The organism is Synergistes jonesii, assembly GCF_000712295.1.
Classification (GTDB): Bacteria; Synergistota; Synergistia; order Synergistales; family Synergistaceae; genus Synergistes; species Synergistes jonesii.
Window position 1 is genome coordinate 112,854 of sequence record NZ_JMKI01000006.1, and the last position, 56,817, is coordinate 169,670.

Sequence of the window (56,817 nt, forward strand, 5' to 3'; positions counted from 1 at the left end):
CACCAGGAGGCTGTAAAATGAAGATATTCAAGAACGCTACCGTCGTTACCGGGGACGGCAAGACAGTGCTGGAAAAGGCGAACGTCATCGAGGCCGACGGGCTCGTAGCCGACGTGAACCTCTACTACGACGAGAACATCGAAAGCTATGCCGAAGAAGTAGTCGACTGCACCGGCAAATGCGTGATGCCGGGCATGATCAACCACCACCAGCACGGAGTGACCTTCGGAACGATGTTCGCGAGCGGCTGCGTCAACTACGGACGCGAGTTCATACTCGACCACCTCGACAGAAGCCTGCTGCAGGGGCACACGACGGTCCTTAATGTCGACGGCTTCGCGACGATGGATGAAGTGGAAGAGACGCAGAAATGCCATCCAATCCGCATCAAGACGGCGACGACGCACGCCCCGATCAACTACCACGCCGGAGAGCTCTGCGACGGCAAAGGCTTCCAGCCGAAGCACAAGGCGATGACTATCGAAAAAATGCTCGCCGACGGCGCGGTCTGCATCGGAGAGGTCGGCGGCGGGCATACGCTCGGCGGCGGCGGGCAGGATTATCTCTACATCCCGCGCGCGGTAAAAGAGGCCAAAGGCAAGGATATCGATTACCTCCAGGCCCGCGCTATGAAGCTTTCCGTCCTCGGGCGCTACATCGAAGAATCATACTACGACCGCGACCGCGTCGCGGCGGCACTTAAAGAGGCGAAGCTCGACAGCTTCCTCACCCCCGAAGAGACGAGAGACATCGTCTACAAGACGACGCTCGCTTCCGTGAAGGTCGCGCTTGACGGATACCGCGAAGCGGCCGGACTTGCGAAGAGATACAACGTTCCCCTGATGATTCACAACGCCCCCACATCGAAATACATCGTGCACGAAATCGCGAAGATGGGGCTCTCGACTCTCATCTGCTGCCATTCCAACTACCTATTCACGACGGAAGAGTGCGTGGAGAACGGCCGCTACCTCAAGCAGTTCCCCGGCGTGGTGCTTGACGCGGCGGTCCACGATCCGTGGGGTGCGAAGCATCTCGTCTCAGGGCCGGAGAATCTCTACGCCTTCTATGAAAACGACCTCGTCGACATCATCTCTACGGACTTTGCGGCCGGACACAGCGATTCGATGCTCGAAGCGATACAGCACGCGGCTCTCGAAAAGAAGCTCGTCGACCTCGCGAAGGCGGTGCGCCAGGGCACTTCGCGCGTGACGGAAGTGTTGCCGCTCCTTGCGCCGAATCTCGGCCTGCTGAAGAAGGGGTATTCGGCGGACATCGTCGTCACGGAATATCCGCAGCTCAAGAACGTCGAAAGAGTTTACATCGACGGCAAGCTCGTAGCCAAGGACGGAAAAGTTTTCCGCTAATAGCTAATAATAAATTTCTCAAAAAATTCTGAAAGGAACGAACTTAAAATGAAAGTCAAAAAGGTACTTTGCTCGAAAGCGCTCACAGGCTTCTACATGGACGACAAGGAGGCCATCAAGGCCGGCGCGAAATCGGACGGCTTCGTCTATAAAGGCAAACCGGTAACGCCGGGCTTCAAATCGATCAGACAGCCGGGCGTCGCCGTCTCCGTAATGTTCATACTCGAAGACGGACACATGGTCTACGGGGATTGCGCGGTAGCGCAGTACGCGGCCAACGGCGGAAGAGAGATCCCCAACACGGCCGAAGCGCTTATGAAGCTCGTCGATAAATACGTAGCACCCTACTTTGAAGGCATGGACATCAAAGAGTTCAAATCGACGGCTGAAAAATTCGACCGCTACGAGTTTGACGGCAAGCGCCTCCCCGCTTCCGTCCGCTACGGTGTAACGCAGGCGATACTCGAAGCCGTCGCCTATGACCAGAAGCTCACGATGTGCGAAGTAGTCCTCAACGAGTACCATCTGCCGCTCGACCTCACGCCGGTCCGCATCAACGCGCAGTCGGGCGACGAGCGCTACACGAACGTAGACAAGATGATCCTCAAGAAGGTCGGCATGATGCCGCACGGGCTCATCAACAACGTCGAAGAAAAGCTTGGGACGGACGGGCAGATATTCCTTGACTGGGTCAAATGGGTCACAAAGCGTATATCCGAGATAGGCGAACCCGACTACAAGCCCGTTATGCGCTACGACGTGTACGGCTGCATCGGCAAGGCCTTCAACAACGACCTTGACAAGGTTGGAGAGTACCTTATCAAGGTCGCCGATGCTTGCAAGCCCTACGAGGTGTTCGTGGAAATGCCCGTCGATATGAAGTCGAACGAGAAGCAGCTCGAAGCGATGAAGTATCTGCGCAAATACCTCGACGACGCGGGATGCCGGCTCAAGCTCATCATCGACGAATACGCGAACACCTACGAGGAGATCGTGCAGTGGGTCGACGCCAAGGGTGCCGATATGGTCCAGGTCAAGACGATAGACTTGGGCGGCATCAACAACATAATCGAGGCCGACCTCTACTGCAAGGCCCACGGGGTCCTCGCTTACCAGGGCGGCACCTGCAACCAGACGGACAAAGCGGCCATCGTCTGCGCGAACCTCGCGGTCGCGACAAAGCCCTTCGCGATGGCCGGCACTCCCGGGATGGGTGTCGACGAGGGCGTGATGATCGTCAGCAACGAACAGGACAGACTGCTCGCCTACCTTAAGGCGAAACAGGAAGGGCTCCTTCGTTAAAAAACAAAAACTTTTTTATTTAAGTGGGATAGTGTGAATACTGTCAACTTACACTATCCTGCTCCCGGTGAGGGTGTAAATGTTTTAGGTCGATAAAAATTTTACCCTAAGCTAAGTTTAAATATTCAGGAGGTTGATATTTATTATGAAGAAGCTTTTTACGGTTTGCATAATTGTGCTGTCTGTGCTGTTTTTGCAAAACCAGCTTTATGCGGCTGAATGGCCCTCTGGAAAAATTACTTTGCTTGTCCCGTATAAAGCGGGCGGATCCGCAGATGCTATGGGACGTGGGTTAGCTAAATATTGGGAAAAATATTTAGGAGTACCTGTTATTGTTGACAACAGAGACGGCGCTTCAAGCCAAGTGGGAACGACCATTTATTCAAGAATGCCAGTCGATGGCAATAGTGTATATTTGGGGTGCCAGGTATATTTTAGTTCCAATATTATTACGCACAATGCAAAATATCAATTTGACCAATTTGAACTTCTTAACATTCAACAGGAGGACCCTATTGAAATCAGCGTGCTGAATGATTCAAAGTATAAAAGTGCTAAAGCGCTTTTTGAAGCTATAAAAAACAACCCTGGCAAACTGAAATGCGGATATATAGCTGGAGGCCCACAGAATATTGCGGCTTCAATATTGAAAAAGGAATATGGTCTAGATTTTAAATCGGTCACATATGACAATGGAAACAGTACAAGAACAGCGCTGCTGGGAAAACGTGTAGATTTCATGATTGGAAATTCTGGCGGCGATATATCGCTTGCCGGCAAAGCAAGGATATTGGTTATTCTAGGGCAGAAAAGAGGCGGTATGTTCCCTGATATACCGACCTTTGCCGAAGTATTTGATGGAAAACAGTTTGCGCCGCTTTCCGTTACAACATTTATAGCTGTACATTCCGATTTGAAAAAGAAGTACCCTGAAAGGTACGAAAAGCTATTGAAGTCGTATCAACAGACAATGGATGATCCTGGTTATAAAAAATTCCTTGAAGAATCAAAACAGAATGCAATTACTCAGAATATCGGGCCGGAAAAGAGCGCGGAACAGAACCGTGCTATACACGAGCTTGTCAAGAAGTATAAGGACGATTTAGTCGTGAAAAAGTGATTTTTTGAAGTATAAGGGCTAATTTGCAGTTGTCCCTCTTTAGCCCTTTGATCTTTACTGTTTAGTTTAGAGAGAGGTGCAAAACTTTTAATGTCAAGATTTATTATTTCGCTTTTTATGCCGACGGTTATCCTCATTTTATCCGGCGCATATTATCTCGAAAGCATAAATGTTGATCCAATAGATAAGATATTAATAAAACCAACGTGTTTGTTGATTTTGTTAATCTATATGTATTTTGTTGTTGTTGAATTTATAAATTATAAAAAATCAAAACACGTTCACGTTAAAGTTAACGAAAGCACTGAAATTGAGATGAACGCGGTTAATAACAATGCTGCCAGGAAAACGCATATCCCTTATAAAGAGCTGGCAATAATTTTTATGACGGCTCTTTATGTGCTGGCAATACAATATCTTGGTTTTGTCTTTACAAGCATTGTTTTTATGGCTTCAATGTTTTACATATTAAATGTCCGTAAAGTATGGATAATTGCGGTTTTCTCGATTTTCAGTACAATTTTGCTCTATTTTGCTTTTAAAGTGGTTCTTATGCTCCCGCTTCCCGAAGGGATATTTGCTTTTTAGTTATCTGAGGTGATAACGGTGGACTTTACTCCATTTATTGAAGGTTTTGGAATCATCCTTGTTCCTAAGTTTATAATGTATATGTTCTCCGGCGTGTTTTTCGGGCTGATATTAGGCGCTTTGCCCGGCTTAACAGGCACATTGGGAATTGCCTTGATGCTTCCCTTTACCTATAACATGGATCCTTTAACCGCTATGGTGTTTTTGCTCTCTATATATTCCGGTGGATTGTTCGGCGGGGCTATTACTGCTATTATGATAAATACCCCGGGATCTCCGGCTAATATTGCGACTATGCTTGATGGTTACCCTATGATGAAAAAGGGGCAGGCAAGCGAAGCATTGGGACTTGCGTTAACCAGTTCTGTCATAGGCGGCATCGTAGGGTGTGTATTTTTGCTGTTAATTACAGAACCTCTTGCAACGCTTTCTTTAAAATTCGGACCAGCTGAAATGTTTATGGTTGCAATTTTCGGGCTTACGGTCGTCGGTAGCTTAGGCGCTGACCCACTCAAGGGGGTCTTCAGCGGGCTTTTCGGAATCCTTTTAGGAACAATAGGTATGAATGCAAACGGCATTGAACGCGGCACATTTGGCATTCTTTATTTGTTAGACGGTATCCCGTTAATCCCCTGCCTTATAGGCTTTCTGTCGCTGCCGGAAATTATGTCGCTTATCGATCAGCCGTATGTAGTAAGTGGCAAAGTCTCTAACCCGAGCTTAATAAAGATGCTATCTGTCTGGAAGGATATAATCAAGTGCTGGGTGCAAGTTTTAGCAACTGCTGTTCTTGGAGTCATTGTCGGGATAATGCCCGCGGCAGGGGCCACTGTCGCAAGCCTTCTCTCATATAACCAGTGTAAACAGTTCTCTAAAAAAAGAAAATTGTTTGGGACTGGTATCCCTGAAGGTATTATCGCAAGCGAGACGGCAAATAACGCCTCTGAAGGCGGGGCGATGTCAACAATGCTCGTTTTAGGAATTCCCGGCAGCGCCTCAACCGCTATGCTTCTTGGCGCCTTGATGCTCCAAGGATGGGTTCCTGGCCCGAGCCTGTTTATTGACCACAGGGACATAGTTTACGCGGCGATTTCTTCGCTTTTTATTCAGCAGATTGTAATGTATATCGTTGGTTTGCTGATTTCTTTGTGCGCAGCGTATGTTCTCAAGATACCTGTCCGTTACCTTATTCCCTGCGTTTTGATGTTCATGGTGCTGGGCGCCTTCGCAAATAGGAACGCCTTCTTTGATGCGGGGCTTATGCTGATCTTTGGTCTTATGGGGTATGTAATGAAAAAACACGATTTTCCTGTTATGCCGACTGTTCTTGGGATAATTTTAGGGCCAATTGCTGATAGGGAGCTATTGCGTACCGTTCAGACCTATTCAGGGAATTACCTGACGATTTTTGAGCAGCCCATTGTTGTAATTCTTCTGTTGGTAAGCATTGCAAGTGTGGCTACACCTATTATATTGAAGCGACGGGATGCAAAGAGAGATGTTGTAGTTTAGCAAAAAGTCTTTTGTTTGTTCTAAATTGTTGTCTATTGAGCTAAGTCAACTTTAAATTAAAGAAGGAGTCAAGATTATGATATCGGTAAATCTGCAAAAATGCGTCGGCTGCGGCATATGCGAGCTGGTCTGCCCCTCTTCGGCGATAAAAGTCGTCGATAAGAAAGCGGCGGTGAACGATAACTGCGTACATTGCCTGACCTGCGTGAAGTACTGCAAGCCCGGCGCGCTTGCGGAAGATGCGGTCGCAGAGGACGCCCTTCTCTGCCGCAACTGCGGCGTCGGCTGCCGGATCCCGCGGGGAAAGCTGGGCGCCTGCAAGCGCTTCCGCAACGAGAACGGAAAGCTTGAACTCGTCAGGCCTCTTCAGATTCCAACAAATACCGAAGTGCCCGCCGAAAAGATAGCGACTATGAAGCCTGTCGTTTCGGCCGTCGGCGCCGGAGCCGCCTACCCGGACTATAAGCCGGCTCCGTATATCGTAACGGAAAAACGTGGGGGTTTCGACGTCGTCACAGTCGTAACCGAAGCGCCGGTCTCTTACAGTTCGATGATGGTCAAAATCGACACTAACGCGCACATCGGCGATGAAGGCGCGCTCGTCCGCAGAAGCGGCAGGGTTGTAGGCATCGTGACTACCGAACAGTACGGCTCTCATATCCTCATTTTAGGCGGAGTGAATAAAGTAAAGGGCCCCGACGGGATGTTCGTCGTAAAGACTATGGCGGAGCTCGGCAACAAGCAGAAGGTGACTCTCACGGTCGACGGCGGATGTACGCTTGAGCTGCAGGTGGGAGAGCATCCTGTGATCAACGGCGCAGTCGACGACAAGATGCGCGTAGGTTGCGGCGGCGCCTGCTGTGGGCTTTTCGCGCGCTCGCTCGCTCCGCTCGTAGACGAAGCGATAATTCTCGATCACCATATCACCGGGCTCTTCACGAAGCATCCCGCCGGTGCGGAGCAGAAGCCCTACAGCGGAGTTACCCCCGTGGGACGCCTCGCGACGAACGGACGCTACTTCTTCGAACACGGCGACGGCTGGGGCGGAACGAATATCAAGGACCCGATCGACGCGATAAAGGATATCGATATGAGCGTCGCCAAGCCGGGAATGAAGATTCTCGTCGCCGAAACGACGTGGCGTAAAATAGCGCTCTTCGAAGTGTCGAAAGAGGGCAGGCCCGTTCCCGTCGAGATTCCCGCGGAACTTGAGGAATTCCGCAAAATGGCGGCCGGCTGCTGCGAAGATAGCCGCGTATCAGCGATGTATTACGCCGGCGTCGGCGGAAGCGCGAGAGCCGGCGTGACGGTGGACCCCATACAGATCACAAAGGCCGTGCACAGAGGGGACGCGACGCTCACTATAGCGGGGGCGCCTGCGTACGTCATGCCCGGCGGCGGCATCACCTTCCTCGCGGACGTTGAAAAGATGATAGAGCACCCCTTCAACTACACCGCCTCGCCGGCGGTCCTCGCTCCTATCGAATATACGATGACCGTTGAGAATTATAAGAAGATCAAGGGGCACGTGCACGCGATGCGCACGAAGGAGGACGTTCTCAAAGAAGGCAGATTCGGGTACACGAAGCTGAAGGATTAGCGCCTGATTGACTGCCCGTTGTTATGCGGCGGGCATTTAATAAAAATATATGCTTTGAGAGGAGAACATTGTAATGAAAAAGGGACTTTTCGTATTGGCACTGGCGGCTATGGTTTTTTCCGCGGTTGGCTTATCAGCGCCGGCGCAGGCGGCTCAAAAGCTCGACCTCGCGATATGCGGCGGCTCGATCGGCGGTGCGTGGGCTGCTATAGGAGAGGGTGTTGGCGAGGTAGTCAGGCGCAGCTATCCGGGTTCGAACACCGCTTATGAAGTAGGACAGGAAGCGGCGAACTTAGCCCTTGTCTCCCGCGGGAAGATACAGCTCGGTATCGCTCACGCCCAGCTTATAAAGATGGCGGCGGAAGGCAAAAAGCCTTTCAACAAAAAGCTCGACAACCTTCGCGCGCTCTGCGTCCTTTATAAAGGCGCCGTCGAGCATTTCATCATCAAAACGGATACCGGCGTGAATTCTTTTGCAGAACTGAAGGATAAGAAATACCCGCTTAAGGTCTACTTCAACACAAAGGATTCTTTCATGGACCTCGTCGGCAAGAACGTTATAGAGGCTGAGGGCGTCAAGGTCGAGGATCTCGAAAAATGGGGCGGCTTCGCGAAGAACAGCTCGATGGGCGCGGGGCTCGACCTAATGAGGGACGGCAAGATCGACGCCTACAGCAACGTCATTCAGGTCCCGTCAAGCCACGTCGTCGACGCCGGGACGACCCTCAAGCTGAACCTGCTTCCCATTTCGCCGGAAGCGGCCAAGAAGGTGAACGCCGATCTCGGCACCTATTCGACGGTAATCCCCAAAGGCTCTTACAACTTCCTTAAGAAAGATGTGCCGACAGTCGGCGCTACGGTGGTCCTCTTCACGAACGCCGACTTGCCGGATGACGACGCGTACGCGATTCTAAAGTCGATCAAGGACAACTTCGCTTATTTCTGCAACATCCACGGCTCGCTCAAGGGGCTAAAGCTGGCGGATCTTAAAGACACTGCGCCCGTGCCGCTTCATCCCGGCGCGGTCAAGTTCTTCAACGAAAACAAGTAATTTAGCTGTGCCGCGGCGCCACTCACGCCGCGGCGCTTTCAGGCGGAAGCGATGCCGATGGGTTTTGAAAAATACAGCGTTATAGGAGACGGAGTCGTTCTTGTAGACTACGGGCCCGTCACTATGACGCTCGAAGCACGGAAGCGCGGAAGACCCTTCACGGAAAGCGCGGTGGAGGGGGCGAAGAAGGCGCTGAAAATTTTTGACGGGTTAGCCGGGAATCTTGACTTTATCCGCACGCCTCTTTCCGAGATCGAATCTATTCCGGAGAGCGTACCTTGCGTCGTCCGCAAGATGGCGGAGTCCGTCGCCCTGCTTGGAGATGGAACTTTCACGCCGCTTGCCGCCGTGGCCGGCACGACGGCCGACTTCGCCGTAAGCGCGATGGCCGCCTTCGGCGCGGACTATGCGTTTGCCAACAACGGCGGAGACGTCGCCTGGCGCGTGTCAAGGGGGCGTAAAGATTTCATCAACGTGGGAATGATAAGCGACCTCAGCCTTGGAAGGGCGACACACTCTCTTAAGATTTACGCATTTGAAGATATAAGGGGTCTTGCGACGAGCGGGCTTGGAGGACGCAGCCTTACACGGGGCATAGCTTCGGCGGCGACGGCGCTTGCGGCCGATTCTTCGAAGGCGGACGCAGCGGCCACTGCGATCGCAAACACCTGTTACTGCGACGACCCCGCGATAGAACAGTGCCTCGCGGAAGAGCTCGACTACGGTACCGATATACGCGGCCTTACCGTCACGAGATCCGTGGGCGCGTTAAATAAGGAGAGCGTCGAAGCGGCGCTTGCGTCGGGAGCCGCGAGAGCCGAAGAACTGACGGAAAAGGGCATGATAGCCGGCGCGGTCTTATTCGTCCGCGGCGTCATGAGGATTGTAAGACAACGAGGCAGAGGGAACCTTTTTGAGGTTGCCGAATTGTAGTTGTATCACTAAAGGGTTTCGGAGGGTTCTGAATGGAACAATTTAAAAGTATAGGCTTGAAACAGAGTTTTGTGGACGCCAATGAGAAGGTGACGGGGTCGGCAAAATATCTCGACGATATGCAGTTTCCCGGGCTTTTGACAGGGAAAATCCTGCGTTCGCCGCATCCGCACGCAAAAATATTGTCGATCGATACGTCGGCCGCCGAGGCGCTGCCGGGGGTAAAGGCGGTCATAACGGCGAAGGACTGCCCGCATAACAAGTTTGGAATGGAGATCGCCGATGTCGATATGCTGGCAGTCGACAAGGTGCGCTATGTCGGTGACGAGGTGGCGGCGGTCGCCGCGGAGAACGACGAGATAGCAAAGGAAGCGCTGAAGCTTATAAAGGTCGAATATGAGCTTCTGCCAGTCGTAGATGACCCAGTCAAGGCGCTGGAGAAGGATTCACCTCTCGTCCACGAAGAAAAGGGAACGAATGTCGCGCGCGAGTATCATATTCAGCGCGGCGATGTCGAAGCAGACTTGGCGGCCTGCGACTATGTCTTCGAAGAGGAATTCAGCACGCACCGCGTTTCAGGGCTTTATCTTGAGCCATTCGGAGCCGTCGCCCAGTGGGAGTCGAACGGCCGCCTGACTATCTGGACCGGGCTTCAGTCGGCTTTTCAGGGTAGAAACGAGATAGCCAAGGCGCTGGGAATCAAGCCCGCCCAGGTCTCGGTGAAGTCGCCTTTTATCGGCGGCGGTTTCGGGGCCAAAATATGGATAAGGAACTTCCACCCGATCGCGGCGGTGCTCGCAAAAAAGACGGGGCGCCCGGTCAAAATACTCCTTACAAGGGATGAAGAACAGCTTACGACGCGTCCGAGAATAGCGCCGCGCATGAAAGTGAAGCTCGGTATGATGAAGGACGGCACGCTGGTCTGCAAACAGTCGACGATCGTCGCCGACAACGGAGCCTATTCGTGGGCGGCGCCGAAGGTCCTTCTGAATCTCTCGATGCGCACCGACTGTTTGTACAGATATAAATCTTCAAAATGCGACTCATATCTTGTATATACGAACTTAATTCCTACGAGCGGCTTCCGCGGCTACGGCAACAGCCAGATGCACTTCGCGGTCGAATCCTTCATCGACGAATGCTGCCGCAGGGTCGGGCTCGACCCCGTCGAGGTGCGCCTCAAGAACTGCGTCCGTAAGGGAGACGTAACTCTGCACCGCTGGCACATAAGAAGCTGCGCGCTCGCGGAGTGCATAAAGACTGCAGCCGAGAAGATCAGAGAAAACAGGCTGCCCAAAGAAGAAGAGAACGGGCGCATCAAGCGCGGGATCGGCGTCGCGTGCATGACGCACGTCTCCGGCAACCGCGGCGGCGATAAATTCGACGGCTCTTCGGCGATGATACGCATACACGAGGATGGGGAGGTCTTTATCTTCTCCGGCGAGGCCGATATGGGGCAGGGGGCTAAGACCGTCTTCGCGCAGATCGCCTCCGAAAAGCTCGGCGTCCCTATCGGCGATATTACCGTAATGCCGCTCGATACGGACGTCAGCCCGTTCGGCATGGGCACATACTCAAGCCGCGTCACAACGGTCGGCGGGAAAGCGGTCTTACTCGCCGCCGAGAAGGTCCTCGGCCAGATCCTCGATCTCGCGGCTGAGATGAGCAAGCGCCAGAGGGACACCATGTACATGGAGAACGGCCTCATCAAATGCAGCCGCGATCCTTCGATACTGCTGACGCTTAAGGAAGTTGCGCAGAAAGCTATCAGGACGAGGGCCGGCGTCCCTCTCACCGCCTATATAACATATGATCCCCCCACCGAAGGGTCGGACAAGGATTTCTACGGAGACTACTCGAGCGCTTACACATACGGCGCGCACGGCGTAGAAGTCGAAGTCGACACATACACGGGCAAGGTCAAGGTCCTCCGCGTGGTGGCGGTGCACGACGTCGGCAAGGTCATCAACGAGCTCGGCCTGCACGGACAGATAACCGGTGGAGTGGCGCAGGGTATAGGCTGGTGCCTTTACGAGAACATGCTCTTCAAAAAGGGCGTTCCGGCGACGAGCGGCCTGCACGGCTACACCTTCATGACGATCAAAGACATGCCTCCGGTCGAGGGAATCACCATCGAGACGAATGACCCGATCGGCCCCTACGGCGCAAAAGGCGTCGGCGAACCTACTCTGATACCGACCGCGCCCGCTATAGCGAACGCGATAGAGGACGCCTGCGGAGTGCGTATGCGCGACCTGCCGATCACGCCGGAAAAACTGTACAGGGCTCTTCAAGAGAAGAAAGCTTAGTACGCGGATTTTCCGCGGAATACATAAAACGTTTCCGCCATATGAGTTGAAATTGAGGTGCAGATAAGTGAACACATTATGGAAGATACTTACGGAACAGGGGAAGAAGCGCAAGCTCTCCGGCCTCGACGCCAAAGCGGTAAAGTGCATCGCGGTTGCAATGTCTTTGTACCAGCTTGCTCAGGCTACGTTCCTGACCATACAGCCTCAGATGCATTATGCGATACATCTGACGTTCATTATGGTCCTCTGTTCGCTGATATATACAAGGACCTTCCGTGCGAGCGACCGCGCAAGCACAAGAATCCCGGTTGAGGACTGGATCTACGCCGCTATACTCGCGGCCGCGGGCGTGTTTTACTGCTCGCAGATGGAAACATATCTTTCCAGGATGCCGATGGTCGACGAACTCTCTTCTATAGAAATCGTGATAGGCCTTCTGACCGTAGTAGCCGTCATAGGGCTTACGAAGAGGTGCATGGGGTTTGTGCTTCCCTTCATAGGGTGCGTTTTCGTCGCTTATGCGCTTTTGGGGCATAATATTCCGGGTATCCTCTACCACAGAAAGTTGCTCGCCATCGATATACTCGACCAGCTTGTCTACACGACGAACGGGATTTATTCGTCTCCGATCGCGGCGGCCGCTACATACGTTTTCATGTTCGTAATGTTCGGTTCGTTCTTCGCCGCGTCGGGAGCGGGAGACTTCTTCTACAAATTCTCGATGGCCGTAGCGGGACGCTACGCCGGCGGCGCAGGCAAGGTGGCGATCATCACAAGCGGCCTTTTCGGCATGATCAACGGCAGCCCGACGGCGAATGTCGTTACGACTGGTTCGTTCACTATACCTATGATGAAAAAAGCCGGGTACGACGGGACGTTCTCCGGCGCGGTAACGGCCGTGGCCGCGACCGGCGGCGGCATCATGCCGCCTATAATGGGCACCGCCGCCTTCCTTATGGTCGAGATGGCGGGTATCTCATATAAAAATATAGCCATAGCCGCCTTCGTCCCCGGCGTACTTTACTATTTGGCGTTGCTCCTCATAGTTCACTTCCGCGCTAAAAAGTTCGGGCTAGTAGGGCTCGATTCTTCTGAACTGCCCTCGGTACGTGCGACGCTGAAGGAGGGCTGGGTCTTCCTTGTCCCTCTGGTCGTGCTTGTCGCCATGCTTATGCGTGGCTACACGGCGAATCTCTCCGCCGTCGTGGGCATACTCGCCGTCATAGGTGCGTCCTGGGCCCGCAAGGAAACGAGGATGCATCTCCCAGCGATAATCAAGGCGCTCGAGGATTCCGCGCGTTCTGCGGTCATAGTATCTCTCTCCTGCGCGGTCGCGGGCTGCGTCATAGCGGGGCTCATGACTACCGGACTCAGCGGCAAGCTCGCGAGCCTCATCTTGAGCCTTGGCGGCAACAGCACGCTCTCGGCGCTGGTGTTGACCGCGGCCATCTGCACTCTGCTCGGCATGGGCATGCCGGTGGCTGCGGCTTACTGCCTTACCGCAGCTCTCTGCATCCCGTCTCTTTATGAGCTCGGCCTGCGTCCGCTGGAGGCGCACATGTTCGTCGTTTATTTCGCCACGCTTTCGGCTATCACGCCGCCCGTCGCCGTCGCCTCCTACGCGGCCGCGGGCATTTCAGACGCGAACGCCGCGACGGTGGGCTGGCAGGCCTGCAGAATAGGGCTCGTGTCGTTTATAGTGCCGTTCATATTCGTATTTGAACCGATGCTCATGGTAACGCCGGACAACTTCGCGCTACGCAGCATCTGGATCATGGCCACCGCGACGCTGGGGGTCGTAATTCTCTGTGCCGGCCTTGAAGGCTTCCTGAAGAGAAGCATACCTATGGCGCTTCGCGCGGCACTTGTCTTGGGGGGGCTGCTTCTTATATATCCCGAAGCAGTCTCGGACTATATTGGGCTTGCGGTGGCGGCTGTTCTTGTAGTTCAGCAGTTCTCAGGCCTCAAGCTTGGAGGTAAATGAATTGAAAAAAGTCGAGAAGCACCTTTTTCCCAAAAATATAAAAGAAGCACTTGAGTTTCTTACAGAATATAAGGGCGAAGCGCGCCTCGTTTCCGGCGCGACGGACCTCATGCTATGGATACGCGAAGAGAAAGTTTCCCCGTCGGTCCTTGTCGACGTTTCCGAGCTGTCGGAGATGAGATTTGTCTCCACGGCGGACGATAAGATGACGATCGGCTCGGCGATGACGCACGCCGAGATTGCGGCGCACCCCGACGTCAAAAGAATCTTTCCCGCGCTTTCCGACGGCTGCCGCAGCGTAGGTTCCCCGCAGATACGCAATATAGCGACGCTCGCGGGAAACATCGTCAGCGCGCAGCCCGCCGCCGACTCCGTGGTCCCGATGACCGCGCTTGGCGCGCAGTGCGAACTGGTCGGCCCCGAAGGCGCGCGTATGCGGCCGCTGTGCGAACTTTCAAAAAGAGTAGGAGAGAGTTATGTCGATCCTACAAAGGAAATTCTCACACGGATCGAAATAAGAATCCCCTCCGGCAAATACGGAACGGCTTTCAAGCGCATCGCGCCGCGCGAAGCTATGGCTTTGCCGGTCGTCAACGCCGCGGTGATGCTGGAGGCCGAAGACGACGGAACGATAAAGGCGGCGCGCGTCGTCGCCTCTCCCGTCGCCGTCGTGCCCTTCAGGGCAAGAAACGCCGAAGAGTATCTTATCGGCAAAAAAGCGTCGCCGGAGCTCTTCGCCGAGGCGGCGGAAGCCGCCGGAGCGGAGGCGTCGCCGCGCGATTCTCTTGTCCGCGGCTCAGGGACGTACCGCAAAGTGCTTGTCAAAGACCTTGTGGAGCAGGCGCTGATACAGGCGGCCTCGCTCTTTGCATAGGGAGTGGTTTGAGATGCAGGAATTAAAATGTGTCGTAAACGGCAAAAACGTAGCAATAATGATAGACCCGAGCCGTTCGCTCGCGGATGTGATCAGGTATGACCTTGGGCTCACCGGTACGAAGAAGGGATGCGAAGAGGGAGAGTGCGGCGCCTGCACGGTGCTCGTCGACGGCCTTCCCGTTGATTCCTGCATAGTGCCGGCGATGAAGGCCTACGGGAAAAGCATAATCACAATCGAGGGGCTCGCGCAGAACGGCGAACTTGACCCGATACAGGAAGCTTTTATGGAAGCGGGCGCGATACAGTGCGGCTTCTGCACGCCGGGGGTGGTTCTCTCCGCGAAGGCGCTACTTATGCGCGAGGAAAACCCGACGAAGGAAGAGGTCCGCGACGAGTTATCCGGGCACTTCTGCCGCTGTACAGGATACCTGCAGTTCTACGACGCCGTGAGGATCGCGTCGGAAAAAATCAAAAACAGGAAAAATAAAAAACAGTAATAAAAATGCGCAAGGGGCTTCGTTTCCGAAATACGGAGCTCCTTTGCGCATGCGCAAAGGGAATTCATAGACGAACTATGATGCCCCGACAAGAACTATATCTCGAAAAAACCATTTGCCATTGCCTGATTTGTTCAGGATTGTACCGCTGAGCGTAAGTCGACGGGATAAGAAAGCCGAAAGGATGATAAAGCGATGCAAAGAATAGGCCTTTTCACGCCTATAAAAATCAAAACGATGGAGCTGGCGAACAGGGTGATAATGTCGCCGATGTTCACGAATTCGGCCGCTCCCGGGGGCTTCGTCTCTAAAAACACCATCAAACATTACGTAGACAGGGCGCGCTCCGGCGTCGGCCTTATTATGACGGAGCACACGAGCGTCAGCTCCTATTATATCCACCCGGGGCTTCGCCTTCAGATAAGCAGCGACGATCACATCGAAGGCTTTAAGAAGCTCATCGCGGCGGTGCATAGCGAGGGCTGTAAAATCGGTCTGCAGATCGCGCATTCGATATACGGCGTCGGAAAAAAGCCGCACGAGTTGACGAACGAAGAATGCTACGGCATTATCGGCGACTTTGTCGCCGGCGCGCGCCGCGCCTACGAAGCGGGGTTTGATACTATAGAGCTTCACTACGCTCATACGTACACGATGGCCGACTTTATTTCGCGCCGTACCAACCTACGCACCGATGAATTCGGCGGCGACATATACGGGCGCATGTTCATGCACCTTGAAATATTGAAAAGGGTGCGCGAGATCGTCGCCCCCGATTATCCGCTTTTCGCGCGCATAAGCGCCGAGGAATTCGTCCTCGGCGGCAATACGATCGTTCAAAGCCGCATCTTTGCTGAAGAGCTCGTCAAGAACGGTGTAGACTGCATGGACGTATCGGCCGGCGTGCGTTTCGACGACGCCCCAGTCAAAGGCTACTCGGATCAGCGCGGCAAGCCGACGATTGAATATCCGGACGGGCCGAACGTCTATCTTGCCGAAGAAATCAAAAAAGTCGTCGACGTTCCCGTCGTTACCGTCGGAAAGCTCGGCAACCCGGAATTCGCCGACGACGTCATTGCCGAAGGACGCGCCGACATGGTCGCGCTCGCGCGCCCGCTTATCGCCGACCCGATGTGGGTGCGCAAGGTCAAGGACCATCGTTTCGACAGGATAACGGAATGCCTCTACTGCACAGAGTGCCTTTACGAGCGCCACGATCCTTCGGCTTATATCCATTGTATGCGCTATACCTGCCAGAACGCCTGCCCGGCGAACGTCGAAGTTCCTCTGTATCTTGATTTCGCGCGCCGCGGTATGTACCGCGAAGCGTACAAAGTCATACAGAACGAGAACCCGCTCGTCCTCACCTGCGGCCGCGTATGCAACCACCTCTGTGAAAGTATGTGCAACCGTGTTAAAATAGACGAACCGATAGCTATACGCGGCATTAAGCGCTTTATCACGGACTGGATACTTGAGCACGACGGAAAGTTCCCGATGCCCGAGATGGAAGCGCCCAATGGTAAGCGCGTCGCGGTAGTCGGCTCGGGGCCGTCGGGACTCTCATGCGCCTTCTATCTGAAGAAGAAGGGCTATGAAGTTACGGTTTTCGAGGCTCTGGAGGTAATAGGGGGGATGCTTGCGGTCGGGCTTCCTGAATATCGCCTGCCGCGCGACAAGTTCGCAAAGGAGATCGCCCTTTTCGAAGAGATGGGCATAGAATTTGTCACGGGCAAGAGGATAGGGAAAGATCTGAGCGTAAAAGAGCTCCGCAGGATGGGCTACATGGCGGTCTATCTCGCCGTCGGCGACCACAACGACAGAAAGCTCGGCGTAGCGGGCGAAGGTTCCGAGGGCGTGATGTCTGGAGTTTCCTTCCTGCGCTCGTTGAAGACCGGGGCGGCCCCCGATTTCAACGGCAAAGAGATAATCGTCGTTGGCGGAGGGAACGTCTCGATGGACTGCGCAAGAAGCGCGATACGCCTCGGCGCCGCGAAGGTCTCGCTTTTCTGCCTTGAAAAGGAAAAAGAGATGCCGGCGCACGCTGACGAAGTGAGAGAGGGTTGTGAAGAGGGGCTTCTCGTCTTCAACGGCTGGGGGCCGCTGGAGATTATAGCAGAAGAGGGGCGCGTTTGCGGAGTTAAGTTCAAGAAATGCACCGCGGTCTTTGATTCGTCAGGACGCTTCAACCCCGTATATGATGAGGGCTCCCAGATGAAGGTGGGCGCGGATTACGTTATCTGCGCGATAGGACAGGCGCTCAGCCGCGAGGTCGTGGCCGGCAGCGAAGAGCTTATCGAGATTCGCGGCAACGTGATCGAAGCGGCTTACTTCGGCGGCACGGGTACGCCGTGGATATTTGCCGGCGGAGACTGCACCACCGGGCCGGATTCCGTGGTAGGCGGAGTGAACAGAGGAAAGGAAGCGGCGTCGTCGATCGACCGCTATCTCGGAGGGGATGGACAGGTGATCTCTAAGAAATATATCAAGAGGGAGCTGAGCAAGCCCGTCGACGAAACGCCGTCGAAGCGTCAGGCGATGCCTACGCTCTCCCCGAAAGAGAGGAAGTCCTGTTTCCGTGAAACTGAATGCGGCTTCAGCGAAGGACAAATAGCGAAAGAAGCCGGGCGCTGTCTGCGCTGCGACGTTTTGAAGGTCAGCAGGCTGTAGAAGTTTTAGTTTCGCTGATTTGAAAAGAGGTTTCTTTTTTAATGAAAAATGCCGGGACTGTCATCGTAAGAGGCGGAGGAGACCTCGCAACAGGAATAATCTACAGGCTCTGGAGGGTCGGTTTTTCGGTGCTTGTCCTGGAGACGGAGCGGCCGCTGGTCGTCCGCAGGACCGTCTCCGCGGCGTCGGCCGTCTTTGACGGCTCGATAAAGATAGAGGGCATGGAGGCCGTGCTGATCGATTCGGCGGAGGCCTTCGACGCCTCTTCCGAAAAGATTCAGGTATTGATCGACCCGGAAGGCGGAGCCATTAAAAAAATCAGGCCGCGCGTCCTCGTGGATGCGGTCATGGCGAAGAAAAACCTGGGCACGACGAAGGATATGGCGCCGCTCGTCATAGCGATCGGGCCAGGCTTTTCCGCGCCGGAAGACGTACACGCCGTTATTGAAACGAAGCGCGGGCATTCGCTGGGGCGCGTCATAACCAGCGGCAGCGCGATACCGAACACCGGTGTGCCCGGAGTGATAAAGGGCTACGGTATAGAGAGGCTGCTGCGCGCGCCGGCCAACGGCTATCTGTCGCCGGCGCGCAAAATCGGCGACGAGGTCTCCTGCGGAGAAACAGTCGCCTACGTGGACAGGATACCTGTCCGCGCCGGGGTCGGCGGCGTTTTGAGAGGGCTGATTCATCCGAGCGTTTATCTGACGAAGGGACTGAAGATAGGCGACGTCGACCCGCGCGGAGATCCGTCGCACTGTTTCAGCATCACGGACAAGGCGCTGGCAGTCGCGGGCGGCGTCCTCGAAGTGATAATGCGCGGCATGGACTGACGAAAGGCGCGGCTTTCGCACCGTGCCAAAAATGGATAGTTTCCGCGTGTCTTATGAGCCGCGGCGGGCAGGAAGCCCGCCGCGGCTTTTCTACCGGCGCGGGGCGCGTCTGGCTTAGAAATTTTTCATAAATGGAGACGCGTTCAAGCCGATTCTAATTGTCTCCTCCGCGCATTTGCGCTATAAAATGTCTGTGTAGTGATAAAATTATCCTGTCTAACGTTTTGCGCCGGAGGAGATTTGTTTCATCCGGGCGCACGCGTATTTTGTAGCGCCGGACGATAAGGTGGTATCGCTTTGGATAAGGAATCTAAAAATATAGAAATAAAAACCGTGGAAGAGAAGAAGGCTTCGCTCGGGAGACGCAGATGGAAAACGTTCCTCTTCATCGCCGCCGTTTTTGTCTGCGGGGGGCTCTTTGCGCTCTCGAAAATGAATTTTCTCGGGGACTTAGTGTACGAGAAGGTCATTGAAACGGCCGCCGAGGCTATCTCGTCCGACGTCGCGATAGGAGGCATTTCTGGGAACCCCGTCACGGGCTTCAAAGCCGAGGATGTCGAGCTTTCGCGCTACGGCGAGAGGATGCTCTTCGTGAAAAATGTCGGGGTTAAAATCTCTTGGCCGAGCGTCGTCACCGACAGCCCGAAGCTTTCCCTGCTAAGCGTAGAGGGGCTTGACGCGTCGCTCGACGATTTGCTCGAGCTGATGCCGAAAAAGGAGAAAAAATCCGACGAACCGGTCGACGTGCCGATAGAGAAGGTCGCGATCAGCGACAGCACGCTGCGCACGAAGTGGGGTACGATCAACTTCAAGAAGCCGGGTGTCGTGAAGATAAGAAATTCACAGGATTTCAGGCTCGACATCGCCGCCGTCGTCGCAAGCAGGGACTTCACCGCCTCGGGAGCGGTCGCAAAGAGGGGCGGCTCGTGGCGCCTTGACAAATTCAGGCTGGGGCTTGAGGGCGGCAGCGCCGAGCTCTCAGGCGCGCTCTACCCTTCGGCGGATATGACGATCAACGTCGCTTCTCTGAACATATCGGACCTCTCGGAGATACTCCCCGAGCTCAAAGGCTACGGCGTCCGCGGCGTGCTTTCCGGCAGCGCGTCTTTCCGCGGCGGCGGCAAAAATATCGCTTCGGCCGGCAGCGGCAATCTGCACGACGCCGTCGTCAAAGGCATACCGATCAGCGACTTGCAGACGAAGTGGGATCTGAAGCCCGGTCATATCGCCGTGGAGGTCGGGCAGGGGAAGGTCTTCGATTCCGTCCTCTCGGGGAAGCTCACCATCGACGGTGCCTCCGCCGATAAATATATGACGCTCGCGGCCGACATAAAGAATTTTAAGTTCGCTGACTGGAGCCCACAGTTTGAGAAAGAGACGAAGGGGCAGGCGCTCTTTTTGAAGGGCGGCATCTCGTCGCTCTCGGCGGAGCTCGAAGGGCCGATAAACGCGCTCAAGGGGCGCATCGACCTTTCGCCCTCCGATCTGAGCTACAGGGAGATCAAACTTAAGGGGCTCTCCGGCAGTGCGGTCTTCGACGGCCGCCCGGCCGGCGATCTCGATATTTCGGCGACAGCCGAAGGCAAAAGGGTCGCGCTGAAGGGGCTGCTCTCCTTAGGCGACAAGGTGCCGACCGACGTCGCTTTCTCGGTAGAGGGCTATCCGATAGAAAAGGTGTTGAAGTGCCTGCCAGGCGCCGACAAGGCGGCCGCCAGCGGCGCCGTCTCGCTCAAGGGGACGTGCCGTGGCCTGACCGGCCGCTGGGTCGTCGACGCCGCGGCATCGTCGGCCGCGATAACGCTTCAGAAGGTCGGCGCCCTGTCGAATGTAAATGTCTCGGGAAGTTACTCGGCGACGGATAAAAAGTTCACATTGGCCCGCTCGTCCGCGGAGTTCAACGGCGCGAAGCTCACCGCCTCCGGCACGGCGCTCCTCGGTGAGTCGCAGGATAAGCTCCTCGACTTTAAGGGCGCCTTCCGCGACGCCGACGCCAAGCGCCTTTATCAGCTTATTCCGGCGCTCAAGGCCCTCGATATAGAGGGCGTTGCCTCCGGCAGATGGAGCGCGTCCGGACAGCTTTCTTCGCCCGTGGTCAAGGCGGACTTCAGCATGCCCTCCGGGCAGTTCCGCAGGCTCCGCCTCAGCAGATTCAACACAAAAGCTGAGTATTCGGAGGGCGTGATGCGCCTCGATCCGATGAAGGCCGAGGGCTGCGGAGGACGGGGGATTCTCGCGTGTGAAATAAAGCTTCCGAAGGCGAGCGCTGACGGCAGGACCTCGTGGAAGCTCGGCGGCAAGGTCGCGGGCGTAGATCTCTCGATCGTCAACGGGCTGCTGAAGACGAGCGAAGACATATCCGGAAAAGTCACGGGGGAGATAACGGCCGGCAGCGCACCCGGCGGACTCGAATGGGCGCTCGGCTTCGACGGTGAAAAGGTGCGCTGGCGCGAGTTCAGGGCCGATACGCTGAAGGGCGTGATAGAAGGCGCTCCTAAGGAGATTCTCATAAAAAAGGCCGACGGCATATTCCTGAACGGTGAAACGTCGGTGGCGGGCAAAATAATCATGCCGCCGAGCGGCGAGCCTTTTTCAAACGCCAAGCTTGTTCTGTCGGCTTCGGTAAGCAAGCTGAACGTCTATGAGCTGCTTCGCAGACATCTTCCGGCGGTGCGTTCGATACAGGGGCTCATCGAGGCCAGCGCCGATGTCGGCGGCACGCTCTCCGCGCCGACCTTCGAGGGCTCCGGCCGCATAGCGCCGCTGCGCTGCCGCGGCTTCATGCTGCCGATGATGGACGTGAAGTGCCACGGTTCCCTGAAGGAGATCGTGATCGGCGACGCGAGGGCCCTGCTGCACGACGGTACCGTCAAGGCCAGCGGGCGCATCTACGAGGAAAACGGCAAGTGGCTCAGCAAATTCAGCGTCGCCGGTGAAAACGTCGATATGAAGCAGTTCGGCGCGTATCTGCCGCAAGATTTCCGCGCGCGCTTCGGAGGGACGGCGAATTTTTCGATGAACGGCTCCGGCGAGCTCTCCAAGCTGACTGGCACGGGCTCTTTCACCGCGCCCGAGCTGAGAATTATGGGGATAGAATTTAAGGACGTCTCGGCGCCTTTCTTTGTCTCGCAGAACTACATGATGGTCGAAGACTTGCACTCAGAGATGAACGGCGGAAAGCTCAGCGGCGGCGTAGGCTTCGACCTGAAGGACAATAAATGGGGCGGCAACCTCACGGTTATGAGCTCGGACGTCGAGGCGCTCGTGAAGCAGGCCGCTCCTAATCTGAAGGGCAATATAACGGGGCTCGGCGACCTCAAGATCCGCGGTGGAGGAGAGATCGGCCGCGCTTCGACAGTAAGAGGCGGCGGAGCGGTGAAGCTGCACGACGGGGAGATAACGAGCTTCGACGCGATAGAGACGGCGAAAAAATATACCGGAGGCAAGCCGCTGCGCTTCCATAGCGTGCAGGCGACCTTCACCTACGACGGCGGGGATATAAACATCCTGCCGGGCAGCCAGGCGACGGCGCCGAAAAACGATACGGTCTACAGCTATATGATGCTCGACGGCTTCATCAGCCGCAAGAAGGAGCTGCATCTTTTCAGCATGGGGAAAGTTAACATACGCGCGCTGAATTCGCTGATGGGCGCCTTCGGCAGCATAGCCGACGCGGGCTCCGACATAATCTCGGGCAAGGTCGACAGCGGCGAGCTGCTGCACAACGTCGTCGGCGGAGTCATCACGGGGCTCACTAGGAAAGAGTTCCGCTTCGTCACGCTGAACGTCGGCGGGACAACCGAGAAGCCCGATTTCTACAACGTGAAGGTGCAGGGGACGACGATGCAGACCTCGGCGAAGGAATCTATCCCGACAAGCAACAGCGACCCCGACGAAAGGAGCCTGACCAAAGAGGGTAACACGACATTCCGCTTCAAGTTCGAAATACCGGTCGGCCCCGGCAACGGCGGCTCCGCAGGCGACGCAGCGAAGGGGCAAGTCGTCGGGCAGACGCTCGAAAATCTTCTGAAGAACGTCGATTTCGGCTTGTAGCGGGGTGTTTCGATGAAGGATATAACTCTCATACTTGGCGGCGCAAGAAGCGGCAAGAGCGCGTTCGCGGAAAAGATAGCCCTTGCGTATCAGGGCAGGGTGACTTACTTCGCCACCGCCGACTGCAGGGACGAAGAGATGAAAAAGCGCATCGAGATGCACAGGAGCCGCAGGCCTAAGGAGTGGGGACTGTGGGAGGGAGACCCGCGCGAACTGCCCCGGGCCGCCGCCGAAACGCGCGGACTGATGCTCCTCGACTGCCTCACGATGTGGCTGACGCGCCTCTTCCTGGCGTATCCCGAAGCCGAGGGGAAGGACGAAGGCGCGTGGTTCGAGCGCGAAGCGGAGATAGCGGCGCTCGTACGCGCGCTATGTGAAAGCGTTTCGGAGGGTTCGAGCCTCGTCATCGTAAGCAACGAGGTCGGCTTCGGACTAGTGCCCCCCTATCTGATGGGGCGGCGCTTCCGCGACCTTCAGGGGCGCATGAACCAGCTTTGCGCCGGATACGCGAAGAACGCCGCCCTCGTCGTCGCCGGCTGCCCTCTGTGGCTGAAGGGCGGCTCATCTCTGCCGGAGGAGGATGAGAATCATGGACGGCTGCCGTGAAAAATTCAAAGAATTTTCCGATACGCTGAACGCGGAGATTCGCGACAAGGGCTTCAAGCTCGACTTCGCCGCGCGCTTCGTAGTCGTGTGGACGCTCCTTTCGCGGATACCGCTGCCGAAGGGGTGGTGGCCGCGGAAGGCGCCTGCCGGCAACAGGGCTCTGGCTTTCGCGCCGCTCGCCGGCGGCCTGATGGGAATCATAAACGGGTTCGTCGTTACCGCGGCCTTTTATCTCGGCGCGGGGACACTCGCTTCCGCGTGGGCGGCCGCGGCCGTATATTTCCTCGCCGGCTGGTGCCTGCACTTAGACGGCTGGGGCGACCTTTGGGACGGCATAGGCTCCGGGCGCAGCGGGAACGCGCTGCGCGAGGTGATGAAGGACAGCAGGCTCGGCTCCTTCGGCGGCGCCTCGCTCGTGATAGCGTTCGGGCTGTGGACGTCGCTCCTTTCCTCCGTCGCGCCCGAGGCGCGCTTCGCGGCCTGCGTGACGTCGGCGGCGGCGGCGCGCTTTGCCGAGGACTGCGCCGCGTTCCTCGGCGAATATCCGTGGGAAGCCGGCATGGGAAAGGGCTGGGTCGATACCTTTTCGCCCTACGACCTCTTCACTTCGGCGCTCTGCCTCGTCCCCTTCCTTATCTTTTCGATATTTCACTTCGCGCTCTGCGCGGCGCTCTCGGCTCTTTCCGGATTTGCGTTCGCGCGCTGGATGAACGGGCGCCTCGGCGGCGTGAACGGCGACGTGATGGGCGCCGCGGCGGTCGCCGCGGAAATTATTTCGATGGCGGTGTGGGCGGTATGGTAAAAGCCAGGCTGATAGCTCTCGACATGGACGGCACGATGCTGGACGGCGAAGGGCGCCTCACGGCGCGAATCAAGGAGGCCTTCCGCGCCGCCCAACTGTGCGGCATCAAAATAGTAGCGGCGACGGGGCGAATGTACCCTTCGGCGATGATACATCTGCGCGAAGCCGGCATAAAGAGCGCGTCGATCTTTTACAACGGCGCCCTGATACGGGACACGGCGGACGGGCGCACGATCTACGAAAGGCGCCTCGGCGAGGGGCTGACCGCCGAGATACTGAACTTTTTCAGGAAACACGGCTGGTACGTTCAGGTCTATTCGGACGACAGGCTCATCGTCGTAGACGACGGCGACGAACGATGCCGATATTACGAAAACATATGCGGGCAGAAGGCCGTCGCCTACGGCGAAAAGTTCTGGGAGAGCGGCCTCGACTCCTCGAAGCTGCTCGGCATATCCTTCGACGGCGCGGAGTTCCGGAAGATATGCGAAGAGGTCCGCGGCGCGTTCGGCGAAAGGATATATCAGGCTACGTCGTGGGGCTCCTTCGTCGAGATAGTCCACCCCGCGGTGAACAAGGCTAAGGCCTTAGCGCGGGTCTGCGATTACTACGGCATCCCACGCGAAGAGACTATCGCGATAGGCGACAGCGGAAACGACGTCGAAATGATAAAATGGGCCGGCATAGGCGTCGCTATGGGCAACTCAAAGGACGGGGTCAAGGCCGTCGCGGACGTCATAGCCCCGCCGAACACGGAGGAGGGCGCCGCTCGGATAATAGAAAAGGCCGTAGCCGCCGCGCTTTAAAAAACGGCAGAAGCGTCTCATTTGCATTAAGTTTTTCTCAGCAGAGGGGTCGATTATTATGAAAAATTTTTTCAAGCTTGACAAGCCCACCCTTTCATTTGAAATTTTCCCGCCGAAGGGCAAGGGGGACCTCTCGAAGATATTCGACACGGTCGACGCTCTCGCGAGCCTCGATCCGGACCTTATAAGCGTGACCTACGGCGCCGGCGGCACGAGCCGTGAGAACACCGCGGAGATAGCGTCTCGGATACAGAACGACTACGCGATACCGGCGCTCGCGCACCTCACCTGCATAGGCAGCACGCGCGAAGAAATGCGCGCGACTCTCGGCAGGCTGCGCGATATGGGGATAAAGAACATCTTGGCGATGCGCGGCGACATCGACGGAGAGGGAACTAAGGATTTCGCCCACGCGAGCGACCTTATCAGATTCATAAACGAAAATTATAAATTCAACATCTTCGCCGCCTGCTATCCGGAGAAGCACATAGAGGCCTATTCGATGGAGGAGGACTTGGCGCATTTGAGTGATAAGTGCCGTTTCGGCGTCGACGTGCTGATCAGCCAGCTCTTCTTCGACAACGCCTACTTTTATAAATTCCGCGACAGCGTGAGGAAGCTCGGCATAAGCGCGCCGATAGAGGCCGGCATAATGCCTGTGACCTCGCCGTCGCAGATAAGCCGCATGGTGACGATGTGCGGCGCTTCGATGCCTCCTGCCGTGCAGAAGATAGTCCGCGCCTACGGACACAACAGCATGGCGATGCGCGAGGCGGGCATAGCCTACGCTACGAACCAGATAATCGACCTGCTAGCCGAGGGCGTCGACGGGATACACCTCTACACTATGAATCTTCCGGAGATAGCGAAGCGCATCTGCGAAAACATCCGCGGAGTGCTCTACTCGCTGCGCGTGAAGCGCGGATAGCGGCGCGATGGAACTGGGCAAGATACTGATATTCGACGGTGCGATGGGCACGATGCTGCAGAAGCGCGGGCTCGGCCGCGGCGTCGTGCCGGAGACGCTCAACGCCGCCGCGCCTCGCGCGATAGAGGATATCCACCGCGAATATCTGGACGCCGGAGCCGACGTGATACTCGCGAACAGCTTCGGCGCGAACCGCTTCAAAGCCGAGAAGGCCGGCATGGAAGTCTCCGTCATGGTCGAATCCGCGGTGAAAATAGCGAAGCGCGCGATAGGCGGGCGCGGCGGAAAGTATGCGGCGCTCGACATAGGCCCCTGCGGGCGCGTGCTTTCGCCGGCCGGCGATCTGGGATTCGAAGAGGCGGTGGGAGTCTTCGCCGAGATCGTCCGCGCCGGAGACGCGGCGGGCGCCGACTTCATACTCTTCGAGACCTTCACCGACCTTTACGAGCTGAAGGCCGCGCTTATCGCGGCGAAAGAGAATTCCAGGCTGCCGGTGTTTGCGACGATGAGCTTCGAGGAAAGCGGCAAAACCTTCTTCGGCGCCTCCGCCGAGTCTATGGTGATGACGCTTGAGGCGCTCGGAGTATCCGCGCTCGGCGTGAACTGCTCGCTCGGCCCCGCACAGCTCGGGCCGGTAGTGGAGAGAATCGTCGGCGCGGCCTCCGTGCCGGTCCTCGTCCAGCCTAACGCCGGGCTGCCGGTGATGGAGGAGGGGGCGGCGCGCTACGACGTGACGCCGGAGGAATTCGCGCGACGCGTGAAGGGATTCGTGCGCATGGGCGTGCGCTTCGTCGGCGGCTGTTGCGGCACTACGCCGGAATACATAAGGCTTTTGAAAAAGGAATTGAGCGGGATGGAAGCGGCGGAGATAAAAAACCGGCCGCGCGGCGGCATATGCTCGCCGTCGAAGCAGCTCTACTTTGACCGAACGACCGTGATAGGCGAGAGGATAAACCCGACCGGCAAAAAAAACCTTCAAGCTGCGCTGCGCGCGCACGACATAGACTACGTCGTGCGCGAGGCGCTGCGCGAAGAGGAGCAGGGAGCCGACGTCCTCGACGTCAACGTCGGGCTGCCGGACGTTGACGAGCCGGCGCTGCTGGCGGAAGCCATAACAAGGATACAGGCTTCGACTCCTCTGCCGCTGCAGCTCGATTCCTCGTTTCCCGGGGCTCTCGCGCGCGCCGCGAGGATATACAACGGCAAGCCTCTGCTGAACTCGGTCAACGGCAAAAAAGAATCGCTCGAGGCGGTGCTGCCGATCGCTAAGAAATACGGCTGCGCGCTGCTCGGACTGACTCTCGACGAAAAGGGGGTGCCGCGCACCGCCGAGGAGCGCCTGGCGATCGCGGAGCGCATAGTCGCCGCGGCCGAAGCGGCGGGGATCCGCAGATGCGACATACTGATCGACTGTCTGATGATGACGGTCGGCGTGCAGCCCGACCAGGCGCGTGAGGCGCTGCGCGCGATCTCTTTAGTGAAAAAGGAGCTCGGCGTCAAAACGGCGCTCGGCGTCAGCAACGTTTCCTTCGGCTTGCCGAACCGCCCGCTTATAAACAGGACGATGCTCGCGATGGCCCTCGCGGCCGGGCTCGACGCGCCGATAATGAACCCGGGCGACGCCGGCATGACGGAGACCGCCGCGGCGGCGCGGCTGCTTTTGGCGCAGGCGGGCGCCGCCGACTCGTACGTCGCGAAATTCGGCGGCAAGCCAGCCGAGCCTACGCCCGCCGAAGAGGAAGCGCCGGCGGTGCAAAGCGCGATACTCCGCGGATTGAAAAGCGACGCGGCCAAAGCGGCGAGGGAACTGCTTTCGTCGCGCGAGCCGCTTGAGATCGTCGAAAAAGAGATAATCCCGGCGCTCGACAGGGTCGGAAAAGAGTACGAGAGCGGCGACATATTCATCTCCCAGCTGATACAATCGGCCGAGGCGGCGAAGGCGGCCTTCGACGTGCTGCGCGAAAAAATGGAAGAGCGCGGCGCGGGCGGGCTGAAGGGCAAAAAAGTGATACTCGCGACGGTCCACGGCGACATACACGACATAGGCAAGAATATCGTCAAGGTCATACTCGAAAATTACAACTTCGACGTGACGGACTTGGGCAAGGACGTGCCGGCGCGCGCCGTTTCCGACGCCGTGGCGGAGACCGGCGCGAGAATCGTCGGGCTTTCGGCTCTGATGACGACAACGGTCGCCAGCATGAAGGAGACCATAGAGCTCCTTCGCCGCGAGCACCCGGACGTGAAGGTCATAGTCGGCGGCGCGGTGCTCACAGAAAAGCTCGCGCGCCGCGTCGGCGCGGACCGCTACGCTAAAGACGCGATGGAGACCGTGAAGCACGCCGGAGAGCTTTGAGCCCGCCGCTCATAAAATAAAATAAAAGAGGCGCCCCCTCGCTCGGGACGCCTCTTAGCGCGGCTTGCCGCGACTAACCCTGTTTCTTATGCTTAAGAGTGAAATTCGCGAAGCCTTCGAAGGTGTAATCCTGTTTCCTGTCCATGTCGGGCTCCTGCCTGCGGAAGAAGCAGGAAGGAATTTCGCTTGCCGCGAGGCATTTCGCGACGCAGGGGGTGCATCCCAGCGCGCTGTTCGCAGGGTTGAATCCGCATGTATGATCGACGCAGGTGCAGAACTTCTTGTTGTCGCATGCCTGAGTGATGTTTCTGTACTTTTCTTCCATCGCTTCCACTCCCCCTCTGTTTCTCCTTATATTTTCCGCGAACTTCGCGAAAAAATAAATAACTTTCCGACGAAAACAGGGCGCTTTGATTTTCCTTTGTTAAGCAAAAAAAAGATTTTTCCTGCGTTTTTTTCGCAGCTTTCGATAGCGGACGCTTTGCAGCGGCTTGTCGAGGGTGCGAAAGCCGCCATTCGTCCGGCCTCCTTCATTTCAAAGGCGGACTTTTTGATTTACCGCCGATTGAAAGTCGCGCGGATTGCGGTTAACATTATCGTAGAAAGCGGGGCGGTGCGCGTGTGCAAAATCTATAACCTTGACTCGACGGACAAAAAAATACTTATCGAGCTTGCGCGCAACGGGCGCAGCACTTACAAGGAGATCGGCGACCTCGTCGGCATGACGCGCCCCGCGGTGCGCGAGCGCATACTGCGCATGGAGGAGGCCGGCGTTATAACCGGCTACAGGGCCGAGGTGAACAGCGACGCGCTCGGCCGCGCGCTGCACGTTATGATAAATTTCAAATTCAACACCGACAGGAAGTATGAGAAGAAGCCGAACGACGTTTTGATTCCGGTTCTGCGCGCCTGCCCGGACGTGCTGCGCTTCTGGGAGATATACGGGGAGCTCGACTTTTTGATAGAGGCCGCCTTCTCGTCGAAGGACGCGATGCACGCCTTCCTCGACGAGCTGCGCGATTACGGCTTCGTGCGCTCCCACCTCATCGCGATGACGGAGAGCGCGGCGCCGGTGCGCGAGTGAGCGCGCATTGCGCCCGAACGCTTTTTACGGGAAAATTTTTTATTTTTTCGCCGGGTCCGTCAGCTCCGCTATCGTGCCTCCGGCTATCTGCCAGAGAAAGAGGCTCGCCGCGGTGCCGCAAGGCGAGTAGCGCTTTTTGTACTTCGCGAACAATTCCTTCGTTATCTCCTTGTGACGGTAGAGCATCCTCATGCCGCGGCGTATGCCGAAGTCGCCGAAGCTGACTACGTCGCGCCGCCCGAGCGAGAAAATCAAAAGCATCTCCGCCGTCCAGAGGCCGACGCCGCGCAAAGCGCGGAGCTCTGCGATCACCGCGTCGTCGTCCATAGAAGAAAAACGTGCGTCGCCGAACTCCCCGCGAGCCGCCCTTTCCGCGAGCTCCGTTATATATTCGGCCTTCCTGAGCGACAGCCCGCAGCCGCGGAGCGCGTCGGCCCCCGCCGAGAGCACGCTCCGTGGAGAAATCCCCCCGAGCCCCTTCTCCAGCCGAGCGAGTATCGAGCGCTGCGCCGCCGAAGATATCTGCTGCCCGACGATGCTGTGAACGAGAGCCGCAAATACATCCGGTTCGCTCTCCCGCTCCGGCGGGGCCCCCATCGCTTCGATCGCCCAGGCGAGCCTTTTGTCCCTCTTCTTAAGATAAATTATTTCTTCTTCACGAACAGAAAAAGCCATTCACGCGCCTCCGCTCTTTGATAAAAAGATTATACCAGCCGCCGCCGGAACGGCAAAAGCGCGCCGCGAAGAAAAATGCGGAAGAATAAAAAACACCGGCGCGAAAAACCGCGCCGGCGCTTAATCTTCATGGTGGAGATAAGGGGATTCGAACCCCTGACCTCTTGAATGCCATTTGCAAGAAACATAAAAAACAGATTGGATTAAACGGATATATGATTACTATTACTGGATTGTTGTGTTGCAACTTAGGATAAAAAAGATTAAATCTCTCTAAAGAGGGTAGAAAATACGGTAGAAATATTTTTATTATATGTAAACTGATTGTATGCTTTTCGTTATCCTTTTGTTGCATGTCTTGGGTGCTGAAAAAGCGTATCCATGACTGTGGCGGGGCGCTCCTGCATATCTTCGAGGACATGTTGATAGACGTCCCGTGTGAATGAACTGCGAGAGTGGCGCAGTGTTCGCGAAACGATTTTAACATCAACGTTTGCTTGTAACATCATCGTGGCGGCTGTATGACGTAGGTCGTGAATACGCAACAACGGCAGGTCGTCAGGAATTTTTTCATCGTTCTGTGTGTCCGCGGCGTCTATGCCTTCGGCTTTTCTGCGTTTCTCTGCCAATTCGGCATTATATTTTTTCAAAATCTTGTGAAATTTCTTATATACGAAGTCAGGATCGAAAGGCGTTCCATCCTCCCATGAACACACAAAATCTAAATCTTTATAGGCATCTCCCATCTGAATCTTGTTTAATTCCTGTTCCTGCTTTATCTCTATCATTTCGCACACTACAAAATCCGGCAGCATGATGGAATTTTCACTTTCGTCTGTTTTTGTGGGACCGAGCGCCAGAACCGTAGAGGCGGACTCGTTTTTAACACTGTCCCACAGAGGTATATGCTCGGAGCCTGGCGGCATTGCGCGGGCATATCTCATAGGTAGGCGGTCGAGACTGTGGCGGATATATGCCCGCTTTCCTTCTATATCAACATCCTGCCAGCGCAGCCCGCATATTTCCCCTCGCCGAAGTCCGCACAATGCGCCAAGAAGAATACAAATATATATTTCAGCGCCTTGCATCAGGTCGAGTATCCTTTGCGCCTGTTCCAGAGTGTAGGCACCGCTTTTAGGTTTGTTTTTTCTCGGAGATGGCACCGCTTTGCAGGGATTCCGAGTAATCAGCTTATATTCCGTTACTGCATCCTCCAAGGCGGCGTTTAATACTGCATAGTGATTATGTGCCGTTGTTGGTTTTACCCTCAGCTTGACGGAGTCGAAATACTTACGGATATTGATTGGTGTCAGGCGGTTCAGCGAAATATCGCCAAGCAAATCGGTGATTGATAGAATCGCGTAGCGATAATTTTCATAAGTAGATGGGCGCCTGTTAGGACGAACAATACCGTCAAGCCACTGATTCAAATATTCGCGCACAGTGATTTTTTTCGGTATGGAAACGTCGCCGCGCTCCAAGTCCGTACGAAACTGTCGCTCAAGACGTTCAGCCTCTTTTTGCGACGAGCCGGCCTTGATCCACTTCTTGCGCGCGACGTTGAACTCGTCGCGGTAGTAGATTACGGCGTAATATTCGTTGCCTTTTTTTGTGATCATCAAGGTATCCCCTCTCTGTCAACATTCCCATCCATAGCCGTAGCCTCAGGGGCATAGTCCTTACTTGTCGTTTTCTTTGTCGGAGGAACGCAACGCACGTTTTTCTTCTTTCTTTTTGCGCGATTCCAGCTGTTTTATGCTCTCTTTGGGACATGGCAAATTTTCCGGCATTTCATTGCCGAACTCAGCAATCATCTTCCTGATCTTACTACCGACTTCATAGTGTGTCTGATTTGCATCGCTTTTATTGTCTATGTTGTCGCGGCGCAACTTTGCCTCGGTCTGCGTCGCACGGAAAAGGTTTGCCGCCAGCTCTTCACTTCCCATGTTGTCGAGGATATCCTGATTTTTCTTGAGTCCTTTGCGGCGATGTATATCCTGTTTTTTTAAACCGCCGTACAGCCCCTGATACCCGCAGTTCTGGAAAATCGCATAATCAATCGGTTGGATGACTCCGGCTTGTTTAGCTGCAGACGCGAGACTTTTATTATGTTCCTTTATCTCCGCGCGGAGCTTCAAGCGGCGTTCGTCTTCTATCTCCTGCCTGCGCGTTTGAATAGCAAAGTAGGTATGTCCTAATGCTACAGCTTCTTTTCTCGGGTCCGCGCTTTGGACGATTAAGTAACACGCATACCGTGAAAGCAGCACTGACTTTATTTGTCTTTTCGCTCCTTTAGGGAGTTCTATCATTTCGTCGACGTCGACGAAATGATCCTTTGCGGATTGTCCGCTGTTGGTACATGCCTCTCGTGCTTTTTCTATGACATCCTCAAAATTGCGGTAGTTGACATATTCTAACGCTCTGGCCAGTTCGCGACTGTTCCAGTATTCTAACCCGTTGGGGTCTTTTTGCTTAATGCTGTCAAAAATATTCATTTGACGATGCTCCTTATATCAGTCGTTTGTGCCAACGCTCGTACCTCCCTCTTGCCTCAACTACACGACCGGTTCAGCCGTTTCTTCTTTCCCTTTATCTCTTCTTAATTTAATAATCTTGTCTATCTCTTTATAAAAATCACGCTCTGGAATAAATTCCCAGTACTTTGCAATTAAGAGAAGGCTCTTTCGTGCCTCTTCCATAATGTATCGCTCTTTATCTGATAAATCCGGTATTATACTGCAAAGATCGCATAAGTCTAATTCATGCGCAAGTCTGTACATGTGTTTACAGGGCTTATTAGCATTACTTCCACTTATAATCCAATCAGGACAATTGCATGATGTTAAGGTTGTATAGTATGGTGTTTTTCCGCTTCCTTTGAAAATTCCTGTTTGGTTCTCCCTATCTATTTTGAGAGGTATATACTTCTTGTCCAGCGCTTTGCGTATGCGTGAGACGCTTTCATATACTTCAATATAGTTGAGACCTTCAAAAATGTTGTCTTTCATTTTTGTTACCCGTAATTAATAAGTATATAAAATTCCCCACAGGAAGAGAGCTAAATGATGGAGTATGCGAGGAAGATTCTTTGCTAATTTTAAACTCTATAATCTGTGTAGTGGCATCTCCCGGAATCCGCTCTTGAACATTAAGAACCTGTACATAGTGCCTATCCGATGTAAAAAAGACATCACCTACAGAAAATGCGAAATTACTTGATTGGAACCGAGCTAAATATCTATAAATTATCGGTTTTTGGGCGTTATCTCTCTTAGCTTGTTTTGTTCTCTCTTGTGCGTTAAGTCCAAGAGGTGTCGCCATGCAGGGGCGTGGTTCGTAATACCAGCCAGACTCTTCGCTGCGCTCAGGCAAGAAAAGCGGCAGCGGCAAGGACCTTTTGTTATTCTTGTTGAGGAGTGACTTAAGTACGCGGAGATAATTTTTTATTTTTTCACCGCTGCCAAGAACGATGCCGGAAGACATTACAAGATGAGATAGAGATAGGTGTTGTTTCGTTATATCTGACTTAAGATTTGTATCTTTTGTGGACTTGCTTTTGTCGTAGTAGTCACAGATAGCTTCATATATATCTGTAGATAGACATTTTTGGTAAACATCGAAAATATCTTTTCGCTGATTCTCATCTTCCTGATCACGTAACAAATATACATCACCGCCAATTGCATGGAGAACGTGATCGCAAATTTCTTGTTTTTTGCCCTTTTCGCAAGTGCATGAGAATTGCAGACGGCCAAGTTCATTTATCTCTGCTGTTACTGCACAGGGCACATACTCCAAACGCGCAGGATCTTCTCGTCTTTCTATATGTTTTACGTTCAGCGTTATTTTCCAATTGCCATTGTTCTCAAAGAGCGTTTTTTGTCCTTTTTGCATTTACGTACCTCCTGGACATTGTAGATAATGCCGCTTTTACGATTTCATACGCTGACACAAATATTTAAGGCCTATGATCCACAGTGCCCTGCACGCCTACGACTTTGCCGATTATTCGGACATATTCATATTCAAGGTCTTCCTTATCTGCCTTTATCATTTGTCCGTTGGAAGCGTGCAGTTCATAGCCTCCGCCCTTGGGATAGACTTTTTTTATAACAGGGTTGCCGCCGATTTCGACAAGACAAACGGCGCCGGCCGTTATCCATTGTGCGGGATTGACGACCACCCAGCTGTCGGGAGGCACGCCATAATCCACCATACTGCTGCCGTCAACTTTATATGCGCGCGGAGGTTTTGCGGCATCGATGTCTCCAAGCAGGCACGATACTATTGGCTCATAGCCTTCCGCCGCAGCATCGTCGTCAAGATAGGTTGTATGGCCAGAGCCGCCGCAGTGCGGGCTGTACTGCTCGGAAACGCGAGGTACGAGAATTATATCGGGGCCGATACCCACAAGTCCGCCAGGGAGTTTTTTATAAACGGATGGGTACTCCGTGTCCTTTCCAATGACCGAGCCACCGTCGAACTTCATCGTTCCGTCCAGCCTCAGAATTGGGCGCGGGTCGTCGGTCTCGCCCATCAGGTAGGCGACGCTGGTATTAAGAGTTGTCGCAAGGCTGTTAATTGTTTCGATTCCAGGCTCTCTTTTCCCCGCTTCCCATCTTGATACGGTTCCGCTGGCAACATTTAACAAGGAACACAACTCGTTGCTTGTTATGCCTTGTTTCTCCCTTATTTCTCGCAACCGCTCTCCAAAGCTATTCATGTTTAAATTATGCCTCTTTGGCATTGTTAAAGCAACAATTTACAGTAATCAATCTGGCATCATTAAAATGCCATAAGGGCATTTTGGGTCCTTAGACCTATTGCAATAATGCCAAATAGGCAGTATATTTATTGGCAAGGCAAGGGGGTGATTAAGTGAAATTAAGGGAAATAAGAGAAAATCGAGGGATAAAAGCCTCGGTTCTTGCGGCCAAAATGGCAGTAGATGTAACAACAATAACGAGATGGGAGACTGGTGCGAGGGTGCCTGATGTAAATACGGCATTAAGGTTGGCAGGAATCCTTAACTGCTCTGTTGATGAACTTCTACGCGACGACACAAACCCTACTCCACCCCAGCCCTTGGAAGCGTAGGGGCTGGGGTGAGGGATAACCATCTCGAAGAGGCGGAGCGCCTTTCCGATGCCGTTCTCAGGATTTCTTCATGGGGCTCGGCGATCGGGATCAAGAAAATCATGAGGGATATCGGCAACAACGGCATCGCCAACGATCCCGAACTGAAAGAAGCACTTCTGGAGATACAGATGACAGCTCGCGAAGCGATGGCGTAGTGCTGCAGATGTCGCTGGCAGGACGGGGGCCTTTATTTTGAAAGGAGGGGCAAAAATATGCCTATACCGATAGCAATTCATCGTGACGTGGAGCAACGCATTCCGTTCAGTATCACGTCGTCGGATATTTTGACGGTCTCGGAAGCGGCGGAGCTGCTCAAAATTTCGCCGGACACCGTCAGGTCTATGTGCGACAGGGGAGAACTACCGCATAGAAAATGCGGTAACCGTCGTCGCTTCCCTGGCTGGCTGCTCATTGAATGGCTCCACGACAGTCAAATAAAAAAGGAGGGGGCATAAATGCCCGGCGCAATAGCGCAAAGCGCGTTTTTTGCGCAGTGGGTCGCGCCGAACATCGAAGTCGTATACATGGCGTTCTTCGCGGGGATCGCGGGGCTTGCCTGGGTGGCGGTACAGGCGCTTCGAGAAGCGTGGCGCAGATGAACCGCGAACTCATCTGCGGCGACTGCAAGCTCTGGGACTGCGCCGACCGCGGGTTTTACGGCTCAAACCTGTGCAAATGCAAACAGGACGGAAAGAAGCGCTGGAGGGGCGACTGCGCGGAAGCCTGCGGCTGGTTCGTCTTTTCGGAAAAACTATTCGGAGAAAGGAATTGAAACTGAAACATGGAAAAGAAACTGATCAATCTCACGCCGCACGAAATCTGCGTCTACATGGACGACGGCGACATTCTGGTCATACCGCCGGATGAGACGCCCGCGCGCTGCGTGGAAAGCTCACAGAAAATCTACGAACTCAACGGCGTCCCCGTGGTGATCAAAAAATACGGCGACGTCGAAGGGCTGCCGGAAAAAGAGCCGGGGCACGCCTACATCGTCTCCATCATAGTCGCGAACGCCGTCCGCGGGACACGCGGCGACGTATACATCACAGCAGACCTCGTCCGCGATGCCTCCGGCCGCGTCGTCGGCTGCCGCTCGTTCGCACAGGTCCAGTGAGGCAAGCGAAATGTACAAGACATTGATCGTATGTATTTTATCTTTTATCGCCGTCATCCTTTTAGGCGGCGTCGCCGGCTGGTGCGCATGGGTATATTTCGACTGGTGCGGCAACCGCAAGAAGCTGCGGCGTCTGGACGAATACCTGCGCGCCAAAGACCGCGGGGCGTACCGCCGCAGGGAGGAGGCTGACTGATGCTTCTTTTTTCAGGACTGCACGTCGCCGCGAAAGGCCTCTACGCGCTCTTCTCCTTCTACGCCGCATGCTGCGGCTTCGGAGGCTGAGCGATGGGAAAAAGCAGAGCCCCGAGCGTCGGCGTCGCCCAGGGCCCAGAGCCATGAAATTGAAAAAACAAGAAAAGTATAGCATGAAAAAACATTCATGGCTATCCAAATCCCCGAAGAAAGGAGGTGAACAACCATGATGGACAACGTAATGATCCCTCTGTCGCTGAAAGACATGTCCGACCTGGACAGGACCTTCACGCGCCTCGTCCCCGGAGTCGTAGCGTCGCTGAAAGACGCTACGCAGTCCGCGAGCATCACCATCACGCTGAACTTCAAACTCTGCCCAGACAGCGAGACTCAGGTCGACATGAAGACGAGCATCCGTCCGACCTTCGCGACCGACAAGAAAGTCACGCGCTGCCGCCGCGACCTCATGACGCGCGCGGTAACGGCCGACAAACTCGACCTCGGCAACTACGACGAAGTCGAAATGCCGACTGCGCAAAAGAATCTGTTCGCGGGAGCTGCGGACGCAGACGAATAAGAAAGGATGACGAAAATGGAAATCGAAAAACTCATAGTCCCGCAGGGACACAAAGAGCCCATCACGATACTCGAAGGCGTGGCGGCCAAGCCGCTGCCGCTGTTCGACTACCAGGGCTACCAGTACACGGCGCTCGACGTCAAAAGCTTCTGCGAACTCGTGAAAGCCAAAGGCAAACAGCCCTCGGCGCTCATATTCTCGGACGACGCCGGCTTCACCGCGATCTTGGACGACACCGTCATAAGCCGCAAGCAGGACACAGTCACAATGCCGTACACCTACTCCGTCCAAATGGAAGAGTGGGAGCCGGTCCTCTCTCCCGGCGGGCACGTATTCGCGCTGAAAGAGCTCATCGACTACGTCAAGCGCGCCGACGGCAAAACGATCGACAACTTCGAGTCCCTGCTCTCCTCGTTCAAAAACTTCAAATACGTCTCCAACGTGACCGGAGACTTTACCTTCGACAACAGAAACAACTACACCTTCTGCGTAAAAGTGAAAGACGCCGAAGGGACCGTCCGCATCCCGCAGACATTCTGCGCGAACGTCGAGATATTCAAAAACAGCGACTGGTTCCAGTGGATGGAGATCGAAGTCGAAATATCCCAGCCGAAGAGCGCCGGAGAACAGCCGCTCTTCCTGCTTTCCTGCCCCAAATTCCCGCGCTACCTACAGGCGGCGCAGGAAAACCTCTACGAGCAAATGAAAAAAGAGCTCGACGGCTGGCTCGTCGTGCAGGGACGCCCGACAGACCGCCCAGCAAAAGGCTAAAAAAAGAGAGTCCGGCGGGGGATGCGCTCCTCCGCCGGACCCAAACCAAAGAACACAACTGAATTATACCATACAGGAGGACAACATCTCATGACGAAAAAAGTATATATAGCCCACCCATTTCGCGGGAAAAAACCCTACACGGCCGAACAGATCCAGAAAAACACCCTGCGCGTCACCGGCATCTGCCGCGCCATATTCCGCGACATGACCGACGTCGTGCCCGTCAGCCCCGTACACGCCTTCGGCTTCGCCGACCCCTTCGAAGACGACCAGCACAAAGTGCTCGACTGCTGCGGCGAGCTGCTACACGCCTGCGATGAGATGTGGGTCTTCGGCGACTGGCTGTCGTCGATGGGCTGCATATTCGAAGTCGGGACCTTCTGCCGCCGCGACGAAGGCGGAATCGCCTTCTGCACCTTCGACGAAGAAACGAAGCGGATAAAAAAAGCAGCCGCCTTCGACCTCACCATAGATAAATCCGACGTGATCGCCTACATCCTCGGCCAGCGGCAGCGGGCCTTCGGGGGAGAAAGGGAAAAATGAGAAGAACAAACACACGCACAGGCACAGGGAAAAGGTACGTCTACAAGGGGCGCACGCTCTTCGTCCGCGAATACGAGACGGTCAACAGCACGGCGTGGGGAGTCTATTTCGTGGACAAAAAGGGCATCAAGCGCATGTACATGTCGCACACGGAGCCCGCGATAACGCTCGGCTACCAGTCTGAAGAAAACGCGCAGTACGCGCTCGACCAGTTCGCCGCGGCATACAACCTGCCGGAGGCAGATGACAGATGACCCGCGATTTTGAGAAGCAATACCCTCTGCCGTTTAGGGAGCATGTCTTTCAGGATAATAAAAATCTGACGATCTATGCAGGAAATGGGCATTACATTTTTTCGAGCCGCATCGAAAATAGGTTCGACGTGTTCAAGTATATGGTCGCCTGCGCCAACCTCATGCCGGAAGCGGTGGACCTCATAAAAAGCTTCGTCGTGCTCTGTAAAGATTATAAGCTGACAGCCTCTATAAAATGCAACGGCGAAGAAGTTGACGCGCCGCTGATCGATATATTTCAGAGGGGCTGCGAGGACTTCCTCGCCAAGCTGGGCGACGTGGCGGAATGAAAGCCCTGTCGCTCTTCTCTGGAATAGAATGTGTCGTTCATGCATAGGAAATATGACATGAAGCGCAGGAAGGAGGTGGTCTAAATGCCGCTGAGAGCACTTTCATTGTTCTCCGGCATTTGACCGGCGGGCTCGATTTGGCGGCCGAAGCCGCGGGGATAGAAATTGCTGCGCTGTGCGAGATAGAACCGTTCCCTGCGTCGATACTGCGCAAGCGGTTTCCGTCGGTACCGTTGATTAGCGACGTAAGAACGATCAACAAGGAGGTATTGCTTGCATTGATAAAAGATAAATATCAAGATGTTATTTTTAGATACGATGCTGGCGAATCTATACAACAAATCGCAAATAGCTACGGAATAACCCGGCAAGCAATGTGGAATATTCTCAAGCGCCGTGGCTGCCGATTCCGCCCTAAAATCAGATTTGGGCAATCAAATCATTTTTTCCGCGGAGGCCGCGTAGCAAGCGACAACGCTCAAAATCTGCTTGAAGAGGCAATAGAAAAAGGCCTTGTAAAACGTAGAGATGTTTGTGAGAAATGTGGTTGCACACAAAAATTTAAAGACGGCAGGAGCGGAATCCAAGCACATCATTGCGATTACAACAAACCGTATGACGTGATGTGGCTATGTCAGAAATGCCATCATGAGTGGCATAAAAACAATAAAGCGATACCAAAGATAGGAGGTGTTGCCAATGTCGAAGCCACAGAAAATAAATACGAACCAATCGATATTGTTTTCGGGGGCTTCCCTCGATGACCTTGCCAAGACTTATCTGTCGCAGGACGGAGAGCTGGGCTTGAGGGCGCGCGAAGCGGTCTATGGTTTGAAATGCTCCGAGTTATTACGGAAATTAGACCCCGTTTTGTACTTGCTGAGAACGTCCGTGGAGCAGTCAATCTCGCCCTCGATACCGTCCGAATGGGATTGGAGGAGCGGGGTTACCGCGTCTGGGCTCTCGTCGTTCCAGCTTCTGCGTTTGGAGCCCCTCACAGAAGAGAGCGCCTCTTCGTCGTCGGGATACGGAAAAGTATGGCCGACGCCTACGACTATGGACGTGTCGACGGACAAAATGAAAAGCACACAGGTGAAAGTCGGCTCGATGCACTCGGTGACTTTGTCCATGGCGGTGAAATTATGGCCGACGCCTGTGAAGAGCGACAACAACGGGGCTGCGAGCCTGGAATCTATGGAGAAGCGCCGAAAGAACCCACTGTCGAACAGTTTGCGGGACGCGGTCTCGGCGCAATGTGGGCCACGCCGACGTCCTGTGGAAACAACAACCGAGCCGGAGCGGGCCCCCACAGCGGAGACGGGCTCGCGACGCAGATAAAGCGGGAAGAAGCCTCGGGCGGGGTCCTCAACCCCGCCTGGGTAGAGCAGCTCATGGGTTTTCCCGAAGGCTGGACGGACCTCGACGTCGACGAGCCGCGTCCGTGGCGGGGCTGGCCCGCGCCGATGGGCATGGGAATGTGGGGCACCCCGAACGCGGCTCCCTGCGGCATGACGGCGAAGACGTCGGGGCGCCCGATCGAGAAGAGCACGCATCTCGAAACGCAGGTATATTGCGCGGGAACGGATCCATATGGCGCGCCTCGCGCCCAAGCCGGCCAATACCCCTACGAATTCCCGCGCACGGTGAAAGGCGGCAAACGCCGGGTCGAACGCCTGAAAGCCTTAGGCAACGCTGTAGTTCCACAACAGGCGTATCCGATATTTCGGGCGATAGCGGAAATGGACAGATTGTTAAAGGAAGGAGAACGACGTAAATGATTTTTATTGGAGATGCGTTTAGCACACTTCGCGGAATGCTGCCCAAGACCTTCCACTGCGTAGTCACATCGCCGCCCTACTACGGGCTGCGGGACTACGGCGTCGCGGGGCAGATAGGGCTCGAACCTGAGCCGCGGCTGTACGTGGAGCGCTTAGTCGAGATATTCCGTGAAGTGCGGCGCGTATTGCGAGACGATGGCACGCTTTGGCTCAACCTTGGCGACTCCTACTTCGGCAGCGGCAAGGGCGCGGCAAGCGCGCCGGAGAACGCGGCGCACTATAAGCAGGGCACGAACAAAGGCATGGTCGGTGCGGCGTCCACGCTGATAGCACCGACGGGGCCGGCGAAAAACCTGATGGGCATACCGTGGCGCGTGGCGTTCGCGTTGCAGGAAGACGGCTGGAACCTGCGGCAGGACATCATATGGGCGAAGCCCAACCCGATGCCGGAAAGCGTGACGGACCGCTGCACCAAGTCGCACGAGTACATCTTCCTCTTCTCGAAGAGCCCGAGATACTACTTCGATGCTGATGCGATACGCGAGCCGGCGCAGGAAACCACTGTAAAAAGATGCTCCCAATCCGGCAGTACGCGACCTCTTCCGAGATACGGCGGCAAAAAATACACAGCCTATCCGGAACAGTTCTTCCGCACAAAAAGCGGCACGGCATACGACATTCGCGACGGGCGGCGCAACAAGCGCGACGTCTGGACGGTGGCGACCGTGCCCTGCAAAGAGGCGCACTTCGCGACCTTCCCGCCGGAGTTGATACGCCCGTGCATAAGAGCGGGCGCGCCGATAGACGGCATCGTTTTAGACCCGTTCTTCGGGAGCGGCACTACCGGCGTCGTCTGTACGCAGGAGAACAGAAATTACATCGGGATAGAGCTCAACCGCGACTATGTACAAATAGCCAAGCGTCGCATAGAGGCGGTCGAACGCACAGGGATGCTGATGATATGAAGAGCTACATCGTGACCGAGAAGCAGCTCGACGAACTGAAAAAGCTGTATGAGAGGTGCAAGGAGCTACTGAGGGTGACGTTGGTGGATTGCTTTGATTTCGGCGAAGATGAGCACGAAACGGTGAAAGCCTCCGTGGACGCGCTCGCCGAGCCACTGCGAGAGTTGAAATTCCTTGTTGAAGACATTGAGCGGCAGGAGGCGGACTCCTGACCATGGAGCCTATCGCCGCACACAGGATAATGGGAGACTCGGCGTCGAGCGGTGAAGACGGCAGGATGTATGCGCACATCGAGCTGGGTCCGAGGCAAATACAAATCCTCGCCCTGTATGCGGGAGGGCTGACCCGACCAGAAATACAGAAAAAACTGAGGATAAGCGACAAGCAAATGGACATAGCGGAAGACAAGATAAGCGACTGCTTCAAAGAATACGATATGCGCGACTGCGCGCGAAAATGGAAAGAGGAGACAATGAAGAAATGAGGGACGCGATATGAAGGAAAAAGTGACCGAACAGACGAAAATAATCCCCGTTGGCCCGGATGAAAATCTTGACCAGGATGAGGATATCACCGTGTCTTCCACCGAGGAAGACGGCTGCATAAGCGACGGGCGCGGCGGCTTTTGGTTCTGCATTCTTGATAACGCCGTCATGCGCGATACGGGCATATCGTTCTGCGCCCGCGGCATCTACGCGCTGCTTGCGACCTATGTCGATACGAAAAACAGATCGTGGCGGCTGAAAATCGACACCATAGCCTCCGTCGCCAGCATCAGCCGCCGGCAGGTCCAATACGCACTGAAAGAGCTGTCTGCTCGCGGCTACATCGCAGTCACGCCGGTCTACGAAGGCGGCCGCAGGAAGGCGTCGCGCTACACACTCATCGGGCACGACGCGCCCGCCGCGCGTGAACAAGAGTTAAAAAAAGAAGCGGAAGAGCCGGATATAGAGCGCAATATATGCACCCACGAAAATATAGAGTGCAATATATGCACTCATAGGGGTGCATATATTGCGCAGCGTTTACCAGAACCCAATATACTAAAACCAAAAGATATACCCCCTATAGTCCCCCGTGATCCGGAGGAGAAAGAGGCGAAAGAGGACGGGAAAAAAGTTAAAAAAGCTTCTGGTTACACTCCGGAGTTCGAAGACTTCTGGAAGGCGTACCCGAACACGCGCTGCTCCAAACAAAAAGCCTTTCGGGCGTGGCAGGACTGCGTGTCCGGGAAGAAGCGCGCCTCGCCCGCCGCTCCGGAGGAACTGATCCGCGCGGCCAAAATCTACGCGCTGGAATGCGGCGAACAGTGCCGAGAACAGCGCTATATCCTCCACGCATCGACCTTCCTCGGCCCCGACGAACACTGGCGGGTCTACCTGCAGCCGAAGCAGAGCTGCGGCGCCGGCGCGGCTGGCATGAACATGACTTACCGCGAAGTGGATATTGACCGCTTCCGCAAGGAGAACGGTGAAATCGATGCAAGGGCATACGAACGGGCTCGGCGCGGGCTTGACTGAGACCCTCTCGCTCTTCGACCGCGTCATGAAGGCGCGCGAGTGGGCGGCGGAGAACGTCGTGGAATGCCTCGACGACTGCGACGAGGGCGCGCGCCTTGCGATATCCCCCTTCGGCGAGCGCATAGTCGTCCCCTGCCCGCTGCTCTCACGGGAATGCAGCCGCGGCAGGCGCTTTTTGGCGCAGGGCAGAGCCTTCGCGATAGCCAGCATCCCCGTGGAGATTCCGAAGCGCTTCCGCGACACCGTAGGTTTTGCGCGCGACACTGTAGCGCTCACGGGCGCGCGCCTCTGGAACGGACGGGGCTTCCTCTACCTCTACGGCGGCACCGGCGCGGGAAAATCCTTCGCCGCGGCGTGGCGCGTCTACCACGACCTGCAGCTGCAGATCGAAAAAGATTGGAGCACGCCGCGCAAATGGCCGGAGTCGGTGAAGCTGCGCGCCGGCTGGTACTCGGCTTTTTCCGTATGTCTCGAGCGCCAAAACCTCTACGCCGCCGAAGCCGCGCCGATGCTCATCCTCGACGACTTAGGCTGCGAGGCGCAAAGCCCGAGCAACAAAAGCATAATCAACGAGCTCGTCGCCGTGCGCTACAACGAAATGCGCCCGACGATAATCACCAGCAACCTCAACCTGCAGGAGCTCGAACACATCTACGGCGTGCGCCTCTACGAACGAGTGATCCAAAACGGCCGCACGATAGACTGCGGCGGCTACAACATGCGCCTCGAAGGCGATAGCGAAGAATAGGAAGTGACGTCATGGCGGGATCGCTGAGCGTTAAAAAAGTCATCTGGTTTCTGAAAATAGTACTATCTTTCGACGACGGGATAGCCATCCTGCTCGGCACTGCTCCTGTACCTGCGTCCGAAGAGATATACCATGCTATACGAGTCCCGCGGAACGACTGCGGTGTACGTATCGACGGCGGAAGAGGCATCTGCGCCGCCGAGGTGATCATTATGGCGATCGAGCCGTTTGAGGAAATCGTCGACGGGCTCGGCGGCTGGGCTCGGATACATGCATTAACGCAATCTTTCAGGGCTGAGAACCCCCGTATGTGGGAGAAACTTGTGCCCATCGTTTCGCTCATCCAGCCAGGCGGCAAAATACGCGACGGACTCGGGGGAATGAGCGCGATGCTTTCTCAGCGCTTCGGCGGGGTTGGAGAAAAAACGCTGCGGCGCTGGAAAAAAGAAATCATCCGCGCGCTGGCGATCCATCTGCTCACATGGGCTTATACGGACGGGTTCAGCCTGAATTACTATCCGCCCAAGAAATTAAATTAAAAATCGATGTCCGTACTATGTACCGTACTATATACCGCACTAAGGCCCCCACTATGGCCCTTGCTATGTCTCTGTCAAGAGGTAAAATAATATCATCGAGTTCTTGTCATTGAAGTTGGATATTACGAGGTCCCGCGCTGTTGTATGGCGGGGCCTCTTTTTATGGAGGGGTGTCCGTGGATTTAGATCGCAGGGTTGTCATCTGGGCGATGCACAGCGGGAAGCGCATGCGCGCCGGCAGCTCGCTCGCTAATATATCTCCCATCCCGCTGGGCGCGATCCCCATCGTAGACTGTCTCGAATGCGAAAAGCGAATAATGCTCAAGTGGATACAGAAGCGCCTCGACCGTAGGTGGAGCGTGGCGCGTATCCGTGAGGCGTGTGGCGGATGAACCAGACCGTACCGATACGCACGGAGCCGGAAATACACGCTTTTCTGCGCTGCCTGAAAGAATGGAATCGGAACTACTATATCGCAGCGCTCATCGGCATCAACTGGGGACTGCGCTGCAGCGACATCTTAGCTATGCAGGTGGGGGATGTCGCCGTTCATGGTTGCGGCCGGCGCGTGCACGTCATCGACCGTCTCGCGATTCGTGAAATCAAGACAGGCAAGACACGGCATATACTTGTGACGGATAAGATGCGCCGCGCGCTGCGTGAGCATATCCGCAAGATGAACGGATGGGTCGAAGAGACGCCTCTTGTGCTTTCACAGAAGAAGGACGGCGAGGGCAAAGCCAAGGCGTTGTCGCGTCAGCAGCTTTGGCATGTCATATCTGTCGCCGCCGCTATGGCGGGCATACCCGGCGAAATAGGTACACACTCGCTGCGTAAGACTTATGCTTATCAGGCTTGGCGGAACGGAACGCGCGTCGATGTAATCCAAAAAGAATTCGGGCATGTAAACTTGGAGACTACCCATCGATATGCCTGCATTCCTATCAAGGAGCAGGAAGATATCTACAGAAAAGTTAATTTTTAAATCGTCAGAAAATTCAATCCGAAATGCAAAATCTGTGGATATGTGGATAACTGCAAAAATCGCTTTAGCGTACTAAAATTTTGTGGATAACTCATTTTTCGCAGACCGATGAAGTGCGTCTGGTCTTTGCGATCACCGACTTTATCGGGCGGGCAAAAAATCTGACACAATAGTAGTTAAGTAAGATTTCAGAGATGGGGCGAAAAGAATCTGGGCTCAAAAAATCCACTCGTGGCAAGACCTTGCGCCGGGCGCGGGTCCTTCCCAGGGGCTTACCCCCGGGGGTGCGTCCCGTTGCGGGGATTTTGTCTTAAAGTTCAGGTTACCCCCCGTTTCGGTTTCGTAGCTTGTCGAAAAGGAGCGGTGTCCGAATGGAAGTTGTGTATTTAAACCCAAGTTCATTGTTACCATATGTAAACAATTCGCGGAAGCATCCGGAAAAACAGATACGGAAGCTTATGGCTTCCATTCAGGAATACGGATTTATTATTCCTGTATTTATTAACAGGGATAACGTCATAATAAAAGGCGAAGGCGCGACTATCGCCGCAACCCGGCTTAGGCTGGAATCGATCCCCTGCATATATATAGAAAATCTCACTGAAGCGCAGCAGAAAGCCTACGTGATAGCGGACAACCGGCTCGCGGAGGATTCGGAGTGGGATGAGGAGACGCTCGCGGCCGAAATGCTGCGCTTGCGGGATGACTTCGGCATTGACCTTTCTATCACCGGTTTTGAGAATCGGGAGATACTGACGCTGAATCTCGACAGTGCGGAGGGGAAGGCGCCGGAGGATGAGCTGCCGGAGATGGAGCCGTCTGCGGTCTCGCGTCCTGGTGATATGTGGCTGTTGGACGGACACCGCATCATATGCGGCGACTGCACCGACGCGGCAACGGTCGACCGGCTGCTCGGAGGTCGCAGACCACATCTTATGGTGACTGATCCGCCTTACGGCGTAGGGTACAATCCGACGTGGCGCGTCGAGGCGGGACGAAAGCCGAAACGCACAGGGAAAGTGCTGAACGACGACCGCGCGGATTGGCGCGAAGCATGGGAGCTTTTCCCCGGCGACGTTGCATATGTCTGGCATGGATCGCTCCATGGGCTGACGGTCGCCGCGAGCTTGAGTGCCTGCGGATTCGTCCTGCGCTCACAAATCGTATGGGTGAAGCCGCATCTTATTTTGTCTCGCGGCGACATCCACTGGCAGCATGAAGTATGCTGGTATGCCGTGCGCGAAGACGGGCTCCCTTGCCCCGAACTGCCCGGCTATTGTTCCGACGAATATGATGCCTGCTGGTACGCGGTACGCGAAGGCGAGATTTCACACTGGCAAGGGTCGCGAAAAATATCCAGCGTCTGGGAAATAGACTTCAACGGACAGGATGAGAATACGAAACACGGGACGCAGAAGCCGGTCGAATGTATGCGGCGTGCGATCCTAAACAATTCGAAGATAGATGAATTTGTATACGAGCCCTTTTCCGGTTCGGGAACGACGCTGATCGCGGCGCAGTCCTGCCGTAGAAGGTGCCTCGCGGTGGAGCTTGATCCCTCATATGTGGACATGGCAGTCAGGCGCTGGCAGCGCTTTACGTCTCGGTCGGCGACGCTTGACGGGGACGGCGGCAGTTTCGACAGAATCGGACGGGAGCGTCGTGAATAGCGATGTCGGCGGGGGGGGCAGTCTCTATTCGAAAAAGGTCATCGCCGATTTGCTGAATCTCTCGGAGCGGCGCGTCGAGCAGCTGGCGCAGAAGAAGATTATCCCAAAAGCGGAACGCGGAAAGTACGACCTCGGTCCGACGGTGAAGGCTTATGTAATGTATTTACAACAAAAGCTTTCCGGCGGTGGCGAGGTGATCGACGTCGCCGAATGCAAGGACCGTCTGCTGAAGGCGAGGGCGATGGAGCAGGAACAGAAGGCGCGCCTGCGCGAGTTGATGCGCCTCGAAAAAGAGGGCGAGATGATCGACCGCGCCGAGGTTACGGCGCAGTGGACCGCGCGTTGTGTGGAGATGAAGGCGGCGCTGCTCGCTATACCGGTGCAGGTCGGGTTTCGCTTTCCCGATCCCGATACGCGCATCGCAGTAGAAGAGGAGGTCGAAGCGGCTGTTTATGAAATCCTCGAAACGTACAGCCGAGGCGGTATCGGCGCGGTGGACGGCGGAGGAACTGCGGGCCCTTGCGCCGCCGAAGAAGATGGGCGTCAGCGAGTGGGCCGACAAAAACCGCATACTGACTAAGGAGTATTCGGAGCTCGCGGGGCCGTGGCGCACGTCGCGCACGCCGTACCTGCGGGAGCCGATGGATGCTTTCCGCGTACCCGGGATACTCAAAATATCGCTGGTGTTCGCGACGCAGCTTGGCAAGACGGAGTGCGAATACAACATGGCCGGCTACGCGATAGACCAGGACCAGGGCAGCATGCTTTATGTGTTGCCTACCGATCTGCTGGCGAAGTCGATAAGCAAGGGGCGTTTTCTCTCTTTCGTTCGCAGCTGCGACCCCCTGCGGGAACGGCTCGACGTTAAGCGCTCGGAGATACAGCAGCTTTATTTCCCCGGCATGGAGATCGCCTTCGTCGGCGCGAACAGCCCGTCACAGCTGGCCTCGCGCCCGATACGCTATGTTTTTTATGACGAGACGGATAAATTCCCTCTACGCGCCGGCGATGACGCGGACCCTTTCAAGTTGGCGGCGGAGCGCACGAAGACGTATTATCGGCGCAAGGAGGTGGAGGTCTCTTCACCTACTTATGACCGTGGGCATATCTGGCAGGCGTGGCTTTCGGCGGATGTGCGCAAGCGTTATTTCGTGCCCTGCCCCGTATGCGGCGAACTTTTCGTGATGAGGCTGAAACACATCCACTGGCCGGAGGAGTTGAACGAACTGACTCCGCAGGCGCGGAGAAGGCGCGTCGTGGAGTCGGCTTGGATCGAATGTCCGGGCTGCCGCTCGAAAATATACGACAAATACAAGCAGGCGATGCTTCGCGCCGGCATGTGGCTGCCGGTGGAATACGACAAAGACGCCGACGACTGGGTTCGCACGAAGCGCGCGCCGACGCGCCCGCGGCACGTAGCCTACAACCTTTCGACTATCTACTCGCCGTGGAAGCGTTTCGGTGACGTCGCAGGGGAGTTTCTTGATTCGAAGGATCACCCCGAAAAGCTGATGAACTTCGTCAACGGCTGGCTCGGCGAGCCGTGGGTGAATCAGGCTGCACGAATGCGCTCGGATGTGGTTCTCGAACATATGCTTTGCTATGAACGTGGAACTGTGCCAAAGGACGCCATGATGCTGACCGCGGCGGTGGACGTGCAAAAGGATCACTTCTGGTGGAGTGTACACGCATGGGGTGAAGGGATGACAAGTTGGCTGGTCGATTACGGAGGCGGTCCAGGCGTGTGCGAAACATGGACGGATGTAGAGAGGGCGTTGGAACGCGAGTATCCGCAAGAGGCGAGCGGCGAAGTCTTCCGTGTCTTCTTCGCGCTGATAGACTCCGGCTACAGGACTGAGGAAGTCTATGACTTCTGCCTTGAACATCCAGGGCTGACGGCGCCCAGTAAGGGACTCGATGAAACAACGGCGAAAGGTATACCTTACCGCATCGGAATCATAGACAAGATGCGCTATACGGACCTGAAATTAATACTCTTGGACACCGAATACTATAAGGATTTTATTTACGGCAGGCTGAACCGTCCGGCGGGGGAGCGCGGAAGCTTCAGCGTTTTCGACGGCTGCCCGAAGCAGTATGCGGATCAGCTCTGCTCGGAGCATAAGGTTACGGAGTATGACCGCAAGGGGCGTGCAAAGGAAACGTACAAGCCGGTTATGAGCGGTATTGCGAACCACCTGCTCGACTGTGCCGTGGGAAATTTCGCCGCCGCGGAGATAGCAGGCGCAAGAACGCTGCGCGCCGACGACGGCGAGGAAGAATAGAAAGGAGGGCTGCTGGTGAGGAGCCTCGAAGAAATACAGGAAGAGCTCGACGCAGTGCGATCTGCAATGCTTGCAATCGCCGGGGGTGCGCAGAGCTACACGATAGGCTCACGATCTGTGACAAAAGCCGACCTCGCGCAACTTCGCGCGTGGCGCGCCGAGCTCGAAGCGGAACTCGGCGACGCGGAGGGCGGCGGCGTGAGGGTTACGGGGTGGCTGGGGCGATGAACGAAAACGGGCTGACCTTTCTTGATAGGTTAATCGGATGGTTCTCGCCGAGGCTTGGAATCATGCGCGCCGCCTATCGAACGGAACTGCGGAATTACGATGCCGCCCGCGTCGATCCGAGCGGTGGGAACTGGTTCCCCGCCAATGCCACTCCGGAGATGACGGACGCGCCGAGCCGTGATTTGATTCGCGCGAGGATGCGTGACCTGGAACGGAACGGTGATGTTACGGAGGGTGTGATAGACGCGTTCCTGCGCAACGTAGTCGGCAACGGCTTCGTGCTGGAGGCGCAGGCGGTGAGCGTACGCGGGAAGATGCTGGACGCGGTGAACGACCGTATCGAGGAGCTATGGCACGACTGGTCGAAGCCAGAGAACTGCGACATCACCGGTGACTGCTCTTTCGGCGAGCTGCTTGAAATGATCGTGCGGCGTTGGGAGGTCGACGGGGAGGTATTCATCCTGCGCGTCGTCGATCCCGACGGCGACGGCGTGCTGCCGCTGAAGCTGCAGTTGCTTGAACCGGACATGCTTGCGGGCGATATTTTTCAGTACGGGAATCGCTATGTTTTCGGCGGCATTGAAGTCGACGAACATATGAAGGCGGTCGCCTACCATTTCCGTCCGGACCCGATGCCGTATCTGCGCGACCAGCGCGTCGTGCGCTACCCCCGCGAATATGTGGCCCATATCCGCTCGAAAAAGCGACCGCAGCAACTGCGCGGGATGCCGGATATGGCCGTATCGTCGGAACGCATCCGCAATGTGCAGGAGTACATCACCAATGAGCTGGAGGCGGCAAGGACGGCGTCATGCCTAACCGGAGTCGTCACCCGCGAGAAGGGCGGCGCTGGGATGGGCATAGGGAATCCGCGCGGGGGGCGCGGCGGCGACGCGGCGGCGCGTGTCGAGATGATCCAGCGCGGGCTATTCAACTATCTGCGTCCGGACGAGGACGTCAAATTCCCGGCACCGGGGCGCCCCAATTCGCTCGCTTCGGGCTTCGTCGCGTTCCTGCTGCGGATGATCGGGATGAGCCGCGGGCTTTCTTACGAGACCGTTTCCCGCGACATGTCGCAGACGAACTATTCGTCGCATCGGGGCGGACAGCTGGAAGACCGAAAAACGTATGTGCGCAAACAGCAGAAACTGATTACGGATTTTTGCGATCGCTGCTATGAATGGTTTTTGGAAGCGGCGGTGCTTTCCGGCAAGCTGTCGCTGCCGGGCTTTTTCGAGGATGCGGCGCTGCGCCGGCGGATGTCGGGACATCGTTGGAGCACGCCCGGATGGAAGTGGGTGGACCCGCTGAAGGAGGCGTCCGGCATCGAGAAGCAGCTGCTTCTCGGGCTGACGACCCTTTCAGAGGTCTGCGGTGAACAGGGGAAGGACTGGTATGAAGTCCTGAAACAGCGCAAGGAGGAGACGGACGCGGCGCGCGAACTCGGTATTGAGCTGCCGTGGTTTTCTTCGCAGTCGACGACATCCGCCGACGAATATGACGCGCTGGCGAAGGAGGACGACGTCCCCCCCGTAAAAAAGAAGGAGGAGGGAGCCAAGGGTGAAGAAGAAGATGGGGACGAATAAGCCTTGCATCACGCGCGAGGAATTTTTCCGCCCCGAATATGAGCATAGGCGCGAAACCGGAATAATTTCCGCGCCCGACGATGAGTCCCGCTCTGTCGAGCTGTCCTTTTCGTCGGATTCTCCTATCCGTCGGAGGGACTGGTGGAATGAGGAATGGTACGACGAAATCCTCGACCACAGCGCCGGGGCGGTGAACATAACGCGCCTTGCGGAGATCGGCGTCGGGCTATACAACCACGATGCGAAGATGCCGATAGGCAGACTTGAAAACGTAAGTATCGGCGACGACCATAAGGGGCACTGCCGTCTCGTTTTCGACGACGATGAGCAAAGCGACGCTATTTTCCGAAAGGTCAAAAGCGGCACACTGAAAGGAGTTTCTGTCGGCTATCGTGTCTATGAATGGGAAAAAGTCCGCTCTGGGGAGAAATCGAAGGACGGCATCACAGGACCTGCGGTAATCGCGCGCCAGTGGGAGCCGTATGAGATCAGTATAGTCAGTTGCCCCGCCGATCCGACGGTCGGAGTCGGAAGGGCGCTGGATATAAAAGATGAAAGGGGAGTATCGAAATTGAGTTTTCGTGAAATGGTGATGGCGGCTTTTCGCGAGCTGCACGAAAGAAAGATAGAGAGGGCGGTTTTCGAAAAGAAAATCCGTGAAATCCTCGCAGGGCTGGAACCGGAGGAGAGCGAAGAGGCGCTCCGCTATGTGGGCGATATGCGCGCGGCGGCCGGATTGAGCGAGCAGGAACCGACGCCTGCTCCGCAGTCGAACGTGAATGAAGGGGCCAGGGCGATAGAAGCTGAGAGGGCGCGTGCCGCCGATATTTCGGCGCTATGCGCCAAGTATGGGATTTCGCCCGAACAGACGCAGCGCTATATTGCAGAAGGAAATAGCGTCGACGCGGTGGGGCGCGCGATTCTCGAGTCCCAGCGCCGCGAGGCGCCTGGGCTGAACGTCGGTCCGACGGTGACGGTCGGTGCGGAGGAACGTCAGAAGTTCCGCGCTGCCGTGGTCGACGGACTGCGTATGAGGCTCGGGCACACTATCGCCGCGCCGGTGGAGGGCGCCGAATCGTTCCGCGGCATCCGCCTGCTGGACCTCGCGCGAGAGGTGTGCTCGCGTAGCGGCGAGCGCGTCAGCTACGCCGACGACGGAAAGGAGATCGCAAAGCGAGCGTTCTCGACAAGCGATTTTCCTGCGATTATGAGCGACCTCGCCAATGTGACGCTCATGTCGGCCTACACCGAAGCAGATGCGACATGGCGCTCGTGGTGTCAGATAGGATCGGCGAGCGACTTCAAGGCGCAGCATCAGATCCGCATAGGTGAAATGCCGATGCTTGAGCCGGTGCTCGAAGGCGGCGAATACAAGATGGCCGATCTGTCTGAAACGAAGGATTCCTTCGCGATAGGCACGTATGGGAAGAAATTCGCGCTGACGAGGCAGGCGATAATCAACGACGACCTCGACGCGTTCGCGCGCATCCCGCAGCTTTTCGGCGCGGCATCCGCCCGCACGATCAACGCGGCAGTATATGCACTGCTTACTGCGAATGCAGCGATAGCAGAGGACAACAAAGCGCTGTTCCACGCCGATCACGGCAACCTTGCGGCGAGCGGCTCGGCGCTAAGCATAGAATCTCTTTCCGCCGCGCGCGTTGCGATGCGCCGCCAGGGCGGACTGCGCAAGGGCAGAGACAAGGTGGCGCTGAACATCGCGCCGGCCTATCTGATCATACCGCCCGAACTCGAAACTCTCGCGCGCCAGCTGATTTACAGTGATACGGATATCTCCGCGCAGAACCCTGCGGTTATCAACCCGTTCAAGGGCGCGCTGACTCCGATCATCGACGCCTGCCTATCGGGCGGAGCCTGGTATCTGGCGGCTGGGAAGAATTCTGTCGACACGATCAAGGTCGCCTTCCTGAACGGTGTGAATTCGCCGACGCTGGAGAGCCGACTCGGCTGGGAAATCGACGGGCTCGAATATAAAGTCCGTCTCGACTTCGGTGTATGGAACTATGAATACCGCGGTCTCTACAAGAACGCGGGAATATAAGCGAGGGGTGATATAAGATGGCAAGACAGGCTATGCCGGTGCAGTCCGGTAAGGTAATAGACTACGCAAATGCGGGAGCGGGCGTGATAAAGGTCGGCGACGTGGTGCCGCTCGTTAGCCTCTGCGGAGTCGCGGAAGTCGACATCGCAGTCGGCGAAGAAGGCGCCGTAGCGCTTTACGGCGTTTGGGAGGTGGCCGCGGAGACGGGGACGGCGTTCGCGGTCGGCGATAAGCTCTATTGGAATGCGACTGATAAAAAGGCGACCAAGACTTCGGCGGGCAACGTGTATCTTGGAATCGCTACGGCTCCCAAGGCTTCGGCGGGTGCGGTCGCACGCGTCAGAATAGGATGCTGAGGGAGCAGATAGCGTCCGACATCAAGGCGGTATTTCTGAATCTTCACGAGATGGCCGACACGGTAACATTCGGGGGGTTGCCTGTACAGGCGATAAAGGATGAGATTCCGGCGCAGGAATCAAAAATCGGAGAGGGCGCCAACGAACGCGCCCTCTCTATCTTTTGCGCCGAAGCCGACATCCAGATTCTACCGAAGAACGGCAGTTCTGTGGAGGTGGACGGCGAGCCGTGGCGAGTGGGCTTCGTGCGACGCGACGCTGGGATAGTGAATATCAAGCTTTACGATACACGTGTGAACCCCGACGCGCTGACGGAGGCGGTCTCTGTTTTGCGGCCCGTCGCGGGTGAGCGGAATGAGATCGGCGGCGAAGACGAAGAAAGCCTGTCCCCCGTAACCGCACTCTGGGCTATAGTCAGAGCCGTCTCTTCGCAGGACAGGACGATCGCCATGCAGGGCGCGGAACTTCGCACCCATGAGGCGCGCCTACAGATACCGGACGACGCTGGAGAGGAGGCGCTACCAGTGCAGTATGGAGATATTCTCGAATGGCGTGGAACGCGGCTCGTTGTGAAAGGGCTGCGTCCGGACTGGCGAGCACGCCTGCTGATCGCGGATTGCGTGTATATCAATGCTTAAGACTATAGCCATAGATGGCGAGCGGGAGGCGCTTGACGAACTTCGCAAAGCCGCGGCCGGAAAATTTAGAAAGGCCGTAGAGTCCGCGATCGACGACTCCGTGGGGATAATTGCGGAGGAGGCGCGTCGACTTGTACCAGTGCGCACCGGACGCCTGAAACGGTCGATAAAAACGAAACGCAGAAAAAACAGCCTTACCGCCGACATCTATTGTGACTATCCACAGCCGCAGGACCCCAAAAAGATACGAAAAGGGAAAAAAGAATATTACGCTTTTAGCGTCGAGTTCGGCAGCAGGCGGCGCAATATAAAAGCCCAACCTTTCCTTTTCCCCGCCGTGGGCAACACGCAAAAGGAAGTCGACGAACGCATGATGAAGGTATTGGAGGAGGCGATGCCGTGAGTGAATATCTGCGACAAGACGAGATTTACTCCGCCCTCTCCGCCAGCGCCGCCCTGACGGCGGTCGTGACGGGGATATTCGAAACGCCGCCCTCGAAGCAGAAACCGCCGTACATCGTGCTCGGCGACGCAAGAGAATCAAGCGGCGAACGCATGAATGGGCAGCAGAGCGAAATAACGCTCACGCTGCATATTTGGAGCGCCAAGTGGAAGACAAAAAAGGAGTGCTACCGCATCCGCAACCTCATCCTCCGCGCACTGCCGGACTGGGTGCAGCTGGACGGCTTCAGCGCCGAGCTCGATGACGAAGAGGAAAGCGAGAAGAGGACGCACGGGGAACTTGACATCAGATATTACGACAGGAGGTAGTACGTTATGAGCGATAGGCTGACAAAGAACGCGCAAATACTTATCTCGGCGACTGCGGAAGGCATACCGAAAGAACTGGATGTGCTGACGAAGTTTACTTTCGACGAAAGTAAAAAGGAAATCCAGACGACGAAGCTAAACAGCAAAAACCACACATACGAGACGGGCATAGCCGATGCAAAGGGCTCTTTCGAAATGACGACGGACCCCGACAGCGAATCGGGCGAAATCTTAGAAGCGGCCCACGCAAATGATTCGGTGGTGTACCTCATCATCCGTCCCGAGGGCACGGGGGCTTCTAAGGAACAGATAAAAATCCCTGCGAAGGTGTCGTCTCACAGCACGGATTATGCGCTCGACGACATGATAAAGGTTTCCTGTAACTTCGTTGCAGTCGGCGCAGTCGACCGCACGGCGCAGCCTGCGGGATAAGGGGTGCGCAAAATGATAACCGTAAAATTCAACGGCGTCGAGTATGAGATCGAATACGGGCATAACGCCGTTTGTGCGATCGAGGATGCGCTCGGCGTGGAAAACATTATGACGGTGCTCAAAGGGGCTTTCAATGGGAAATCTTCTTTCCGTGTAATGCGCGCCGTAATTTGGGCCGGCATGCTCGGCAAGAGGAGGTCTATTACCCTTGAGGATGTGGGCGACATCATGGACTCAGATAAGAACTCTTTCGAGGTCGCACAGGATGCCTTCGCCGAGCTCTATAAATCGGTGATGGCAACGCTGTCCGTAGCAAAAACAGACAAAACAGACACAAAAAACTGACGACGGACTGCTGGAATACACCCCGGCAGTCCATACTTTTGCAGGCGCTCGGTCCCCTTGGGTTGCGCCACGAGGACCTCTGGCACATCACAAGGGGCGAGCTCCACGATATGATCATCGCCAACAATTACCGGCGTTATCTTGAACTTGAAGATAAGGCGCTCTCCGCCATATTTACGGGGCTGGCCTTCAACGGCGACGCCGAAGAGATATATGCCCTTTTAGGCAGCTGGGCAGGCAATACCGTTATGAATAACGCACAAAAAGCAAAGTTTATAAAAGATTTGGCCCGCGCGGCGAAGGAGGCGAAACGAAATGGCGCGAACCCGTAAGCTGAACTATAAATTCGGTGTCGATATCAGCGAAGCCGAGCGCAAGCTGAAAGAGATGTCCAACAAAATAGAGACCGTCGGCAAGAGGATGAAGAGCTTCGGCGAGAGCACGAGCAAACTCGCGGCTCCATTTGTGGGGCTCGGCGTGATCTCCGCGAAAGCCGCCCTTGACTACGACAAGGCCGTGGACAGTATTGTCATCGGCACCGGCGCGGTCGGCGAAAAGATGGAGGGGCTCGAAGCTTCCTTCAAAAAAATAGCCGCGAAGGTCCCGCAGGATATGGCGCAGAGCAGCCAAGCCGTAGCCGATCTGAATACACGGCTTGGGCTTACGGGAGAAGACCTTGAATCTCTTTCCATCACGATGCTCGACGCCTCGCGCATGCTCGGCGAAGACCTCGGCGGCATGATCGCGCAGTCGACGAAAGCGATGAACGACTGGGGCGTATCCGCGAAGGACTCCGCCGGTTTCATGGACATGCTTTTTGTTGCCTCGCAGGAAACGGGAATATCCATCTCTTCGCTCTCCGAACAGCTATACAAGTTCGGCTCGCCGCTGCGCCAGATGGGCTTTGATGTGGAGACGGTCACCGCCATGCTCGGCAGCTTTGAAAAGGCCGGCGTGAATACCGAGTTAGTGATGGGCTCCATGCGCATCGCTCTGGGGAAGATGGCGAAAGCCGGAATAAAAGACCTCCCGGAG

General features: G+C 55.7%; 64 protein-coding genes and 1 pseudogene (1 of these 65 cut by a window edge). 58 read left to right on the forward strand and 7 right to left on the reverse strand.

Annotated elements, in window-relative coordinates:
* Positions 1-17: 17 nt before the first annotated feature.
* The 20 genes from EH55_RS02635 to EH55_RS02730 all read left to right on the forward strand — a co-directional run bounded on the left by EH55_RS02635 (position 18) and on the right by EH55_RS02730 (position 28,190).
* On the forward strand, positions 18-1,367 hold the full coding sequence (locus EH55_RS02635; RefSeq protein WP_051682569.1) for an amidohydrolase family protein: 1,350 nt from the start codon (positions 18-20) through the stop codon (positions 1,365-1,367).
* Between the two features lie 48 nt (positions 1,368-1,415).
* The gene (locus EH55_RS02640) at positions 1,416-2,669 is read left to right on the forward strand and encodes a methylaspartate ammonia-lyase (protein WP_037974494.1); all 1,254 of its coding nucleotides are present in this window, start codon (positions 1,416-1,418) and stop codon (positions 2,667-2,669) included.
* Between the two features lie 145 nt (positions 2,670-2,814).
* The gene (locus tag EH55_RS02645; protein ID WP_051682570.1) at positions 2,815-3,789 is read left to right on the forward strand and encodes a tripartite tricarboxylate transporter substrate binding protein; all 975 of its coding nucleotides are present in this window, start codon (positions 2,815-2,817) and stop codon (positions 3,787-3,789) included.
* Between the two features lie 90 nt (positions 3,790-3,879).
* Positions 3,880-4,377, forward strand: coding sequence for a tripartite tricarboxylate transporter TctB family protein (locus EH55_RS02650; RefSeq protein ID WP_037974495.1), 498 nt, complete (start codon positions 3,880-3,882; stop codon positions 4,375-4,377).
* A gap of 18 nt (positions 4,378-4,395) precedes the next feature.
* Entirely contained in the window at positions 4,396-5,889 is a 1,494-nt protein-coding gene (locus EH55_RS02655) for a tripartite tricarboxylate transporter permease (protein WP_037974496.1), read from the forward strand.
* A gap of 76 nt (positions 5,890-5,965) precedes the next feature.
* Complete coding sequence (locus EH55_RS02660) at positions 5,966-7,489, forward strand: 4Fe-4S binding protein (protein ID WP_037974497.1); 1,524 nt, start codon at positions 5,966-5,968, stop codon at positions 7,487-7,489.
* 73 nt (positions 7,490-7,562) lie between these two features.
* Complete coding sequence (locus EH55_RS02665) at positions 7,563-8,540, forward strand: TAXI family TRAP transporter solute-binding subunit (protein WP_037974499.1); 978 nt, start codon at positions 7,563-7,565, stop codon at positions 8,538-8,540.
* Between the two features lie 57 nt (positions 8,541-8,597).
* Positions 8,598-9,473, forward strand: coding sequence for a hypothetical protein (locus EH55_RS02670; RefSeq protein ID WP_051682571.1), 876 nt, complete (start codon positions 8,598-8,600; stop codon positions 9,471-9,473).
* Between the two features lie 32 nt (positions 9,474-9,505).
* Complete coding sequence (locus EH55_RS02675; protein WP_037974501.1) at positions 9,506-11,782, forward strand: xanthine dehydrogenase family protein molybdopterin-binding subunit; 2,277 nt, start codon at positions 9,506-9,508, stop codon at positions 11,780-11,782.
* A 67-nt stretch (positions 11,783-11,849) separates the two neighbouring features.
* Positions 11,850-13,769 (forward strand): TRAP transporter permease, encoded by a 1,920-nt coding sequence (locus EH55_RS02680; protein WP_051682572.1) that lies wholly within the window; start codon positions 11,850-11,852, stop codon positions 13,767-13,769.
* Position 13,770: 1 nt separating this feature from the next.
* Positions 13,771-14,643: an FAD binding domain-containing protein gene (locus EH55_RS02685; RefSeq protein ID WP_037974502.1), complete on the forward strand. Its 873-nt coding sequence runs from the start codon at positions 13,771-13,773 to the stop codon at positions 14,641-14,643.
* Positions 14,644-14,656: 13 nt separating this feature from the next.
* Entirely contained in the window at positions 14,657-15,142 is a 486-nt protein-coding gene (locus tag EH55_RS02690) for a (2Fe-2S)-binding protein (protein WP_037974503.1), read from the forward strand.
* A gap of 195 nt (positions 15,143-15,337) precedes the next feature.
* Positions 15,338-17,812 carry an oxidoreductase gene (locus tag EH55_RS13280; RefSeq protein ID WP_051682573.1) on the forward strand — a complete coding sequence of 825 codons (2,475 nt, stop codon included), beginning with the start codon at positions 15,338-15,340 and terminating at the stop codon, positions 17,810-17,812.
* A 41-nt stretch (positions 17,813-17,853) separates the two neighbouring features.
* Positions 17,854-18,642, forward strand: a complete 789-nt coding sequence (yqeB, locus tag EH55_RS02700; protein WP_037974505.1) for a selenium-dependent molybdenum cofactor biosynthesis protein YqeB — start codon at positions 17,854-17,856, stop codon at positions 18,640-18,642.
* A gap of 297 nt (positions 18,643-18,939) precedes the next feature.
* Complete coding sequence (locus EH55_RS02705; protein ID WP_037974507.1) at positions 18,940-22,692, forward strand: hypothetical protein; 3,753 nt, start codon at positions 18,940-18,942, stop codon at positions 22,690-22,692.
* A 12-nt stretch (positions 22,693-22,704) separates the two neighbouring features.
* Positions 22,705-23,298 (forward strand): bifunctional adenosylcobinamide kinase/adenosylcobinamide-phosphate guanylyltransferase, encoded by a 594-nt coding sequence (gene cobU / locus EH55_RS02710; RefSeq protein ID WP_037974508.1) that lies wholly within the window; start codon positions 22,705-22,707, stop codon positions 23,296-23,298.
* The gene (locus EH55_RS13285; RefSeq protein ID WP_051682574.1) at positions 23,282-24,100 is read left to right on the forward strand and encodes an adenosylcobinamide-GDP ribazoletransferase; all 819 of its coding nucleotides are present in this window, start codon (positions 23,282-23,284) and stop codon (positions 24,098-24,100) included. Before cobU ends, EH55_RS13285 begins: the two co-directional genes overlap by 17 nt.
* Positions 24,094-24,906, forward strand: coding sequence for a Cof-type HAD-IIB family hydrolase (locus EH55_RS02720; protein ID WP_037974509.1), 813 nt, complete (start codon positions 24,094-24,096; stop codon positions 24,904-24,906). Before EH55_RS13285 ends, EH55_RS02720 begins: the two co-directional genes overlap by 7 nt.
* A 58-nt stretch (positions 24,907-24,964) precedes the next feature.
* The gene (metF, locus tag EH55_RS02725; RefSeq protein ID WP_037974510.1) at positions 24,965-25,834 is read left to right on the forward strand and encodes a methylenetetrahydrofolate reductase [NAD(P)H]; all 870 of its coding nucleotides are present in this window, start codon (positions 24,965-24,967) and stop codon (positions 25,832-25,834) included.
* A 7-nt stretch (positions 25,835-25,841) separates the two neighbouring features.
* Positions 25,842-28,190 (forward strand): homocysteine S-methyltransferase family protein, encoded by a 2,349-nt coding sequence (locus tag EH55_RS02730; RefSeq protein ID WP_037974511.1) that lies wholly within the window; start codon positions 25,842-25,844, stop codon positions 28,188-28,190.
* A 73-nt stretch (positions 28,191-28,263) separates the two neighbouring features.
* Here EH55_RS02730 and EH55_RS02735 read toward each other — a convergent pair whose 3' ends face one another.
* On the reverse strand, positions 28,264-28,515 hold the full coding sequence (locus EH55_RS02735) for a DUF6485 family protein (RefSeq protein ID WP_051682575.1): 252 nt from the start codon (positions 28,513-28,515) through the stop codon (positions 28,264-28,266).
* Positions 28,516-28,809: 294 nt separating this feature from the next.
* On the opposite strand from EH55_RS02735, the gene EH55_RS14640 reads away from it, so the two are divergent.
* On the forward strand, positions 28,810-29,274 hold the full coding sequence (locus EH55_RS14640; protein WP_141730629.1) for an Lrp/AsnC family transcriptional regulator: 465 nt from the start codon (positions 28,810-28,812) through the stop codon (positions 29,272-29,274).
* A 39-nt stretch (positions 29,275-29,313) separates the two neighbouring features.
* Here the strand turns inward: EH55_RS14640 and EH55_RS02745 are convergent, their stop codons facing one another.
* The 6 genes from EH55_RS02745 to EH55_RS13290 all read right to left on the reverse strand — a co-directional run bounded on the left by EH55_RS02745 (position 29,314) and on the right by EH55_RS13290 (position 34,672).
* Positions 29,314-29,949: a DNA-3-methyladenine glycosylase family protein gene (locus tag EH55_RS02745; RefSeq protein ID WP_037974513.1), complete on the reverse strand. Its 636-nt coding sequence runs from the start codon at positions 29,947-29,949 to the stop codon at positions 29,314-29,316.
* A gap of 338 nt (positions 29,950-30,287) precedes the next feature.
* Positions 30,288-31,568, reverse strand: a complete 1,281-nt coding sequence (locus EH55_RS02750; protein ID WP_037974514.1) for a tyrosine-type recombinase/integrase — start codon at positions 31,566-31,568, stop codon at positions 30,288-30,290.
* Between the two features lie 60 nt (positions 31,569-31,628).
* Positions 31,629-32,444: a DNA damage-inducible protein D gene (gene dinD / locus EH55_RS02755; protein WP_037974515.1), complete on the reverse strand. Its 816-nt coding sequence runs from the start codon at positions 32,442-32,444 to the stop codon at positions 31,629-31,631.
* 60 nt (positions 32,445-32,504) lie between these two features.
* Entirely contained in the window at positions 32,505-32,957 is a 453-nt protein-coding gene (locus EH55_RS14075; RefSeq protein WP_141730474.1) for a hypothetical protein, read from the reverse strand.
* Entirely contained in the window at positions 32,938-33,843 is a 906-nt protein-coding gene (locus tag EH55_RS02760) for a hypothetical protein (RefSeq protein ID WP_037974516.1), read from the reverse strand. The genes EH55_RS14075 and EH55_RS02760 overlap by 20 nt, the downstream gene beginning before the upstream one ends.
* Positions 33,844-33,907: 64 nt before the next feature.
* The gene (locus tag EH55_RS13290; protein WP_051682576.1) at positions 33,908-34,672 is read right to left on the reverse strand and encodes a helix-turn-helix domain-containing protein; all 765 of its coding nucleotides are present in this window, start codon (positions 34,670-34,672) and stop codon (positions 33,908-33,910) included.
* A 155-nt stretch (positions 34,673-34,827) separates the two neighbouring features.
* Here EH55_RS13290 and EH55_RS13750 point away from each other — a divergent pair, with 155 nt between their 5' ends.
* From EH55_RS13750 to EH55_RS02930, 37 genes and pseudogenes are all read left to right on the forward strand, one after another.
* Positions 34,828-35,046, forward strand: a complete 219-nt coding sequence (locus EH55_RS13750) for a helix-turn-helix domain-containing protein (RefSeq protein ID WP_037974517.1) — start codon at positions 34,828-34,830, stop codon at positions 35,044-35,046.
* Positions 35,047-35,054: 8 nt separating this feature from the next.
* Complete coding sequence (locus tag EH55_RS02775) at positions 35,055-35,243, forward strand: hypothetical protein (protein ID WP_037974520.1); 189 nt, start codon at positions 35,055-35,057, stop codon at positions 35,241-35,243.
* Between the two features lie 57 nt (positions 35,244-35,300).
* Positions 35,301-35,543 carry a helix-turn-helix domain-containing protein gene (locus EH55_RS02780; protein WP_037974522.1) on the forward strand — a complete coding sequence of 81 codons (243 nt, stop codon included), beginning with the start codon at positions 35,301-35,303 and terminating at the stop codon, positions 35,541-35,543.
* Positions 35,544-35,687: a hypothetical protein gene (locus EH55_RS14370; protein WP_160170719.1), complete on the forward strand. Its 144-nt coding sequence runs from the start codon at positions 35,544-35,546 to the stop codon at positions 35,685-35,687.
* Positions 35,675-35,860, forward strand: coding sequence for a hypothetical protein (locus EH55_RS14080; RefSeq protein WP_141730475.1), 186 nt, complete (start codon positions 35,675-35,677; stop codon positions 35,858-35,860). The genes EH55_RS14370 and EH55_RS14080 overlap by 13 nt, the downstream gene beginning before the upstream one ends.
* Before the next feature lie 9 nt (positions 35,861-35,869).
* Positions 35,870-36,202, forward strand: coding sequence for a hypothetical protein (locus EH55_RS02785; protein WP_037974524.1), 333 nt, complete (start codon positions 35,870-35,872; stop codon positions 36,200-36,202).
* A 10-nt stretch (positions 36,203-36,212) separates the two neighbouring features.
* Positions 36,213-36,398 (forward strand): hypothetical protein, encoded by a 186-nt coding sequence (locus EH55_RS02790; RefSeq protein ID WP_037974525.1) that lies wholly within the window; start codon positions 36,213-36,215, stop codon positions 36,396-36,398.
* A gap of 225 nt (positions 36,399-36,623) precedes the next feature.
* Positions 36,624-36,974: a hypothetical protein gene (locus EH55_RS02795; RefSeq protein ID WP_037974527.1), complete on the forward strand. Its 351-nt coding sequence runs from the start codon at positions 36,624-36,626 to the stop codon at positions 36,972-36,974.
* 15 nt (positions 36,975-36,989) lie between these two features.
* Complete coding sequence (locus tag EH55_RS02800) at positions 36,990-37,745, forward strand: hypothetical protein (protein ID WP_070110048.1); 756 nt, start codon at positions 36,990-36,992, stop codon at positions 37,743-37,745.
* Positions 37,746-37,835: 90 nt separating this feature from the next.
* Positions 37,836-38,291, forward strand: a complete 456-nt coding sequence (locus EH55_RS02805) for a DUF7768 domain-containing protein (RefSeq protein WP_051682577.1) — start codon at positions 37,836-37,838, stop codon at positions 38,289-38,291.
* The gene (locus EH55_RS02810; protein ID WP_037974531.1) at positions 38,288-38,545 is read left to right on the forward strand and encodes a hypothetical protein; all 258 of its coding nucleotides are present in this window, start codon (positions 38,288-38,290) and stop codon (positions 38,543-38,545) included. The genes EH55_RS02805 and EH55_RS02810 overlap by 4 nt, the downstream gene beginning before the upstream one ends.
* Positions 38,542-38,874, forward strand: coding sequence for a hypothetical protein (locus EH55_RS02815; RefSeq protein ID WP_037974533.1), 333 nt, complete (start codon positions 38,542-38,544; stop codon positions 38,872-38,874). The genes EH55_RS02810 and EH55_RS02815 overlap by 4 nt, the downstream gene beginning before the upstream one ends.
* A gap of 137 nt (positions 38,875-39,011) precedes the next feature.
* A complete protein-coding gene (locus tag EH55_RS13295; protein WP_051682578.1) occupies positions 39,012-39,638 on the forward strand; it encodes a helix-turn-helix domain-containing protein in 627 nt (208 codons plus the stop codon).
* A gap of 60 nt (positions 39,639-39,698) precedes the next feature.
* Positions 39,699-39,857, forward strand: a pseudogene (locus tag EH55_RS14830) (DNA cytosine methyltransferase); the annotation flags it as partial.
* 159 nt (positions 39,858-40,016) lie between these two features.
* Positions 40,017-40,652 (forward strand): hypothetical protein, encoded by a 636-nt coding sequence (locus EH55_RS14650; protein ID WP_141730476.1) that lies wholly within the window; start codon positions 40,017-40,019, stop codon positions 40,650-40,652.
* Complete coding sequence (locus tag EH55_RS02825) at positions 40,649-41,617, forward strand: DNA-methyltransferase (RefSeq protein WP_037974535.1); 969 nt, start codon at positions 40,649-40,651, stop codon at positions 41,615-41,617. The genes EH55_RS14650 and EH55_RS02825 overlap by 4 nt, the downstream gene beginning before the upstream one ends.
* Positions 41,614-41,829 (forward strand): hypothetical protein, encoded by a 216-nt coding sequence (locus EH55_RS02830; RefSeq protein ID WP_037974537.1) that lies wholly within the window; start codon positions 41,614-41,616, stop codon positions 41,827-41,829. The genes EH55_RS02825 and EH55_RS02830 overlap by 4 nt, the downstream gene beginning before the upstream one ends.
* 2 nt (positions 41,830-41,831) lie before the next feature.
* Positions 41,832-42,101: a helix-turn-helix domain-containing protein gene (locus EH55_RS02835; protein WP_037974539.1), complete on the forward strand. Its 270-nt coding sequence runs from the start codon at positions 41,832-41,834 to the stop codon at positions 42,099-42,101.
* 10 nt (positions 42,102-42,111) lie between these two features.
* Positions 42,112-43,137 carry a helix-turn-helix domain-containing protein gene (locus tag EH55_RS02840; protein ID WP_037974541.1) on the forward strand — a complete coding sequence of 342 codons (1,026 nt, stop codon included), beginning with the start codon at positions 42,112-42,114 and terminating at the stop codon, positions 43,135-43,137.
* Entirely contained in the window at positions 43,088-43,885 is a 798-nt protein-coding gene (locus tag EH55_RS02845; protein ID WP_141730477.1) for a P-loop NTPase family protein, read from the forward strand. The genes EH55_RS02840 and EH55_RS02845 overlap by 50 nt, the downstream gene beginning before the upstream one ends.
* 11 nt (positions 43,886-43,896) lie before the next feature.
* On the forward strand, positions 43,897-44,424 hold the full coding sequence (locus EH55_RS02850; RefSeq protein WP_037974544.1) for a hypothetical protein: 528 nt from the start codon (positions 43,897-43,899) through the stop codon (positions 44,422-44,424).
* Positions 44,425-44,600: 176 nt separating this feature from the next.
* The gene (locus tag EH55_RS02855; protein WP_037974545.1) at positions 44,601-44,816 is read left to right on the forward strand and encodes a hypothetical protein; all 216 of its coding nucleotides are present in this window, start codon (positions 44,601-44,603) and stop codon (positions 44,814-44,816) included.
* On the forward strand, positions 44,813-45,409 hold the full coding sequence (locus tag EH55_RS02860) for a tyrosine-type recombinase/integrase (protein ID WP_037974546.1): 597 nt from the start codon (positions 44,813-44,815) through the stop codon (positions 45,407-45,409). Before EH55_RS02855 ends, EH55_RS02860 begins: the two co-directional genes overlap by 4 nt.
* A gap of 458 nt (positions 45,410-45,867) precedes the next feature.
* Entirely contained in the window at positions 45,868-47,079 is a 1,212-nt protein-coding gene (locus EH55_RS02865) for a site-specific DNA-methyltransferase (RefSeq protein WP_456243239.1), read from the forward strand.
* Positions 47,072-47,659, forward strand: a complete 588-nt coding sequence (locus EH55_RS14655) for a hypothetical protein (protein ID WP_051682581.1) — start codon at positions 47,072-47,074, stop codon at positions 47,657-47,659. The genes EH55_RS02865 and EH55_RS14655 overlap by 8 nt, the downstream gene beginning before the upstream one ends.
* Positions 47,616-49,364, forward strand: coding sequence for a terminase gpA endonuclease subunit (locus EH55_RS02875; protein WP_051682582.1), 1,749 nt, complete (start codon positions 47,616-47,618; stop codon positions 49,362-49,364). Before EH55_RS14655 ends, EH55_RS02875 begins: the two co-directional genes overlap by 44 nt.
* Positions 49,365-49,379: 15 nt before the next feature.
* Positions 49,380-49,592, forward strand: a complete 213-nt coding sequence (locus EH55_RS02880; RefSeq protein WP_037974549.1) for a hypothetical protein — start codon at positions 49,380-49,382, stop codon at positions 49,590-49,592.
* Positions 49,589-51,178 (forward strand): phage portal protein, encoded by a 1,590-nt coding sequence (locus EH55_RS02885; protein WP_051682583.1) that lies wholly within the window; start codon positions 49,589-49,591, stop codon positions 51,176-51,178. The genes EH55_RS02880 and EH55_RS02885 overlap by 4 nt, the downstream gene beginning before the upstream one ends.
* Positions 51,153-53,240 (forward strand): prohead protease/major capsid protein fusion protein, encoded by a 2,088-nt coding sequence (locus tag EH55_RS02890; protein WP_051682584.1) that lies wholly within the window; start codon positions 51,153-51,155, stop codon positions 53,238-53,240. The genes EH55_RS02885 and EH55_RS02890 overlap by 26 nt, the downstream gene beginning before the upstream one ends.
* Before the next feature lie 17 nt (positions 53,241-53,257).
* The gene (locus EH55_RS02895) at positions 53,258-53,596 is read left to right on the forward strand and encodes a DUF2190 family protein (RefSeq protein ID WP_051682585.1); all 339 of its coding nucleotides are present in this window, start codon (positions 53,258-53,260) and stop codon (positions 53,594-53,596) included.
* Positions 53,590-54,234, forward strand: a complete 645-nt coding sequence (locus EH55_RS02900; RefSeq protein WP_037974550.1) for a head-tail joining protein — start codon at positions 53,590-53,592, stop codon at positions 54,232-54,234. Before EH55_RS02895 ends, EH55_RS02900 begins: the two co-directional genes overlap by 7 nt.
* A complete protein-coding gene (locus tag EH55_RS02905) occupies positions 54,227-54,637 on the forward strand; it encodes an HK97-gp10 family putative phage morphogenesis protein (protein WP_037974552.1) in 411 nt (136 codons plus the stop codon). The genes EH55_RS02900 and EH55_RS02905 overlap by 8 nt, the downstream gene beginning before the upstream one ends.
* Positions 54,634-55,005 (forward strand): DUF3168 domain-containing protein, encoded by a 372-nt coding sequence (locus EH55_RS02910; RefSeq protein WP_051682586.1) that lies wholly within the window; start codon positions 54,634-54,636, stop codon positions 55,003-55,005. The genes EH55_RS02905 and EH55_RS02910 overlap by 4 nt, the downstream gene beginning before the upstream one ends.
* A gap of 6 nt (positions 55,006-55,011) precedes the next feature.
* A complete protein-coding gene (locus EH55_RS02915; RefSeq protein WP_037974553.1) occupies positions 55,012-55,437 on the forward strand; it encodes a hypothetical protein in 426 nt (141 codons plus the stop codon).
* 12 nt (positions 55,438-55,449) lie between these two features.
* On the forward strand, positions 55,450-55,782 hold the full coding sequence (locus EH55_RS02920) for a GTA-gp10 family protein (RefSeq protein WP_037974555.1): 333 nt from the start codon (positions 55,450-55,452) through the stop codon (positions 55,780-55,782).
* A 38-nt stretch (positions 55,783-55,820) separates the two neighbouring features.
* On the forward strand, positions 55,821-56,114 hold the full coding sequence (locus EH55_RS02925) for a hypothetical protein (protein WP_141730479.1): 294 nt from the start codon (positions 55,821-55,823) through the stop codon (positions 56,112-56,114).
* On the forward strand, positions 56,098-56,817 hold the beginning of the coding sequence (locus EH55_RS02930) for a phage tail tape measure protein (protein ID WP_037974557.1). Its footprint extends 2,538 nt past the window's final position; only the first 720 of its 3,258 coding nucleotides appear in the window; its start codon is at positions 56,098-56,100; its stop codon lies off the right edge, out of view. Before EH55_RS02925 ends, EH55_RS02930 begins: the two co-directional genes overlap by 17 nt.

Excerpts from the sequence above, each read along its gene's own strand:
- EH55_RS02635 (WP_051682569.1), top strand. The coding sequence starts at position 18 with ATGAAGATATTCAAGAACGCTACCGTCGTTACCGGGGACGGCAAGACA.
- EH55_RS02640 (WP_037974494.1), top strand. The coding sequence starts at position 1,416 with ATGAAAGTCAAAAAGGTACTTTGCTCGAAAGCGCTCACAGGCTTCTAC.
- EH55_RS02645 (WP_051682570.1), top strand. The coding sequence starts at position 2,815 with ATGAAGAAGCTTTTTACGGTTTGCATAATTGTGCTGTCTGTGCTGTTT.
- EH55_RS02650 (WP_037974495.1), top strand. The coding sequence starts at position 3,880 with ATGTCAAGATTTATTATTTCGCTTTTTATGCCGACGGTTATCCTCATT.
- EH55_RS02660 (WP_037974497.1), top strand. The coding sequence starts at position 5,966 with ATGATATCGGTAAATCTGCAAAAATGCGTCGGCTGCGGCATATGCGAG.
- EH55_RS02665 (WP_037974499.1), top strand. The coding sequence starts at position 7,563 with ATGAAAAAGGGACTTTTCGTATTGGCACTGGCGGCTATGGTTTTTTCC.
- EH55_RS02670 (WP_051682571.1), top strand. The coding sequence starts at position 8,598 with ATGGGTTTTGAAAAATACAGCGTTATAGGAGACGGAGTCGTTCTTGTA.
- EH55_RS02675 (WP_037974501.1), top strand. The coding sequence starts at position 9,506 with ATGGAACAATTTAAAAGTATAGGCTTGAAACAGAGTTTTGTGGACGCC.
- EH55_RS02690 (WP_037974503.1), top strand. The coding sequence starts at position 14,657 with ATGCAGGAATTAAAATGTGTCGTAAACGGCAAAAACGTAGCAATAATG.
- EH55_RS13280 (WP_051682573.1), top strand. The coding sequence starts at position 15,338 with ATGCAAAGAATAGGCCTTTTCACGCCTATAAAAATCAAAACGATGGAG.
- yqeB (WP_037974505.1), top strand. The coding sequence starts at position 17,854 with ATGAAAAATGCCGGGACTGTCATCGTAAGAGGCGGAGGAGACCTCGCA.
- cobU (WP_037974508.1), top strand. The coding sequence starts at position 22,705 with ATGAAGGATATAACTCTCATACTTGGCGGCGCAAGAAGCGGCAAGAGC.
- EH55_RS13285 (WP_051682574.1), top strand. The coding sequence starts at position 23,282 with ATGGACGGCTGCCGTGAAAAATTCAAAGAATTTTCCGATACGCTGAAC.
- EH55_RS02720 (WP_037974509.1), top strand. The coding sequence starts at position 24,094 with ATGGTAAAAGCCAGGCTGATAGCTCTCGACATGGACGGCACGATGCTG.
- metF (WP_037974510.1), top strand. The coding sequence starts at position 24,965 with ATGAAAAATTTTTTCAAGCTTGACAAGCCCACCCTTTCATTTGAAATT.
- EH55_RS02730 (WP_037974511.1), top strand. The coding sequence starts at position 25,842 with ATGGAACTGGGCAAGATACTGATATTCGACGGTGCGATGGGCACGATG.
- EH55_RS02735 (WP_051682575.1), bottom strand. The coding sequence starts at position 28,515 with ATGGAAGAAAAGTACAGAAACATCACTCAGGCATGCGACAACAAGAAG.
- EH55_RS02745 (WP_037974513.1), bottom strand. The coding sequence starts at position 29,949 with ATGGCTTTTTCTGTTCGTGAAGAAGAAATAATTTATCTTAAGAAGAGG.
- EH55_RS02750 (WP_037974514.1), bottom strand. The coding sequence starts at position 31,568 with ATGATCACAAAAAAAGGCAACGAATATTACGCCGTAATCTACTACCGC.
- dinD (WP_037974515.1), bottom strand. The coding sequence starts at position 32,444 with ATGAATATTTTTGACAGCATTAAGCAAAAAGACCCCAACGGGTTAGAA.
- EH55_RS14075 (WP_141730474.1), bottom strand. The coding sequence starts at position 32,957 with ATGAAAGACAACATTTTTGAAGGTCTCAACTATATTGAAGTATATGAA.
- EH55_RS02760 (WP_037974516.1), bottom strand. The coding sequence starts at position 33,843 with ATGCAAAAAGGACAAAAAACGCTCTTTGAGAACAATGGCAATTGGAAA.
- EH55_RS13290 (WP_051682576.1), bottom strand. The coding sequence starts at position 34,672 with ATGAATAGCTTTGGAGAGCGGTTGCGAGAAATAAGGGAGAAACAAGGC.
- EH55_RS02780 (WP_037974522.1), top strand. The coding sequence starts at position 35,301 with ATGCCTATACCGATAGCAATTCATCGTGACGTGGAGCAACGCATTCCG.
- EH55_RS14370 (WP_160170719.1), top strand. The coding sequence starts at position 35,544 with ATGCCCGGCGCAATAGCGCAAAGCGCGTTTTTTGCGCAGTGGGTCGCG.
- EH55_RS02785 (WP_037974524.1), top strand. The coding sequence starts at position 35,870 with ATGGAAAAGAAACTGATCAATCTCACGCCGCACGAAATCTGCGTCTAC.
- EH55_RS02790 (WP_037974525.1), top strand. The coding sequence starts at position 36,213 with ATGTACAAGACATTGATCGTATGTATTTTATCTTTTATCGCCGTCATC.
- EH55_RS02795 (WP_037974527.1), top strand. The coding sequence starts at position 36,624 with ATGATGGACAACGTAATGATCCCTCTGTCGCTGAAAGACATGTCCGAC.
- EH55_RS02800 (WP_070110048.1), top strand. The coding sequence starts at position 36,990 with ATGGAAATCGAAAAACTCATAGTCCCGCAGGGACACAAAGAGCCCATC.
- EH55_RS02805 (WP_051682577.1), top strand. The coding sequence starts at position 37,836 with ATGACGAAAAAAGTATATATAGCCCACCCATTTCGCGGGAAAAAACCC.
- EH55_RS02810 (WP_037974531.1), top strand. The coding sequence starts at position 38,288 with ATGAGAAGAACAAACACACGCACAGGCACAGGGAAAAGGTACGTCTAC.
- EH55_RS02815 (WP_037974533.1), top strand. The coding sequence starts at position 38,542 with ATGACCCGCGATTTTGAGAAGCAATACCCTCTGCCGTTTAGGGAGCAT.
- EH55_RS14650 (WP_141730476.1), top strand. The coding sequence starts at position 40,017 with ATGGCCGACGCCTGTGAAGAGCGACAACAACGGGGCTGCGAGCCTGGA.
- EH55_RS02825 (WP_037974535.1), top strand. The coding sequence starts at position 40,649 with ATGATTTTTATTGGAGATGCGTTTAGCACACTTCGCGGAATGCTGCCC.
- EH55_RS02830 (WP_037974537.1), top strand. The coding sequence starts at position 41,614 with ATGAAGAGCTACATCGTGACCGAGAAGCAGCTCGACGAACTGAAAAAG.
- EH55_RS02835 (WP_037974539.1), top strand. The coding sequence starts at position 41,832 with ATGGAGCCTATCGCCGCACACAGGATAATGGGAGACTCGGCGTCGAGC.
- EH55_RS02840 (WP_037974541.1), top strand. The coding sequence starts at position 42,112 with ATGAAGGAAAAAGTGACCGAACAGACGAAAATAATCCCCGTTGGCCCG.
- EH55_RS02850 (WP_037974544.1), top strand. The coding sequence starts at position 43,897 with ATGGCGGGATCGCTGAGCGTTAAAAAAGTCATCTGGTTTCTGAAAATA.
- EH55_RS02860 (WP_037974546.1), top strand. The coding sequence starts at position 44,813 with ATGAACCAGACCGTACCGATACGCACGGAGCCGGAAATACACGCTTTT.
- EH55_RS02865 (WP_456243239.1), top strand. The coding sequence starts at position 45,868 with ATGGCTTCCATTCAGGAATACGGATTTATTATTCCTGTATTTATTAAC.
- EH55_RS02875 (WP_051682582.1), top strand. The coding sequence starts at position 47,616 with ATGGGCGTCAGCGAGTGGGCCGACAAAAACCGCATACTGACTAAGGAG.
- EH55_RS02885 (WP_051682583.1), top strand. The coding sequence starts at position 49,589 with ATGAACGAAAACGGGCTGACCTTTCTTGATAGGTTAATCGGATGGTTC.
- EH55_RS02895 (WP_051682585.1), top strand. The coding sequence starts at position 53,258 with ATGGCAAGACAGGCTATGCCGGTGCAGTCCGGTAAGGTAATAGACTAC.
- EH55_RS02900 (WP_037974550.1), top strand. The coding sequence starts at position 53,590 with ATGCTGAGGGAGCAGATAGCGTCCGACATCAAGGCGGTATTTCTGAAT.
- EH55_RS02905 (WP_037974552.1), top strand. The coding sequence starts at position 54,227 with ATGCTTAAGACTATAGCCATAGATGGCGAGCGGGAGGCGCTTGACGAA.
- EH55_RS02915 (WP_037974553.1), top strand. The coding sequence starts at position 55,012 with ATGAGCGATAGGCTGACAAAGAACGCGCAAATACTTATCTCGGCGACT.
- EH55_RS02920 (WP_037974555.1), top strand. The coding sequence starts at position 55,450 with ATGATAACCGTAAAATTCAACGGCGTCGAGTATGAGATCGAATACGGG.